51 protein-coding genes, 3 tRNA genes and 1 riboswitch are annotated in these 52,793 nt (G+C 74.8%); of the genes, 25 read left to right on the top strand and 29 right to left on the bottom strand.

The window, feature by feature from the left end; genetic code table 11:
- Window positions 1-130 precede the first annotated feature (130 nt).
- The 5 genes from AB0C78_RS40000 to AB0C78_RS40020 all read right to left on the bottom strand — a co-directional run bounded on the left by AB0C78_RS40000 (window position 131) and on the right by AB0C78_RS40020 (window position 2,375).
- A tRNA-Val gene (locus tag AB0C78_RS40000) sits at window positions 131-202 on the bottom strand.
- Between the two features lie 14 nt (window positions 203-216).
- A tRNA-Cys gene (locus tag AB0C78_RS40005) sits at window positions 217-287 on the bottom strand.
- 26 nt (window positions 288-313) lie between these two features.
- Window positions 314-386 (bottom strand) — tRNA-Gly (locus AB0C78_RS40010).
- Window positions 387-426: 40 nt separating this feature from the next.
- A complete protein-coding gene (locus AB0C78_RS40015) occupies window positions 427-1,401 on the bottom strand; it encodes a CHAP domain-containing protein (protein ID WP_360758634.1) in 975 nt (324 codons plus the stop codon).
- A 170-nt stretch (window positions 1,402-1,571) separates the two neighbouring features.
- A complete protein-coding gene (locus AB0C78_RS40020) occupies window positions 1,572-2,375 on the bottom strand; it encodes a universal stress protein (RefSeq protein WP_360758636.1) in 804 nt (267 codons plus the stop codon).
- A gap of 102 nt (window positions 2,376-2,477) precedes the next feature.
- Between AB0C78_RS40020 and AB0C78_RS40025 the strand changes: the two genes are divergently transcribed.
- Window positions 2,478-3,044 (top strand): YceI family protein, encoded by a 567-nt coding sequence (locus AB0C78_RS40025; RefSeq protein WP_360758638.1) that lies wholly within the window; start codon window positions 2,478-2,480, stop codon window positions 3,042-3,044.
- A gap of 4 nt (window positions 3,045-3,048) precedes the next feature.
- Here AB0C78_RS40025 and AB0C78_RS40030 read toward each other — a convergent pair whose 3' ends face one another.
- The 4 genes from AB0C78_RS40030 to AB0C78_RS40045 form a co-directional block, all read right to left on the bottom strand.
- The gene (locus tag AB0C78_RS40030; RefSeq protein ID WP_360758640.1) at window positions 3,049-3,966 is read right to left on the bottom strand and encodes a hypothetical protein; all 918 of its coding nucleotides are present in this window, start codon (window positions 3,964-3,966) and stop codon (window positions 3,049-3,051) included.
- Window positions 3,967-4,104: 138 nt separating this feature from the next.
- Window positions 4,105-5,325, bottom strand: a complete 1,221-nt coding sequence (locus AB0C78_RS40035) for a M20 family metallopeptidase (RefSeq protein ID WP_360758642.1) — start codon at window positions 5,323-5,325, stop codon at window positions 4,105-4,107.
- Between the two features lie 87 nt (window positions 5,326-5,412).
- Window positions 5,413-6,135 carry a hypothetical protein gene (locus tag AB0C78_RS40040; RefSeq protein ID WP_360758644.1) on the bottom strand — a complete coding sequence of 241 codons (723 nt, stop codon included), beginning with the start codon at window positions 6,133-6,135 and terminating at the stop codon, window positions 5,413-5,415.
- Between the two features lie 16 nt (window positions 6,136-6,151).
- Complete coding sequence (locus tag AB0C78_RS40045; protein WP_360758646.1) at window positions 6,152-6,922, bottom strand: maleylpyruvate isomerase family mycothiol-dependent enzyme; 771 nt, start codon at window positions 6,920-6,922, stop codon at window positions 6,152-6,154.
- Between the two features lie 65 nt (window positions 6,923-6,987).
- Between AB0C78_RS40045 and AB0C78_RS40050 the strand changes: the two genes are divergently transcribed.
- The 6 genes from AB0C78_RS40050 (at window position 6,988) to AB0C78_RS40075 (ending at window position 12,713) form a co-directional block, all read left to right on the top strand.
- On the top strand, window positions 6,988-7,911 hold the full coding sequence (locus tag AB0C78_RS40050; protein WP_360758648.1) for a MerR family transcriptional regulator: 924 nt from the start codon (window positions 6,988-6,990) through the stop codon (window positions 7,909-7,911).
- Window positions 7,912-7,992: 81 nt separating this feature from the next.
- On the top strand, window positions 7,993-9,087 hold the full coding sequence (locus AB0C78_RS40055) for an LLM class flavin-dependent oxidoreductase (RefSeq protein WP_360758650.1): 1,095 nt from the start codon (window positions 7,993-7,995) through the stop codon (window positions 9,085-9,087).
- Window positions 9,084-9,677 carry a CE1759 family FMN reductase gene (locus tag AB0C78_RS40060; RefSeq protein WP_360758652.1) on the top strand — a complete coding sequence of 198 codons (594 nt, stop codon included), beginning with the start codon at window positions 9,084-9,086 and terminating at the stop codon, window positions 9,675-9,677. Before AB0C78_RS40055 ends, AB0C78_RS40060 begins: the two co-directional genes overlap by 4 nt.
- Before the next feature lie 60 nt (window positions 9,678-9,737).
- Window positions 9,738-10,079, top strand: coding sequence for a metalloregulator ArsR/SmtB family transcription factor (locus tag AB0C78_RS40065; RefSeq protein ID WP_151544682.1), 342 nt, complete (start codon window positions 9,738-9,740; stop codon window positions 10,077-10,079).
- A complete protein-coding gene (locus AB0C78_RS40070; RefSeq protein WP_360758655.1) occupies window positions 10,076-10,708 on the top strand; it encodes an SRPBCC family protein in 633 nt (210 codons plus the stop codon). The genes AB0C78_RS40065 and AB0C78_RS40070 overlap by 4 nt, the downstream gene beginning before the upstream one ends.
- 10 nt (window positions 10,709-10,718) lie before the next feature.
- Window positions 10,719-12,713 carry a hypothetical protein gene (locus AB0C78_RS40075; RefSeq protein WP_360758657.1) on the top strand — a complete coding sequence of 665 codons (1,995 nt, stop codon included), beginning with the start codon at window positions 10,719-10,721 and terminating at the stop codon, window positions 12,711-12,713.
- Here AB0C78_RS40075 and cobN read toward each other — a convergent pair.
- Window positions 12,674-16,231, bottom strand: a complete 3,558-nt coding sequence (gene cobN, locus AB0C78_RS40080; RefSeq protein WP_360758727.1) for a cobaltochelatase subunit CobN — start codon at window positions 16,229-16,231, stop codon at window positions 12,674-12,676. The two genes, AB0C78_RS40075 and cobN, sit on opposite strands and share 40 nt — an antisense overlap.
- Before the next feature lie 56 nt (window positions 16,232-16,287).
- A riboswitch (cobalamin riboswitch) is annotated at window positions 16,288-16,407 on the bottom strand.
- A 77-nt stretch (window positions 16,408-16,484) separates the two neighbouring features.
- Between cobN and AB0C78_RS40085 the strand changes: the two genes are divergently transcribed.
- The 4 genes from AB0C78_RS40085 to cobJ are packed head-to-tail and all read left to right on the top strand — an operon-like array spanning window position 16,485 to window position 20,851.
- The gene (locus tag AB0C78_RS40085; protein WP_360758659.1) at window positions 16,485-17,543 is read left to right on the top strand and encodes a hypothetical protein; all 1,059 of its coding nucleotides are present in this window, start codon (window positions 16,485-16,487) and stop codon (window positions 17,541-17,543) included.
- 37 nt (window positions 17,544-17,580) lie between these two features.
- Entirely contained in the window at window positions 17,581-18,732 is a 1,152-nt protein-coding gene (locus AB0C78_RS40090) for a precorrin-3B synthase (RefSeq protein WP_360758661.1), read from the top strand.
- The gene (locus AB0C78_RS40095) at window positions 18,729-19,349 is read left to right on the top strand and encodes a precorrin-8X methylmutase (RefSeq protein WP_360758663.1); all 621 of its coding nucleotides are present in this window, start codon (window positions 18,729-18,731) and stop codon (window positions 19,347-19,349) included. The genes AB0C78_RS40090 and AB0C78_RS40095 overlap by 4 nt, the downstream gene beginning before the upstream one ends.
- Window positions 19,349-20,851 (top strand): precorrin-3B C(17)-methyltransferase, encoded by a 1,503-nt coding sequence (cobJ, locus tag AB0C78_RS40100; RefSeq protein WP_360758665.1) that lies wholly within the window; start codon window positions 19,349-19,351, stop codon window positions 20,849-20,851. The genes AB0C78_RS40095 and cobJ overlap by 1 nt, the downstream gene beginning before the upstream one ends.
- Here cobJ and AB0C78_RS40105 read toward each other — a convergent pair.
- Entirely contained in the window at window positions 20,839-21,612 is a 774-nt protein-coding gene (locus tag AB0C78_RS40105; protein ID WP_360758667.1) for a cobalt-precorrin-6A reductase, read from the bottom strand. The genes cobJ and AB0C78_RS40105 overlap by 13 nt on opposite strands.
- A gap of 17 nt (window positions 21,613-21,629) precedes the next feature.
- Here AB0C78_RS40105 and AB0C78_RS40110 point away from each other — a divergent pair, with 17 nt between their 5' ends.
- Window positions 21,630-22,667 carry a cobalt-precorrin-5B (C(1))-methyltransferase gene (locus tag AB0C78_RS40110; RefSeq protein WP_360758669.1) on the top strand — a complete coding sequence of 346 codons (1,038 nt, stop codon included), beginning with the start codon at window positions 21,630-21,632 and terminating at the stop codon, window positions 22,665-22,667.
- 6 nt (window positions 22,668-22,673) lie between these two features.
- Here the strand turns inward: AB0C78_RS40110 and cobM are convergent, their stop codons facing one another.
- The 4 genes from cobM to AB0C78_RS40130 all read right to left on the bottom strand — a co-directional run bounded on the left by cobM (window position 22,674) and on the right by AB0C78_RS40130 (window position 25,832).
- Window positions 22,674-23,414, bottom strand: a complete 741-nt coding sequence (cobM, locus tag AB0C78_RS40115) for a precorrin-4 C(11)-methyltransferase (protein ID WP_360758671.1) — start codon at window positions 23,412-23,414, stop codon at window positions 22,674-22,676.
- Entirely contained in the window at window positions 23,411-24,655 is a 1,245-nt protein-coding gene (cbiE, locus tag AB0C78_RS40120) for a precorrin-6y C5,15-methyltransferase (decarboxylating) subunit CbiE (RefSeq protein WP_360758673.1), read from the bottom strand. The genes cobM and cbiE overlap by 4 nt, the downstream gene beginning before the upstream one ends.
- On the bottom strand, window positions 24,648-25,058 hold the full coding sequence (locus AB0C78_RS40125; RefSeq protein WP_151544670.1) for a TIGR03618 family F420-dependent PPOX class oxidoreductase: 411 nt from the start codon (window positions 25,056-25,058) through the stop codon (window positions 24,648-24,650). Before AB0C78_RS40125 ends, cbiE begins: the two co-directional genes overlap by 8 nt.
- Window positions 25,059-25,124: 66 nt before the next feature.
- Entirely contained in the window at window positions 25,125-25,832 is a 708-nt protein-coding gene (locus tag AB0C78_RS40130; RefSeq protein ID WP_360758676.1) for a Sir2 family NAD-dependent protein deacetylase, read from the bottom strand.
- Window positions 25,833-25,946: 114 nt separating this feature from the next.
- On the opposite strand from AB0C78_RS40130, the gene AB0C78_RS40135 reads away from it, so the two are divergent.
- Window positions 25,947-27,659, top strand: a complete 1,713-nt coding sequence (locus AB0C78_RS40135; protein WP_360758678.1) for an MFS transporter — start codon at window positions 25,947-25,949, stop codon at window positions 27,657-27,659.
- Between the two features lie 108 nt (window positions 27,660-27,767).
- Here the strand turns inward: AB0C78_RS40135 and AB0C78_RS40140 are convergent, their stop codons facing one another.
- Complete coding sequence (locus AB0C78_RS40140; RefSeq protein WP_360758680.1) at window positions 27,768-28,739, bottom strand: hypothetical protein; 972 nt, start codon at window positions 28,737-28,739, stop codon at window positions 27,768-27,770.
- A 191-nt stretch (window positions 28,740-28,930) separates the two neighbouring features.
- Window positions 28,931-30,043: a DUF2637 domain-containing protein gene (locus AB0C78_RS40145; RefSeq protein ID WP_360758682.1), complete on the bottom strand. Its 1,113-nt coding sequence runs from the start codon at window positions 30,041-30,043 to the stop codon at window positions 28,931-28,933.
- 311 nt (window positions 30,044-30,354) lie between these two features.
- Between AB0C78_RS40145 and AB0C78_RS40150 the strand changes: the two genes are divergently transcribed.
- The 4 genes from AB0C78_RS40150 (at window position 30,355) to AB0C78_RS40165 (ending at window position 34,223) form a co-directional block, all read left to right on the top strand.
- Window positions 30,355-31,659, top strand: coding sequence for an erythromycin esterase family protein (locus AB0C78_RS40150; protein WP_360758684.1), 1,305 nt, complete (start codon window positions 30,355-30,357; stop codon window positions 31,657-31,659).
- 130 nt (window positions 31,660-31,789) lie between these two features.
- Window positions 31,790-32,488, top strand: coding sequence for a DUF427 domain-containing protein (locus tag AB0C78_RS40155; protein ID WP_360758686.1), 699 nt, complete (start codon window positions 31,790-31,792; stop codon window positions 32,486-32,488).
- Window positions 32,485-33,396, top strand: a complete 912-nt coding sequence (locus tag AB0C78_RS40160) for a PfkB family carbohydrate kinase (RefSeq protein WP_360758688.1) — start codon at window positions 32,485-32,487, stop codon at window positions 33,394-33,396. Before AB0C78_RS40155 ends, AB0C78_RS40160 begins: the two co-directional genes overlap by 4 nt.
- A 116-nt stretch (window positions 33,397-33,512) precedes the next feature.
- Entirely contained in the window at window positions 33,513-34,223 is a 711-nt protein-coding gene (locus AB0C78_RS40165) for a Crp/Fnr family transcriptional regulator (RefSeq protein ID WP_360758690.1), read from the top strand.
- An 18-nt stretch (window positions 34,224-34,241) separates the two neighbouring features.
- On the opposite strand, the gene AB0C78_RS40170 is transcribed toward AB0C78_RS40165, so the two are convergent.
- Window positions 34,242-34,628, bottom strand: coding sequence for a hypothetical protein (locus AB0C78_RS40170; RefSeq protein WP_360758692.1), 387 nt, complete (start codon window positions 34,626-34,628; stop codon window positions 34,242-34,244).
- 90 nt (window positions 34,629-34,718) lie between these two features.
- Between AB0C78_RS40170 and AB0C78_RS40175 the strand changes: the two genes are divergently transcribed.
- Entirely contained in the window at window positions 34,719-35,282 is a 564-nt protein-coding gene (locus AB0C78_RS40175) for a TetR/AcrR family transcriptional regulator (protein ID WP_360758693.1), read from the top strand.
- A 4-nt stretch (window positions 35,283-35,286) separates the two neighbouring features.
- Here AB0C78_RS40175 and AB0C78_RS40180 read toward each other — a convergent pair whose 3' ends face one another.
- From AB0C78_RS40180 to AB0C78_RS40195, 4 genes are all read right to left on the bottom strand, one after another.
- Window positions 35,287-36,759 (bottom strand): MFS transporter, encoded by a 1,473-nt coding sequence (locus AB0C78_RS40180; protein ID WP_360758695.1) that lies wholly within the window; start codon window positions 36,757-36,759, stop codon window positions 35,287-35,289.
- Window positions 36,760-36,796: 37 nt separating this feature from the next.
- Entirely contained in the window at window positions 36,797-37,837 is a 1,041-nt protein-coding gene (locus AB0C78_RS40185) for a sigma-70 family RNA polymerase sigma factor (RefSeq protein WP_360758697.1), read from the bottom strand.
- A 79-nt stretch (window positions 37,838-37,916) separates the two neighbouring features.
- The gene (locus tag AB0C78_RS40190; RefSeq protein ID WP_360758699.1) at window positions 37,917-39,575 is read right to left on the bottom strand and encodes a cytochrome b N-terminal domain-containing protein; all 1,659 of its coding nucleotides are present in this window, start codon (window positions 39,573-39,575) and stop codon (window positions 37,917-37,919) included.
- A 151-nt stretch (window positions 39,576-39,726) separates the two neighbouring features.
- Window positions 39,727-40,362: a hypothetical protein gene (locus AB0C78_RS40195; RefSeq protein ID WP_360758701.1), complete on the bottom strand. Its 636-nt coding sequence runs from the start codon at window positions 40,360-40,362 to the stop codon at window positions 39,727-39,729.
- A 191-nt stretch (window positions 40,363-40,553) separates the two neighbouring features.
- On the opposite strand from AB0C78_RS40195, the gene AB0C78_RS40200 reads away from it, so the two are divergent.
- Entirely contained in the window at window positions 40,554-41,450 is an 897-nt protein-coding gene (locus AB0C78_RS40200; protein ID WP_360758703.1) for an MOSC N-terminal beta barrel domain-containing protein, read from the top strand.
- A 28-nt stretch (window positions 41,451-41,478) separates the two neighbouring features.
- Window positions 41,479-42,222 carry a DUF4261 domain-containing protein gene (locus AB0C78_RS40205; protein WP_151546171.1) on the top strand — a complete coding sequence of 248 codons (744 nt, stop codon included), beginning with the start codon at window positions 41,479-41,481 and terminating at the stop codon, window positions 42,220-42,222.
- A 14-nt stretch (window positions 42,223-42,236) separates the two neighbouring features.
- Here AB0C78_RS40205 and AB0C78_RS40210 read toward each other — a convergent pair whose 3' ends face one another.
- From AB0C78_RS40210 to AB0C78_RS40220, 3 genes are all read right to left on the bottom strand, one after another.
- Entirely contained in the window at window positions 42,237-43,094 is an 858-nt protein-coding gene (locus AB0C78_RS40210; protein WP_360758705.1) for a DNA-binding domain-containing protein, read from the bottom strand.
- Complete coding sequence (locus AB0C78_RS40215; protein ID WP_360758707.1) at window positions 43,087-44,061, bottom strand: DUF692 domain-containing protein; 975 nt, start codon at window positions 44,059-44,061, stop codon at window positions 43,087-43,089. The genes AB0C78_RS40210 and AB0C78_RS40215 overlap by 8 nt, the downstream gene beginning before the upstream one ends.
- Before the next feature lie 214 nt (window positions 44,062-44,275).
- Entirely contained in the window at window positions 44,276-45,529 is a 1,254-nt protein-coding gene (locus tag AB0C78_RS40220) for a hypothetical protein (protein WP_360758709.1), read from the bottom strand.
- 170 nt (window positions 45,530-45,699) lie between these two features.
- Here AB0C78_RS40220 and AB0C78_RS40225 point away from each other — a divergent pair, with 170 nt between their 5' ends.
- Both AB0C78_RS40225 and AB0C78_RS40230 read left to right on the top strand, forming a co-directional pair.
- Complete coding sequence (locus AB0C78_RS40225; protein WP_360758711.1) at window positions 45,700-46,458, top strand: TetR/AcrR family transcriptional regulator; 759 nt, start codon at window positions 45,700-45,702, stop codon at window positions 46,456-46,458.
- Between the two features lie 29 nt (window positions 46,459-46,487).
- Window positions 46,488-47,351, top strand: a complete 864-nt coding sequence (locus AB0C78_RS40230; protein ID WP_151546174.1) for an NAD(+)/NADH kinase — start codon at window positions 46,488-46,490, stop codon at window positions 47,349-47,351.
- A gap of 13 nt (window positions 47,352-47,364) precedes the next feature.
- On the opposite strand, the gene AB0C78_RS40235 is transcribed toward AB0C78_RS40230, so the two are convergent.
- From AB0C78_RS40235 to AB0C78_RS40250, 4 genes are all read right to left on the bottom strand, one after another.
- Window positions 47,365-47,973: a response regulator transcription factor gene (locus AB0C78_RS40235; protein ID WP_360758713.1), complete on the bottom strand. Its 609-nt coding sequence runs from the start codon at window positions 47,971-47,973 to the stop codon at window positions 47,365-47,367.
- A complete protein-coding gene (locus tag AB0C78_RS40240) occupies window positions 47,970-49,118 on the bottom strand; it encodes a sensor histidine kinase (RefSeq protein WP_360758715.1) in 1,149 nt (382 codons plus the stop codon). Before AB0C78_RS40240 ends, AB0C78_RS40235 begins: the two co-directional genes overlap by 4 nt.
- Window positions 49,119-49,187: 69 nt before the next feature.
- Window positions 49,188-49,619 (bottom strand): hypothetical protein, encoded by a 432-nt coding sequence (locus AB0C78_RS40245; RefSeq protein ID WP_360758717.1) that lies wholly within the window; start codon window positions 49,617-49,619, stop codon window positions 49,188-49,190.
- Between the two features lie 50 nt (window positions 49,620-49,669).
- Window positions 49,670-50,302, bottom strand: coding sequence for a TetR/AcrR family transcriptional regulator (locus AB0C78_RS40250; RefSeq protein ID WP_360758719.1), 633 nt, complete (start codon window positions 50,300-50,302; stop codon window positions 49,670-49,672).
- Window positions 50,303-50,574: 272 nt separating this feature from the next.
- Between AB0C78_RS40250 and AB0C78_RS40255 the strand changes: the two genes are divergently transcribed.
- The 3 genes from AB0C78_RS40255 to AB0C78_RS40265 all read left to right on the top strand — a co-directional run.
- Window positions 50,575-51,594 carry an enoyl-CoA hydratase/isomerase family protein gene (locus tag AB0C78_RS40255; protein WP_360758721.1) on the top strand — a complete coding sequence of 340 codons (1,020 nt, stop codon included), beginning with the start codon at window positions 50,575-50,577 and terminating at the stop codon, window positions 51,592-51,594.
- Between the two features lie 45 nt (window positions 51,595-51,639).
- Window positions 51,640-52,470 carry an acyl-CoA thioesterase domain-containing protein gene (locus AB0C78_RS40260; RefSeq protein WP_360758723.1) on the top strand — a complete coding sequence of 277 codons (831 nt, stop codon included), beginning with the start codon at window positions 51,640-51,642 and terminating at the stop codon, window positions 52,468-52,470.
- A gap of 62 nt (window positions 52,471-52,532) precedes the next feature.
- Window positions 52,533-52,793: enoyl-CoA hydratase-related protein (locus tag AB0C78_RS40265; RefSeq protein ID WP_360758725.1), on the top strand; the 261-nt coding region annotated here is incomplete at its 3' end.

Here is a 52,793-nt window from a genome sequence, read left to right on the forward strand (position 1 = left end):
CGGGGGTGGAGGGGCGGTGGTGCTTGCCGCGCTTGCGGACGCGGTTGGCCGGGGGTCGCCCCCCGGGTCAACACAAAGAGGGAGTGGCAGGCCCGCGCTTTCCGCGGGCACACCACTCCCCACTCCATCGTGGGCGATACTGGGATTGAACCAGTGACCTCTACCGTGTCAAGGTAGCGCTCTCCCACTGAGCTAATCGCCCTTGCGTGTACTGCGAGGTGGAGACGGGATTTGAACCCGTGTACACGGCTTTGCAGGCCGTTGCCTCGCCTCTCGGCCACTCCACCAGAGCGAGGCCGCACGGGCCTCTCAGAGCGGACGACGGGATTCGAACCCGCGACCCTCACCTTGGCAAGGTGATGCTCTACCAACTGAGCCACGTCCGCTTGTCGGCTCCGGGGTTTCCCCCGGCGCGCATGGACAACTCTAGCGGAATCCGGGAGTGGTTGCGTACTCGTCGGCGGCGTTGTCGGTGGCCTCGGCGTGCAGCGAGTTCCAGAACGCGAGCTCCTTGTCCTCTTCGAGGTGGGCGATGCGGCCCCAGAACTCGCGGTCCTCGGCTTCGTGGGCGGCGGCGAGGGAGAGGGCGGGCATGACGGTGGTGCCGGCGTCGGCGGCGTCGAGGTCGGCGGGGGTGACGTCGGCGGGGAGGGCGACGGGGGTGGAGGGGCGGTGGTGCTTGCCGCGCTTGCGGACGCGGATGGGCGGGGTGGTGGGGGCCTTGGCGGCGGCGGCGCGTCCGGCGGCGAGGGCGACGGTGCCGCAGAGGACGAAGGCGAGGATGCCGCCGAGGACGACGTCCTGGGCGGGGAGCTGCTGCGCGCCGGGGCCGCTGTGCTGTTCCTCGTGGGTGTGCGTGGTGGTGGCGGGGTCGCCGACCTTGTCGACGGTGGTGGCGGGGGCGGCGTGCTTGGGGGTGTACTTGGCGTCGGTGACCTGGATCTTGCCGGGGTAGCCGAAGCCGACGACGTCGTCCATGCTGCGGGTCTTGCGCATGAGCTTGTAGCCGTCGGCGTTGCCCTCGATGGTGTGGAGGGTGTGTCCGTCGACCTTCTCGACGATGCCGACGTGGTCGATCTGGTCGATGTCGCCGGAGCCGGACCAGTCGTAGAAGACGAGGGCGCCGGGTTCGGGGGTGTGGCCCCAGGCGCCGTGGTCCTTGAACCATTTGGCGTGGTCGACGGTGGAGGCGAACTGCCCGGCCTGTTCGGCGACGCCGGCCTTGTCGGCGGCCCAGGCGAGGAACATGTCGCACCAGGGGGCCGTCTTGAAGTAGGAGTCGTGGTCGCCGTCGATGTTCTTGGCGTACCAGTCGCCGAACTTGGTGTAGCCGCTGCCGTGCTCGGTGTAGCCGAGCTGCTTCTGGGCAACGTCGAGCAGCTTCTTGCCGATCGGGTCCATCTCGCTCCCTGCCGACTCGCCGACTCGGGCAGGGGGCGCCCGACCGGGGACCCGGTCCGTGCCTCGTTCCAAGGTCACGTTCCGGTCTCGCTGGAATGTAGTCGAGGTAAACCGGGGGCGGCAAGCCGTTCCGGGAAAGCGGTCAAAACGGGCTAGTCGGGGGTGGCCCGTCAGAAGTAGCCCCTCGGCAGGACGGTGACGGGGCAGGGCGCGGCGCGCAGCACCTTGACGGCGACCTCGCCGAGGAAGACGCGGTGGGCGGCGGCGTCCTCGCTGGACGCGCAGACGAGCAGCTCGCCGTCGGGCCAGTCGAGGTCGTCGAGGGCGTCGGCGACGTCGTCGCCCTCGGCGAGGTCGGCGGTGACGTCCTCGGGGGGCAGTTCGGCGGACTCGACGGCGAGGCGGATGGCGAGCGCGAGGTCGTCGCGGAGCCGTTCGGCGTCGACGTCGCCGATGGCGAGGGTGACGAGGCGGAGCGGGACGTCGAGCCGGTCGGCGGCCTGGGCGGCGCGGACGACGGCCTCGTCGCACTGGGGGCGGCGGACGTACATGACGGTGATGCGGCCGAGCTCGTCGGGCGGGGTGTAGCCGGCGGGGGCGAGCATGACGGCCTCGGTGGCGGAGTGCAGCAGGTGGTCGGCGGCGGCGCCGACGCCGATCCGGCCGCGGGCGCCGCCTTCGGGGGAGCCGACGACGATGAGGTCGGCGCCGATCCGGCCGGCGAGCGCGGTGAGGCCGCGGCCGACGCTGCGGCTCTCCTGGACGAGCAGTTCGGCGGGCTGCTCGCCGAGCAGGTCGGCGGCCTGTTCGAGGAGGGTGTGGGCCTCGCCGGCGGCGCCCGCGCGGCCCGGCGGGTGGACGGTGGCGACGCTCAGCTCGCCGCCGGTGAGGGCGACGATGGCGCGCGCCAGGTCCAGGGCCTCCCGGCCGCCCGCGTCGTGGACGTACCCGGCCAGCACGTGTTCGCCGATCATCTGGTCAGCATTCCCCCGGACCGCGCCGTCACAACGATCATGGACTGGTTTACGGTAACTTTTCGTGTTTCAAGCTCGCTGTACTTTTTGGGGGGATTTGTCATGGGGGACGAGGCGGGAGGCCTCGCGCCGGGCCGCTGGACCATCGACCCGGTCCATTCCGAGATCACCTTCACGATCCGGCACCTGATGACCACGGTGCGCGGCTCGTTCCCCGACTTCGGCGGCGAGGTCGTGATCGGCGACGACCCGATGGACTCGACCGCCCGGGCCGAGATCCGGATGGCCTCCATCGACACCCGCAGCGCCGAGCGCGACGAGCACGTCCGCTCGGCCGACTTCCTGGACGTGCGGCGGCACCCGGTCATGACCTTCACCGGGCTCGGTGTGGAACGTGCCACCATCGGCCGCCGGGCCAAGCGGCCCCGCTACCACCTCGACGGCGAGCTCACGGTCAAGGACGTTACGCGGCCGGTCCGGCTGCTGACCGAGTTCCACGGCGTCGCGTCCGACCCGTGGGGCGGCACCCGCGCCGGCTTCACCGCCACCGCGTCGATCAGCCGCCGCGACTTCGGCATCGAGTTCAACGTGCCGCTGCAGGGCGACAAGGTCATGCTCGGCGACACCATCGCGATCGCCCTGGAGATCCAGGCCGTCCGCGAGGACTGACCGCTCACCCCCCGGCGGTCCCCGCGGTCCCGGCCGGCTCGGGTTCGCGGACGCCCGGCACGTGCGGGTTGCCGTACCAGGCGACCGCCACCGCGCCGGCGACGGCCAGCACGAACCCGATGCCCGCGGGCAGCGCCATGCCCTCGCGGGAGGCGTCCCCGAGCCACAGCACGCCGATGATCCCCGGGACGACCGTCTCGCCCGCCACCAGCGCCGCCGTGGCGCCGTTGATCGACCCGATCTGCAGCGCGAGCGTGTGGAAGTACATGCCGCCGAGGCCCGCGATCGCGATCGCGTACAGGGCGGGGTCGCCGAGCAGGTCCCGCCAGGCGAGCGGGTCGGTGCCGTTGAGGATCCGGACGCCGACGCCGACCGCGCCGAAGCAGAGGCCCGACAGCAGGCCGGCGGGGATCGCCGCGCGCGGCCCCATCAGCCGGACGATCGGCAGCGCGGCGGCGACGAGCAGCACCGACACCGCGAGCAGCCCCCAGTGCCAGCCGATCGCGACGCGGCCGGCGCCCTCGTGCCCGGCGGTGCCGGCCAGCAGCACCAGCGCGGCGCACACCACCCCGATCGAGATCCACTCCGGCCGGACGAGCCGGATGCCGAGCACCCAGATGCCGAGCACCGCGGTGATCACCAGGTTGGCGCTGATCACCGTCTGGGACAGGAACAGCGGCACCAGCTTCGCCGACAGCGCGCCGAGCGCGAACCCGGCCGTGTCCAGCACCGTCCCGACGATGAACTCCCACGTCACGACGGCCTTCGCGGTGGAGGACAGGCTCGGCCCGCCGTACCCGGTGGACCCGGCGCCCGCGGCGCTCTCGCGCGCCGCGGACCGCCTGGCGCCGAGCGCCTGCAGGACCGATCCGGTCCCGTAGCAGGCCGACGCGCCCACCGCCGTCAGCAGCCCGATGAACACCCGCGCCCTCCGTTCCGCCGCGGGGGACCGCCGGTCCCGCCCCGTCCCGTGCCCAGTGCGGCGGGCGGGTCCGTCCCGCCCCCCAGTCTGACGACCGGGCGGGCCGGAATGTTTCGCCTGCTCCGCACCCGTCGCGTGTCAGTTCCCGCGCGCCAGCCGCCGGGCGGCGAGCTCGGCGTAGAGCGCGGCGCCGTCGGCGAGCACCGCGTCGTCGTAGCGGGCGTCGGCGGAGTGGTTCACCGCCGCCTTGCCCGGGTCGACGCCGGACGGGCACGCGCCCATCACGACGAACGCCGACGGTACCTCGTCGCACACGAAGGAGAAGTCCTCCGAGGCCGGGAACGGCTGCGGCGAGTCGAAGTAGCGCTCCTCGCCGTAGACCTCGCGGATGGTGTCCGCCATGAACGCGGCCTCGGCGCCGTCGTTGATCGTCACCGGGTAGTCCTGGACGTAACTGACGTCGACGTCCAGGCCGTGCGCCTTGGCGAGGCCCTGCACCAGCTCGACCGTCCGCTCCTTCAGCCTCTCGTGCGACGCCGGGGAGAACGACCGGACGGTGCCGGAGAAGCTCGCCTCGTCCGGGATCACGTTGTCCATGGTGCCGGAGTGGAACGATCCGATCGTCAGCACCACCGGGTCGAACGGGTCGAACGCGCGGGTCACCATCGTCTGCAGCGCGGTGACCATCTCGCAGGCGGCCGGCAGCGGGTCCTTCGCCAGGTGCGGCATGGACCCGTGCCCGCCGACGCCCCGGACGGTGACCCGCAGCCGGTCCGCCGCCGCCATGATCGGCCCGCCCCGGGTCACGAACATCCCCTGCGGCAGCGCGGCGGAGAACACGTGCAGCGCGTACGCGGCGACGGGCCGCTCGCCGGACGCGTCGAGCACGCCCTCCTCGATCATGATCTTCGCGCCGCCGAGGCCCTCCTCGCCGGGCTGGAACATGAACACGACGTCGCCCGCCAGGTCGTCGCGCCGGGCCGCGAGCAGCCGCGCGGCGCCCGCCAGCATCGTGGTGTGCAGGTCGTGGCCGCACGCGTGCATCACCCCGTCGACCTGCGAGACCACGGCGGCGTCGCCGCGCTCGGTGACGGGGAGCGCGTCCATGTCGCCGCGCAGCAGCACGGTCGGGCCGGGGCGGGCGCCGCGCAGCACCGCGGTCACCGAGGTGAGCCGCTCGCCCGTGCTGATCTCCAGCGGCAGGCCGTCGAGGGCCGCGAGCACCTTCTCCTGCGTCCGGGGCAGGTCCAGGCCGAGTTCCGGTTCGCGGTGCAGCGCGCCGCGGAGCCGGGCGAGATCGTCCTGCAGGGCGGCGGCGTCGTCGCGCAGGGACCCGGGGACGGTCGAAGGCTGGCTCAACGGTTCCTCCTCAGGGGGTCTCCGGTGGCCGCGGGCGGCTTTCCGGGCGGCCCGTTCCGGCGCCGCATCTGCACCGTATCGCCGGTGTCACCCGAAATGCCGCACCTGGCGGGCACGAAGATCCTTGAGGAGGAGATGCGCGTCGCCGAGCCGCGCCGCGTCCTTCAGCGACCGGTAGACGCCCCATTTCGGGGACACGCCCGCCGTGCCGGGCCGCAGGTCGAGCCCGTCCCGCTCGACGTCGACGACCGCGTCCCCGGCACCGGCCGTGACCGTCCAGCGGACGCGCCCGGCCGGCGCCGCGGCGAACCGCGCCTCCAGCTCGACGCCGATCCACCGGCTGCACAGCGGGCCGAGGTCGGCGGCGGCCACGACGACGCCCGACCGGATCGCGTTCAGCTCCAGCAGGTCGCGCCCGCCGCGCCGGCGCAGCGACGTCACCAGCACCGGTCCGCCGCCCGGCCCGCCGCCGGGGACCGAGGCGAAGAACTGGTGGACGTGCGTGAAGGACGTCGTCGCCCGCAGCGCCCGCGTCAGGTACCAGGACCAGGAGAAACGCCACGTCTCGCCCTCGGCGACGCGGCGCTCCCGCCCGTCCGGCCCCCGCATGCCGCGGACCTCCTGGCGCTGCCGGTCCGGGTAGGTGTCGACGTCGCCCGGATGGTGGACGTCGAACCGGTACATCGTCCCCAGAGCCCGGATGTGGCGGACGCCGGGATGCGATCCGGCCCGGTCGTCCTCGATCGCCGCGAACGCGGCCAGCCCGTCGCGCCGCGGATCGGCGCTCCATTCGGCCCGCTCGTCCGCCATCGCCCCATTGTGAAGGTCAGAACGCCGTGCGGGCGAGCCAGTGCTCCAGCAGCGTCCGGTCGCCGGTCACCTTCACGTCCGCGTCGTCCGGGGCCAGGCGTCGCGCGAACACCAGCATCAGGTCGCGGACGGGCCCGGCGATGGTCATGTCGCCGTCCCGGTCCGCGCGCTCCCAGCCGAGCCCGTCCGGCGCGCGGGTGATCACCCAGCCGGGCACGGACGGCTCGGACGGGCGCAGGCTCAACGTCTCGCCCCGCCCGCGCAGCTCGGCGAGCCTCGGCTGGAGCGTCGCGGCGGCGGGCTCGGTCACCAGGCCCAGCCATTCGGTGATCCCGTCGGCGGCGACATCGGGCGCGATCTCGTACCGGACGCCGGTGGTGAACGCGGCGTCGGCGTGGTGGACGGCCGTGTCGTGCAGCATCCGGCGCAGCCACATCGCGGCCGGGCGCGGGCCCATGATCGGGTGCGCGACGGTGCGGTCCGGGTCCGCCTCGAAGGCCCGGACCAGGTCGTCCGCGCCGTCGCGGAGCCACCCGGGCCAGTCCGCCACCGCGCCGGGCGCCGTCCGGGGCACCTGCGTGACGAGGTCGGTCGCGCCGTCGCGGATGAACCCCGCGGCCCACCGGTGCGCCTGGCCGATGTGCCCGACGAGGTCGCGCAGGGTCCACTCCGGGCAGGTCGGCACCCTCGTGTCCGGGTCCGCGCCGGTGACGGCGGCGGCCATCCCGCCGGTGTGCTCGCGCAGCGCCTCGGCGATCCGGTCGGCGCCGAGCACCTTGTCGTCCATGGTCGTATCCCTCCTCGTGGACGTGGTGCCCGTACCGTAGGAACTCCAGCCCGGTGGAGGTTCAAGTGAGTGTGACCGGCGCCACAGGACCGGGGTCCCTCGGCATCGGCGATCTGGCGGCGCTGACCGGTGTGCCCGTCCGGACGATCCGGTTCTACTGCGACGAGGGGATCCTCGAACCGGCGCGCAGCGCGGGCGGGCACCGCCGGTTCGACGCGCCCGCCGTCGACCGGCTGCGGCTCGTCCGGCGGCTGCGCGGCCTGGGGCTCGGCCTGCCCGCCATCGCGGCCGTCCTCGCGGGGGAGCGCTCGCTCGGCGAGGCCGTGGCCGCCGAGCGGGCGGCCCTGGAGGCGGAGATGGCGGCGCTGGCGTGGCGCCGCGCCGCGCTGGGCGCGGTCGAGTCGGCGCCGCCGGACGAGCGGGCCGCGCGCCTGGACCTGCTCGCGGCGGCGGAGGACGGCCGGGCCGCGCGCGCCGCGCTGGCGGAGTTCTGGCTGCGCCGGATCATGGCGCCGCTGCCGGACGAGCGGGTCGAGGCGTTCCTGGAGATGGTGGTCCCGCCGCCGCCCGCCGATCCGACGCCGGCGCAGGTGGTCGCCTACGCCGAGATGGTCGTCCTGGCCGGCGACCGGTCGCTGAACCGGCGGCTGCTGGCGCAGGGGCGGTCGAACGTGCGGGTGGTGGGCGACGAGGAGTCGCTGCTGGCCGGGATGAGCGAGGCGATGGAGCTGGCGGCGCCCCTCGTCCTGGCGGGGGAGGCGCCGGGGCCCGGCGCGGCCCTGGACCGGTTCGTCGCCGCCCACGTCGCGGGGAGGAAGGGCAGGGACACCCCGGAGTTCCGGCGCTGGATCCTGCGCGACTCCGAGGTGGAGCGCGACGCGCGGGTGGCCCGGTACTGGGACCTGTTCCGCCTGGTGACGGGCGATCCGGTGACCCTCGGCACGCTGCATTTCTGGCTGCTGGACGCGCTCGAACGGTCCGTGTCCTAGCGGGGACGCGGCGGGCGGAATAGCGGGACGGGCGGCCGGGTTCGGTAGGGTAATTGAAACTTCTACTACTTGGAGGCCGGCATGCAGTTCGGGATCTTCACGGTCGGCGACGTCACCACCGACCCGACCACCGGCCGGACCCCGTCCGAGGCCGAGCGGATCCAGGCGATGGTCGCGATCGCGCTCAAGGCCGAGGAGGCCGGCCTCGACGTCTTCGCCACCGGCGAGCACCACAACCCGCCGTTCGTGCCGTCGTCCCCGACGACCATGCTCGGCTACATCGCGGCGCGCACCGAGCGGCTGATCCTGTCCACCGCGACCACCTTGATCACCACGAACGACCCGGTGAAGATCGCCGAGGACTTCGCGATGCTGCAGCATCTCGCGGGCGGCCGCGTCGACCTGATGATGGGGCGCGGCAACACCGGGCCCGTCTACCCCTGGTTCGGCAAGGACATCCGCGACGGCATCCCGCTCGCGATCGAGAACTACCACCTGCTGCACCGGCTCTGGCGCGAGGACGTCGTCGACTGGGAGGGCAAGCACCGCACGCCGCTCCAGTCGTTCACCTCGACGCCGCGCCCGCTGGACGGCGTGCCGCCGTTCGTGTGGCACGGCTCCATCCGCAGCCCGGAGATCGCCGAGCAGGCCGCCTACTACGGCGACGGGTTCTTCGCGAACCACATCTTCTGGCCCACCGACCACTTCCAGCGGCTGATCGGCCTCTACCGGCGCCGCTACGAGCACTACGGCCACGGGTCCGCCGACCAGGCGATCGTCGGCCTCGGCGGCCAGGTGTTCATGCGGAAGAACTCCCAGGACGCCGTCCGCGAGTTCCGGCCCTACTTCGACAACGCGCCCGTCTACGGGCACGGCCCGTCGCTGGAGGAGTTCACCCGGGAGACGCCGCTGACCGTCGGCAGCCCGCAGCAGGTGATCGACAGGACCATGACGTTCCGCGACCACTTCGGCGACTACCAGCGGCAGCTGTTCCTCATGGACCACGCCGGACTGCCGCTGAAGACCGTCCTGGAGCAGATCGACATGCTGGGCGAGGAGGTCGTCCCGGTGCTGCGCAAGGAGTTCGAGGCGCTGCGCCCCGCGCACGTCCCGGCGACCGCGCCGACGCACGCGTCGCTGGTCGCGGCCAAGGAGAACGCGGAGGTGACCCGATGACGACGCTCGCCGTCGTTTCCGCCGGGCTCGGGCGGCCCTCGTCCACGCGGCTGCTCGCCGACCGGCTCGCCGAGTCGGCCGCGCGGGCGCTCGGCGGGGACGTGTCCACCGAGACCGTCGAGCTGCGCGACCACGCCCACGCGATGGTGGACGCGAACCTCACCGGCTTCCCGTCGGGCGATTTCCGCGCCGCCGTCCAGGCCATGACCGGCGCGGACGGCCTGATCGCGGTGACACCGGTGTTCAACGCGTCCTACAGCGGCCTGTTCAAGACGTTCTTCGACGTCATCGAGCGCGGCGGCCTGGAGGGCAAGCCGGTGCTGCTCGGCGCGACCGGCGGCACCGCCCGGCACTCGCTGGCCATCGACTTCGCGATGCGGCCGCTGTTCGCCTACCTGCGCGCGAACGCGATGCCGACCGCCGTGTTCGCCGCGTCCGAGGACTGGGGGAGCGGCGACACCGGCCTGCCCGACCGGATCGCCCGCGCCGGCGCCGAGCTCGCCGCCGCGATCGCGGGGCGGCCCGCCGCCGCGAAGGCCGACCCGTACGACGAGCCCGTGCCGTTCGAGGACCTCCTCGCCGGCCGCTGACCCGTCGGTCTCGCTGTTTAAGGCTTGGCTTATATAAGCCACGCCTGTATGTTGGGGCCCGTGCACGCCTTTGATGTGCTGGGCGACCCGGTCCGGCGCCGCATCCTCGAGCTGCTCGCCGACGGCGAGCGGTCCTCGGGCGAGGTGTCGTCGGTCATCCGGGAGGAGTTCGGCATCTCGCAGCCCGCCGTCTCGCAGCACCTCAAGGTGCTCCGGGAGGCGGGCTTCGCCGTCGTCCGGCCGGACGGGACCCGGCGCCTCTACCGCGTCGGCTCCGCGCCGCTCCAGGAGATCGACGCCTGGCTCGACCGCTTCCGCCGCTACTGGACGCCGCATCTGGACGCCCTGGCCACCGAGATCGCCAGGGGCCGGCGCGCACGCCGCACCGAGGAGGAACCGTGATCGAAGTGACCGGGCAGATCAACGACGTGCGCCGCCGGGTCGGCGAGCGCGAGATGGAGGCCGGCACCGCCCGCGCCGTCGTCATCAGCCAGACCTACGCCGCCCCCGTCGAGGACGTGTGGGACGCCGTCACCAGCCCCGAGCGGATCCCGCGCTGGTTCCTGCCCGTCTCAGGCGACCTGCGCGCCGGCGGCCGCTACCAGCTCGAAGGCAACGCCGGCGGCACCGTCGAGCGCTGCGACCCGCCCAAGAGCTTCTTCGCCACCTGGGAGTTCGCCGGCCAGACCAGCTGGATCGAGGTCCGGCTCACGCCCGAGGAGGGCGGCCGAACGCGGTTCGAGCTGGAGCACATCACGCACGTCGACGACCACTGGGAGCAGTTCGGGCCCGGCGCGGTCGGCGTCGGCTGGGACATGGGCCTGCTCGGCCTGTCGCTGCACCTGTCGACCGGGAAGGACGTCCCGGCGGACCTCGGCCCCGAATGGCAGGCGTCCGACGAGGCCCGCGCCTTCATGACCGGCTGCGCGGAAGGCTGGTACGCGGCGGACGCCGCGTCCGGCACCCCGGAGGCCGAGGCCCGCGCCCGCGCGGACCGCACCATCGCCGCCTACACCGGATCCGTGGAATGATCTCCGTCTTGTGACGCTTCTCCGGGGCCTGGACCGCATCGACTGGTCCGCCCTGCGGCACGCCTACGGCTCCGCCGAAGACGTCCCCGGCCTGCTGCGCGCCGCCGCCGGGAGCGTCGAAGCGGTGGACGACCTCGACAGCCGGCTCTACCACCAGGGCGGCTTCGTCTGCGACGCCGCCACGGCGGCCCTGCCGTACCTGGTCGAGCTGGCGGCGGCACCGGGCACCGCCGACCGGATCGGCCTGCTGGACCTGCTCGGACGGCTCGTCCACGAGGCGAACACGGTCCCGGGCGCCGACCCGGGCTGGCCGGACGCCTGGGCCGCCGCGCTGCCCCGCCTGCTCGCCCTGCTCGACGATCCCGACGTCGCCGTCCGGCGGGAACTGACGAGCACGCTGTCGTCGGCCTTGAGCGACGCGGACGCGATCGTCCCGGATCTGCGCGCCAGGTGGGACGGCCAGGACGACCCGGCGGTCAGGCTGGGGATCGTCCTCGCGGCGGGCGACCTGGCGTCGGGTTGCACGGCGCGCGTCCTGCCCGAGGCGCTCCTCTGGCTTCGCGATCTGCGCGCCTCCGACGACCCGCAGCTCCGGCTCGCCGCCGGCCTCGCGCTGTCGGCGGCGGTCGGCGCGCAACGTCCGGACCTCGCGGCGGCCGTCGAGGCCCTGACCGGGGACATCGCGGTCTGGCGCGACGTCCCGTGGGTCGGCGGCGTGAGCCCGGACCTCGTCCCGCACTTCGGCGGGGGCGCGTCCCGCCTGCTCGGCTGGATCGCGGCGCGGATCGAGGACGACCCGCCCGCACGCCTCGCCCTGTGCACGGCCTTCATCGGTGACGATGACGCCGACAAGCGGATCGGTGCGGTGCGCATCGCCGCGCACCTGCTGGCCGAGCGGCGGTCGCCGGTGGAACGCCTGCTTCCGCGTCTGGCCGCCCTGTCCGGCGACGCGTCTCAGGCGGCGCGCTCCTACGCCGTCCTCCTGCTCGCGGCATTGGACGAGGGCGACCCCGACCTGCTCGCGGCCCGGCTCGGCGACGGCGCGCCGCTGTCCCGGCACGGCGACGAGCGGGTCTCCGACTTCGCCGCCTGGGGCCTGGCCTGGCGCGAGGACCCGCGGTGCGTCCCCTACCTGGTGGAACGGCTCGCCGGGACGCCGCCGACCGCCGACGTGTACTCGGGTTCGGTGTTCACCACGTCGCCTCCGTCCATCCTCTATTCGCTCGCCCCGCTGAGCGAGCACGCGGACGTCCTCCTTCCGGCGATCCGCGCGCGGATGGACGACCCCGACACCGGCCGCACTCTCGCGCGTGCGCTGGAGGAGTGGGGACCGGCCGCCGCACCGGCGGTCCCCGAACTCGTCCGGCTGCTCGGCACCGGCGCGGCCGTCCAGGCGGCGACGACGCTCGCCGCGATCGGCCCGGCCGCGTCCGGCGCCGCCGAGGCGCTGCGCCGCATTGGACGGCAGGAAGGCGGGCCGCTCGCCCGGGAGCGCGAGACCCTCGTCCCCTGGGCGCTGTTCAAGGTGACCGGCGACCCGGCGCCGCCGCTGAACGCCGCGGACGGGCCCCCGCCCGGCCGCGGCGGGATCCGGCTGCTGGCCGACCTCGGCGAGCACGCCGCCGCCCACGCCGGACGCCTCCGGCTGCTCATGGACTCTCGGGACGACTGGACGCGTGTGGAGGCTGCGCGCGCGCACCACGCGGTCACCGGGGAGGTGGAGGCCGCGTCGGAGACGTTGTGCCGCGAGGTCTACGAGCTGGCGCGGGGCGGCTACCAGCCGGTGCGGTGGGCGGCCATGCGGTGCCTCGCCGCCATGGGCCCCGCACCTTCGCAGGTGCGCTGGGCGTTGCGCGAGATCCTGGACTCGGACCGCCGGCATCACGTCAACAGCGGATGGCGGGCCTTCGCCGAGGACCGCGAACTGCGCGCCCTGGCCGCACGACTCCTCGGGGAGCCAGCGGCTCAGTCGGAGTCCTCCAGGTCGCCTTCGACTTCGAGGTAGAGGCGCTTCAACGCGTCGAGGGTCTCCTGCTCCGGGTGCTCCCACATGCCGCGGTCGGCGGCTTCGAGGAGGCGTTCGGTGATGCCGTGCAGCGCCCACGGGTTCGACTCGTTGAAGAACGCCTGGTTCTCGGCGTCCAGCGCGTACGTCTGCGCGAGCTTCTCGTACATCCAGTCGGCGACGACCCCGGCGGTCGCGTCGTAGCCGAACAGGTAGTCGACGGTCGCGGCCAGCTCGAACGCGCCCTTGTAGCCGTGCCGCCGCATCGCCGCGAGCCAGCGCGGGTTGACGACGCGGGCGCGGAAGACGCGGGACGTCTCCTCGTCGAGCGTGCGGGTGCGGACGGCGTCCGGACGGGTGCTGTCGCCGATGTAGGCCTTCGGCGCCCTGCCGGTCAGCGCCCGCACGGTCGCGATCATGCCGCCGTGGTACTGGAAGTAGTCGTCGGAGTCGGCGATGTCGTGCTCGCGCGTGTCGGTGTTCTTCGCGGCGACGCTGATCCGCCGGTAGGCGTTCTCCATGTCGCCGCGCGCCGGGACGCCGTCCAGCCCGCGCCCGTAGGCGTAGCCGCCCCACACCGCGTACACCTCGGCGAGGTCGGAGTCGTCGCGCCAGTTCCGGCTGTCGATCAGCGGCAGGATCCCGGCCCCGTACGCGCCGGGCCGCGACCCGAACACCCGCAGCGTCGCCCGCCGCTCGTCGCCGTGCGCCGCCGTGTCCGCCCGGACGTGCGCGCGGACGAAGTTCATCTCGTCGGGCTCGTCCTGGTCCGCCGCGATCCGCACGGCGTCGTCGAGCATCGCGACGGCGTGCGGGAACGCGTCGCGGAAGAACCCGCTGATCCGGATCGTGACGTCGATGCGCGGGCGGCCGAGCTCGCCGAGCGGCACCGGCTCCAGGCCGGTGACGCGGCGGGACGCCTCGTCCCACACCGGGCGGACGCCGAGCAGCGCCAGCACCTCGGCGATGTCGTCGCCGGACGTGCGCATCGCGCTGGTGCCCCACACCGACAGGCCGACCGAGCGCGGCCACTCGCCGGTGTCCTCGCGGTACCGGTCCAGCAGCGAGTCGGCCATCGCGCGGCCGGTGTCGTAGGCGAGCCGGGACGGGACGGCCTTCGGGTCGACGGAGTAGAAGTTCCGGCCGGTCGGCAGCACGTTGATCAGGCCGCGCAGCGGCGACCCGCTCGGCCCGGCCGGCACGTACCCGCCGTCGAGGGCGTGCAGCACCATGCCGATCTCGTCGCTGGTCCTCTCCAGTCGCGGGACGATCTCCGTCGCGGCGAACCGGAGGATGTCGGCGACCTGCCCGTCCGCGACGTCGGACGCGGCGGACGGGTCCCAGCCGCGCTCCTCCATCGCGGTGACCAGCGCGCGCGCCCGCTCCTCGACGGCGTCGACCTCGTTCCGGGAGCCGCCGTCCTCCTTCAGGCCGAGCGCCTCGCGCAGGCCGGGCAGCGTCACCGAACCGCCCCACATCTGCCGCGCCCGCAGCATCGCCAGCACCAGGTCGACGCGCGTCTCCCCGGCCGGGGCGGCGCCGAGGACGTGCAGGCCGTCGCGGATCTGGACGTCCTTCACCTCGCACAGCCAGCCGTCCACGTGCAGCAGGAAGTCGTCGAACTCGGCGTCGTGCGGACGGTCGTCCAAGCCGAGGTCGTGGTCCAGGCGGGCGGCCTGGATGAGGGTCCAGATCTGCGCGCGGATCGCGGGCAGCTTCGCCGGGTCGAGCGCCGCGATGTTCGCGTGCTCGTCGAGGAGCTGCTCCAGCCGCGCGATGTCGCCGTAGCTCTCCGCCCGCGCCATCGGCGGGATCAGGTGGTCGACGAGCGTGGCGTGCGCGCGCCGCTTGGCCTGCGTACCCTCGCCCGGGTCGTTCACCAGGAACGGGTAGACGAGCGGCAGGTCCCCGACCGCCGCGTCCGGCCCGCAGGACGCCGACATCCCGGCGGACTTGCCGGGCAGCCACTCCAGGTTCCCGTGCTTGCCGACGTGGACGATCGCGTCCGCGCCGAACTCGTCCGCGACCCACCGGTACGCCGCCAGGTAGTGGTGGCTCGGCGGAAGGTCCGGGTCGTGGTAGATCGCGACGGGGTTCTCGCCGAACCCGCGCGGCGGCTGCACCATCACGACGACGTTCCCGGACCGCAGCGCGGCGAGCACGATCTCGCCGTCCGGGTCTTGGGAGTCGTCCACGAACAGCTCGCCGGGCGGCGGGCCCCAGTGCCGCTCGATGCCGTCGCGCAGGTCCTGCGGGAGCGTCGCGTACCAGGCCTTGTACCGCGCCGCCGGGATGCGGACGGGGTTGCCGGTGAGCTGCGCCTCGGTCAGCCAGTCGGGGTCCTGCCCGCCCGCCGCGATGAGCGCGTGCATCAGCGCGTCGCCCTCGGCGGGCAGTTCGCCGCCGACGTCGTAGCCGCGCTCGCGCATCTCGGCGAGCAGCTTCACGACGCTGGCCGGGGTGTCGAGCCCGACCGCGTTGCCGATCCGCGCGTGCTTGGTCGGATACGCCGACAGCATCAGCGCGACCCGCTTGTCCTGCGCCGGGACGTGCCGCAGCCGCGCGTGCCGGACGGCGATCCCGGCGACCCGCGCGGCGCGCTCCGAATCGGCGACGTAGACGCTGAGGCCGTCCTCGTCGGTCTCCTTGAACGAGAACGGCACCGTGATGATCCGGCCGTCGAACTCCGGCACCGCCACCTGCGTCGCGGTGTCCAGCGGCGACAGGCCGTCGTCGTTGGCCTCCCACGCCGCGCGCTCGCTGGTCAGGCACAGCCCTTGCAGGATCGGGACGTCCAGCCCGGCGAGCGCGCCCACGTCCCACGCCTCGTCGTCGCCGCCCGCGCCCGCGAACGCCGGCTTCGTACCGCCCGCCGCGAGCACGGTGACGACCAGCGCGTCGGCCCGTCCGAGCGTGTCCAGGAGTTCCTTCTCGGCGGTGCGCAGCGACGCGCAGAACACCGGGAGCGCCTGCCCGCCCTTCGCCTCGATCTGCCGGCACAGCGCCTCGACGAACGCGGTGTTCCCGGCGAGGTGATGGGCGCGGTAGTACAGGACGCCGACGACCGGCCCCTCGCCCGACCGGCGCTCGCGCTCCAGCACGCCCCAGGTCGGGGTGGGCGCCGGGGGAGCGAACCCGAACCCGGTGAGCAGCACCGTGTCGGACAGGAAGGCGAACAGCTCGGCGAGGTTGCCGGGACCGCCGTGCGCCAGGTAGGCGTGCGCCTCGGCGCTCACCCCGGCGGGGACGGTCGACAGCTCCATCAGCTCGGCGTCCGGTGCCTGCTCGCCGCTGAGCACCACCACGGGACGCGGCCCCGCGAGCAGCGCGTCGAGGCCCTCCTCCCACGCGCGCCGGCCGCCGAGCAGCCGCACGACCACCAGGTCGGTGCCGTCCACGAGGGCGGGCAGGTCGTCCACGGACGTGCGGGCCGGGTTGGCGAGCCGGAAGCCGGCGCCGCTCGCGCGCGCACTGAGCAGGTCGGTGTCCGAGGTGGACAGCAGCAGGATCACGCGGATCGCGTCCTCACCCGGGGTCCTCGCCCCGAATCGCAGGTCAAGACAGCGGCGGCACGGAGTCTCCTGGCTCCCGGATCGGCGCTCGCCCCGGCCTTCCCGCTCGCGCGGTGGCCTTCGGTGGGGTCCGCTCCCCGGTGACAGTGGCGGGACCGCGCCGGATTCGCACCGGCTTCCTCCCTTGCCGCCGCCCACACCCTAACCCGATTCCTTCCGGCCCGGCGCGCCCGGGGGAGCACCGTGGGACGATCTTCCGATGCGACGGGAGAGCGAGCCGGTCTCGTGGCGGTTCCAGCGCTGGGCGGCGCCCGCCGGGCTGGCGGTCCTGGTCGCCGCCTCCATCGCCACGGTCGGTGCGACGGTGGGCGGAGAGACCCCGCAGACGGCAGGGCGTTTCGGCTACCAGGCACCGCGCTTCATGCTCAGCGCGGGACGGCAGGGGCCGTGGATCGAGGTGCGCACGCCGCCCACCGTGAACGGGCCCGGGCGCGTCGTCGACACGGTGCGGCCGCCGGACTCCGCGGGTGAGGTACAGGAGATCCTCGCCGGGCCGGGCGGGAGTTTCGTCGTCGCGGCGTCCCGGAGCGACCCGTGCGAGACGCGCCTCTTCCGGTTCCGGCTGACCGGTGACGGCCACGTGACCGGGCTCGCGCCGCTGCGCGGCGGCACCACGCCCGCGCTGGTCGCCGGCCTCGCGATGAACCGCCGAGGCGACCGGCTCGCCTACACGACCGCCCCCTGCGCGCCGCACAGTTTGGCCGCCGCGAGCCCGCCACGTGCCGCGCTGACCGTGCTGGACACCGCGACGGGGAGCCGCCGCACCTGGAGCGCGGCCGGGCCCTCGGTCATCGGCGAGATCGTCTGGGCCCGCGACGGGCGGACGCTCGGCTACGCCACCGGCGACGTCGTCCCCGGGGCCGGGCAGGACGCCGCCGTCCGGAACGTGACCGTCCGCGCGACCGACACCCGCGAAGGCGGGTCCGGCCTGCGCGAGGGGCGGGTCCTGTTCCGCGCGCCGGGCGGTCCGGGGGCGGTCTCGTCCGCCACCATGAGCCCGGACGGCCGGACCGGATACGGGCTCATGCGCCGGCCGGACGCCGTCGTCCTGTTCGCCTTCACCGAAGGGAGGCCGATGCGGGTCACCCAGACGATCTCGCGGAAGCCGGGCGAGGGCGTCGCGATCGGCCTCGTTTCGAGCGGGGAACCGCGTTATGCCTGCTTGAACGGCCTGGACGCGTTCGGCAGGGCCGTCGACGGCGCGTTCCAGACGACCTTCGCGGGGTTCGGGCACTGCGGCTCGGCGATGGCCTACTGAGCGGTCGCGTTCCCCGGTCCGGGTTAGAGTTCCGGCCGTGTCGTCGTCTTCGCGTTCGGAGCCGGACCGGTGTCCGGGGGCCCTGCGGGTGCATGCCGCCGCCGATGGGGGGCTGGCGCGCGTCCGGCTGCCCGGCGGCGCGCTCGCGCGGGCGCAGCTCGACGCGCTCGCCGCCGCCTCGCGCGAGCTGGGCGACGGCTTCCTCGAACTGACATCGCGTGCGAACCTGCAGATCAGGGGGCTCGCCGACGGGGCCGAGACCGAGCTGGGCGAGCGGCTTCGCGAGGCCGGGCTGCTGCCGTCCGCGACGCACGAACGCGTCCGCAACATCCTCGGCAGCGTGCTGACCGGACGCGACGGAGACGGGCTGCTGGACGCCCGGCCGGTCGTGGCGGCGCTGGACGCGGGCCTCTGCGCCGACCCGGAGCTCGCCGGCCTCCCCGGCCGGTTCCTGTTCGCGGTCGACGACGGGCGCGGCGACGTCATCGCGCTGCGCGCCGACGTCGGCCTGTACGCGGTGGCGCCGGACGCGTTCGCGCTGGTCCTCGCCGGAAAGGACAGCGGCCTGCGGGCCCGTCCCGAGGACGCCGCCGCGCTCGCGCTGGACGCCGCCCGCGCGTTCCTGCGCGTCCGGACGAGCGAATGGCGGCTCGCCGAACTCGGCCGCGACCTTCCGCTGGCGGGGGACCGGGCGGAGCCCGTGCCGGTTCCCGCGACCCCGCGCAGGACGCCGCTCGGCGCGATCCCGCAGCGGGACGGGCGGACGGCGTTCTCCGGGCTGGTCCCGCTCGGCCGCCTCGACCCGGCCGGGCTGGGCGCCGCCGGGGAGATCATTGTCACTCCGTGGCGGGGCGTCGTCATTCCCGGCGTCGCGGACATGTCACACTTCCCTGGCCTGGTCACCGGACCCGACTGGGCGGGGCTGACGTCCTGCGCGGGCCGTCCCGGCTGCGCGAAGTCGCTCACCGACGTGCGCGCGGACGCGGCCCGCGCCCGCCGCGCCGGCGGCGGCCTGCCGGTGCACTGGTCGGGCTGCGAGCGGCAGTGCGGGCGGCCCGCCGACCGGCACGTCGCGGTCGTGGCCGTCCCCGGCGGCTACGAGGTGCGGCTCGGCGGCGAGGTCCGCGCCCGGCCGCACGACCTGACGGCGACGGCGGCGGCCGCCGCCACGACACGGAGGAGCGAGTGATCGACTACGTCCGCGACGGCGCGGAGATCTACCGGCGGTCGTTCGCGACCATCAGGGCGGAGGCGGACCTCGCGGGGCTGCCGGACGACGTCGCCCGGGTCGCCGTCCGCATGATCCACTCGTGCGGGATGACCGACCTGGTCCGCGACCTGGACCACGCGCCCGGCGTCGTCGCGGCGGCCCGCGAGGCGCTGCTGGCCGGGCGCCCGATCCTGTGCGACGCGCAGATGGTCGCGGCGGGCGTCACCCGCCGGCGCCTCCCGGCGGGCAACGACGTGGTCTGCACGCTCGCCGACCCCCGCGTGCCCGCGCTCGCGGAGAAACTCGGCACCACCCGCAGCGCCGCCGCGCTGGAGCTGTGGCGGGACCGGCTCGGCGGCTCCGTCGTCGCGATCGGCAACGCGCCGACCGCGCTGTTCCGGCTGCTGGAGATGGTCGCGGACGGCGCGCCCCGGCCCGCCGCCGTGCTCGGGATCCCGGTCGGGTTCATCGGCGCGGCCGAGTCCAAGGACGCGCTCGCCGCGTCCGGCCTGCCGTACCTGGTGGTGCGCGGGCGGCGCGGCGGCAGCGCGATGACCGCCGCCGCGATCAACGCCATCGCCAGCGAGGAAGAGTGATGACCGGACACCTGTACGGGGTGGGGCTCGGCCCCGGCGACCCGGAACTGATCACGGTGAAGGCGGCCCGGCTCGTGGAGTCCGCGGACGTGGTCGTGCACCACGCGGCGCGGCACGGGCGCAGCATCGCCCGCCGCATCGCGGCCCCCCACCTGCGCGAAGGGCAGATCGAGGAAGCGCTGATCTACCCGGTCACCACCGAGAGGACCGACGACTACCGCGCCGTGCTGGAGGAGTTCTACGAGCGGTGCGCGGCACGGCTCGCCGAGCACCTCGACGCCGGACGCGACGTCGTCGTGCTGTGCGAGGGCGACCCGTTCTTCTACGGCTCGTACATGCACCTGCACAAGCGGCTCTCCGGCCGGTACCCGACGACGGTCGTGCCCGGCGTGACGTCGGTGAGCGCCGCGTCCGCCGAGCTGGGCCGCCCCCTCGTGGAGCGCGACGAGGTGCTGACCGTCCTGCCCGGCACGCTGCCGCCCGACGACCTGGCCCGCCGCCTCGCCGTGACCGACTCGGCCGCCGTGCTGAAGCTCGGCCGGACGTTCGGCGGCGTCCGCGCGGCCCTGGACGAGGCGGGCCGCCTGGACGACGCCTGGTACGTCGAGCGCGCCACCACCGACGGGCAGCGGGCGCTGCCGCTCGCCGACGTCGACCCGGAGACCGTCCCGTACTTCTCCGTCGCGATCCTGCCGAGCCGCGTGCACGAGCGGACCCGCCGCGAGCTGCCGGAACCCGCCGCGCCGGGGGAGGGACGCGGCGAGGTCGCGATCGTCGGGCTCGGCCCGGCGGGCCGCGAATGGCTCACCCCCGAGGCGCAGGACGCCCTCGCCACCGCCGACGACCTCGTCGGATACGCCCCCTACCTGGCGCGGGTGCCCGCGAACCCCCGGCAGGAGCGGCACGCGTCCGACAACCGGGTCGAGTCGGAGCGGGCCGAGTTCGCGCTCGCGCTGGCCGAGCGGGGACGCCGCGTGGCGGTGGTGTCGTCGGGCGACCCGGGCGTGTTCGCCATGGCCGCCGCCGTGCTGGAGGTCGCCGCCGAGGAGCGCTGGAAGGACGTCCCGGTGCGGGTCCTGCCGGGGCTGACCGCCGCGAACGCCGTCGCGTCCCGGATCGGCGCGCCGCTCGGGCACGACTACTGCGTGCTGTCGCTGTCGGACCGGCTGAAGCCGTGGGACGTCATCGCGTCCCGCCTCGCCGCCGCCGCTGCCGCCGACCTGGTCATCGCGATCTACAACCCGGCGTCGAAGACCCGGACGGAGCAGGTCGCCAAGGCCCGCGACGTGCTGCTGGAGCACCGCTCGCCGGACACGCCGGTCGTCATCGGGCGCGACGTCGGCGGGCCGGAGGAGAGCGTCCGGGTGGTCCGGCTCGGCGACCTCGACGCGGACGGCGTCGACATGCGGACGCTGCTGCTGGTCGGCTCGTCGCAGACGACGGTCGCCGAGCGCGGCGACGGCCGCACCACCGTGTTCACGCCGCGCCGCTACCCGGCATGAGCGAGCCAGGCCACCGCTTCCTCGACCGTCGCGGCGATCGGGACGCCGACCGGCGCGGGCGGCCGGTCGACCATGACGACCGGGACGCCGAGGGTGCGGGCGGCGGTGAGCTTGGCGGAGGTCATCGCGCTGCCGCTGTCCTTGGTGACCAGCGCGTCGATCGCGTGCTCGCGCATCAGCGCCAGCTCCTCGTCGACGGTGAACGGCCCGCGCGCGAGGACCGTCTCCATCCGCGGCGGCAGCGGCGGCTCCGGCGGGTCGACGGACCGGACGAGGAACCAGCGGTCCGCGTCGCCCGCGAACGCGGCGAGGTTCTTGCGGCCGGTGGTCAGGAAGACGCGCTCGCCGGGCAGGTCCGCGGCGGCGGCCTCCAGCGACGGGACGCGCCGCCAGTCGTCGCCGGGCCCCTCCGTCCAGCCGGGGCGGCGCAGCACCAGCAGCGGGACCCCGGTCCGCTCCGCCGCGACGACGGCGGACTCGGTCATCAGCGCGGCGAACGGATGCGTCGCGTCGACGACCGCGCCGATCCGCTCGCCGCGCAGCCACGCCGCGAGCCCGTCCGGCCCGCCGAACCCGCCGATGCGGGTGCGGCCCGGCGGCAGGTCGGGATCGGCCGTCCGGCCCGCCAGCGAGCTGATCACGTCGTAGCGGGGGTCGGCGGCGAGGGCCCCGGCCAGCCGCCGCGCCTCGCCGGTCCCGCCGAGCAGCAGCACCCGCAGGCGCTCTTCCCCGTGCGGGGTCTCTTCCACGGGCAGGGTCACTTCACCAGGGTATTGCCGTGAGCGATCTCCGTTACGGCTGGACGACCGGCGCGTGCGCGACGGCCGCGACCAAGGCCGCGCACGCCGCGCTGCTCACGGGCGAGTTCCCCGACCCCGTCGAGATCACGCTGCCGAAGGGGCAGACGCCCGCGTTCGCGCTGGCCGTCGAGGAGCTCGGCGACGGGTTCGCGACGGCCGGGATCGTCAAGGACGCCGGCGACGACCCCGACGTCACGCACGGCGCGCTCGTCCGCTCGACCGTCCGGCCGGGCCCGCCGGGCGGCGGCGTCGTGTTCCGCGCGGGTCCGGGGGTCGGCACGGTCACCCGTCCCGGCCTGCCCCTCGACGTGGGCGAACCGGCGATCAACCCGGTGCCGCGCCGGATGATGCGGGAGGTCCTCGGCGACGCCGACGTCATCGTGGAGATCTCCGTCGACGGCGGCGAGGAGCTGGCGCGCCGGACGTGGAACCCGCGCCTCGGCATCCTCGGCGGGCTGTCGATCCTCGGCACGACCGGCGTCGTCGTCCCGTACTCCTGCTCGGCGTGGATCGACAGCATCCGGCGCGGCGTGGACGTCGCGCGGGCGATGGGGCGCGAGCACGTCGCGGGCGCGACCGGCAGCACGTCCGAGAAGGTCGCCGCCGACCTGTACGGGCTGCCGGAGGACGCGCTGCTCGACATGGGCGACTTCGCCGGGGCCGTGCTGAAGTACCTGCGCCGCCATCCGGTGCCGAGGCTGACGATCGCCGGCGGCATCGGCAAGCTCGCGAAACTCGCCGCCGGGCACCTCGACCTGCATTCCAAGCGCTCGCAGGTCGACTTCGGCGTCCTCGCGGCCATGGTCGGCGACGCGGACACCGCGGAGCGCGTCCGGGGCGCCAACACCGCCCTCGACGCCCTCCAGATCTGCCGGCGCGCCGGCGTCCCGCTCGGTGACCTGGTCGCGGCCCGCGCCCGCGAAACCGCCCTCGCCACCTTACGCGGCGCCCCCGTCGCCGTCGACGTCATCGTGATCGACCGTGCCGGCACGATCGTCGGGCGCGCCGGCCCGTGAACGCGGTCAGCGGCAGCGGGCGGCGGAGTAGAGGTGGCTGTCGGTGAACTTCGCGGCGGTCAGGACGCGGCCGACGATGATCACCGCGGTGCGCCGGATGCCCGCCTCCCGCACCTTGGCGGTGATGTCGGCGAGCGTGCCGCGGACGATCACCTCGTCCTCGCGGGACGCGTAGGCGACCACGGCGACCGGGCAGTCCCCGCCGTAGTTCGGGACCAGCTCGTCCACCACCGGCTCGATCCGCTGGACGGCCAGGTGCAGCACCATCGTCGCGCCGCTCCGGCCGAGCGTCGCGAGGTCCTCGCCCGGCGGCATCGGTGTCGCCCGCGCCGACGTGCGGGTCAGCACCACGGTCTGCGCCACCTCCGGGACGGTCAGCTCCCGGCCCAGCGAGGCCGCCGCCGCCGCGAACGCGGGCACGCCCGGCGTCACGTCGTACGGCACGCCCGCCGCGTCCAGCCGCCGCATCTGCTCCGCCATCGCGCTGAACACCGACGGGTCGCCCGAATGCAGCCGCGCCACGTCCTGCCCGCGCTCGTGGGCGGCGACGAGCTCGGCGACGATGTCGTCCAGCACCATGCTCGCCGTGTTCACCAGGCGCGCCCCCTCCGGGCACCACCCCAGCACCTCCGGCGGGACGAGGCTCCCCGCGTACAGGCACACCGGCGACGCCGCGACCAGGTCCCGGCCGCGGACGGTCATCAGGTCGGCGGCGCCCGGCCCGGCGCCGATGAAGTGCACGGTCACCGGCCGTCCCCCCGCGTCGCCGCCCACTGCGTCACCGGCATCATCGGCCGCCAGCCGGTGAACCCGCCGACCGCCCCGGCGCGCCCGATCTCGATCCTGGTCAGGTCGCCGCCGAGCCGCTCGCGCGCCTGCGTCACCACCCGCTCCGACTCGATCGTGACGGCGTTGACGACCAGCCTTCCGCCCGGCCGCAGCGCCTCCCAGCACGCCTCCACCATCCCCGGCGCGGTGACGCCGCCGCCGATGAACACCGCGTCCGGCGCGCCGAGGCCCGCCAGCGCGGCGGGCGCCTCCCCGACGACGACCCGGATCCCCGGCACGCCGAGGGCCCGCGCGTTCGCCTCGATCCGCTCGGCGCGCCGCGGCCGCTCCTCGATCGCGATCGCCCGGCACGACCGGTGCGCGCGCATCCACTCGATCCCGATGCTGCCGGCGCCGGCCCCGACGTCCCACAGCAGCTCGCCCGGCACCGGCCCCAGCCGCGCCAGGGTGATCGCCCGGACCTCCCGCTTGGTGATCTGCCCGTCGTGGTCGTAGGAGTCGTCCGGCAGGCCCGGCACGACCGGCGTCCCGGGGCCCTCGCAGCGGATCGCGACGACGTTGAGCGCGGCCGGATCGTCCGGGACGGGGCCGACGCGCTCGTCCTCCGCGCCCAGCCGCTCCAGGACGGTCACCTCGCTGCCGCCGTAGCCGCGCTCGTCCAGCAGCGCCCTGACCTCGGCGGGCGTGTCCGCGCCCGCGCTCAGCACCAGCACCCGCCGCCCCGGCGCCAGCACCGCGGTCAGCACCGACAAGGGACGCCCCACCGCGCTGACGACCTCGGTGTCCTCCACCGGCCAGCGGAGCCGCGCGCACGCCAGCGACAGCGACGACGCGTGCGGCACCACCCGCACCCGCTCCGCGCCCAGCAGCCGGACCAGCGTCGTCCCCACCCCGTAGAACATCGGGTCGCCGCTCGCCGCGACCGCGATCCGGCGGCCCCGGTGCGCCTCGAACAGCGACGGCAGCCCCGGCAGCATCGGCGACGGCCACAGCGCCCGCTCGGCGTCCAGCGACGGCAGCAGCCCGAGCTGCCGCGGCCCGCCCATGATCACGTCCGCCTTGCGGAACGCGTCCCGGGCGGGCTCGGTGAGGCCGTCCCAGCCGTCCGCGCCCATCCCGACGACCCAGACGTCCGGCGCCGCCGGCGCGTCCACCGGCGCGTCCACCTGGAGGTCCGGGCGGGTGATCCCGTCAGACATTGCCGAGCACCCGCCCGACCGCGATCTCGATCACGACCCGCTGCGGGTTGGCGCGCGGCGGCTTGTACCGCTCGGCGTACCGGCGCTCGGCGTCCGCGACGGCGGCGGCGTCCGTCCGCAGGACGGCCCGGCCCTCGACCGTGACCCAGTGCCGGCCGTCCACCTGGCTCACCGCGACCGGCAGCCCCGCCTCGCCCGCCGCCCGCACGTGCCGCGCCTTCGCCGACCCCGCCGAGGTGATCACGCGCACCAGCCCGGCGCCCGCGTCCAGCGTGGCGCCCACCGGCACCGCGTGCGGCGTGCCGTCCGGCCGGACCGTGACCAGCGTGCACACCCGGCGCTCCCGCCAGAACTCCCGGACCCGCTCGTCGTCCAGGCTCAGCCGGTGTCGTGTCCCCTGCATCTCGTCCTCTCGTCCGGGTGAGCAGCAGGATCCCAGAAACCGGCGGCGGTTCGCGCGCCGGGCGGGTCAGGCGGCCGCCAGCCGCGCGCACAGCGCCGGGACGGCCTCCCCGATCGGCTCCCGGACGACCTCGTCGGCGAGGTCGTCGTAGGGCGTCGGGTCGCGGTTCACGATGATCAGCCGGGCGCCGCACTCGGCCGCGATCGCGCACAGCCGCGCCGCCGGGTCCACGGTCAGCGAACTGCCGATCGCCACGAACACCTCCGACGCGCGGGCGATGTTCCCGGCCAGCGACAGCACGTCCGCGTCGAGGTACTGGCCGAACAGCACGATCCCCGGCTGCAGCACGCCGCCGCAGCCCGGGCAGGACGGATCGTCCTCGCCGCGCGCCAGGACCTCGGCGGTCGGTGCGGACGCGCGGCAGCGCAGGCACGACGTGGTGGCCATGCCGCCGTGCAGCTCCAGCACCTTGCGGGGCGTCGAGCTGGCCTTCTGGTGCAGGCCGTCGACGTTCTGGGTGAGGATCCGGACGGCGGCGGCCTTCTCCAGTTCGGCGAGCGCGCGGTGCGCCGCGTTGGGGCGGGCGTCCGCGTGGAGGTCGAGCGTGCGCCAGAACCGGCGCCTGGCCTCGGCGTCGTTGACGAAGTGCTTCCGCGTGAACAGGCGGGCCAGTTCGGGGTCCCGGGTCCACACGCCGGACGGGCCCCGGTAGTCCGGGATGCCGGAGTCCGTGGAGATTCCCGCGCCGGTCAGCACGGCGATTCGTGCGGTCATGGGGGAGAACGTACGGGCCGGGAGGTGACAGGGTCACCCCGTTTTCCGCGCTGGCGGACATATGCCGTCATATGATTAGTTAGCGCAAGAAACTATCTCTGGGGAGGGGAGAGCGTGCCGACCAAGCACTATCCGTGGATCGCGCTGAGCAACACGACGCTGGGCATGCTGCTCGCGACGGTCAACTCCTCGATCGTGATCATCTCGCTGCCGGCGATCTTCCGCGGGATCCATCTGAACCCGCTGGAACCGGGCAACGTCAGCTACCTGCTGTGGATCCTGATGGGCTACATGCTCGTCTCCGCGGTGCTGGTGGTGACGCTCGGCCGGCTCGGCGACATGTTCGGGCGCGTCCGGATGTACAACGCCGGCTTCGCGGTCTTCACGGTCGGGACGATCGTGCTCGGGCTGGACCCGCTGCACGGCAGCGCCGGCGCCGTCTGGCTCATCGCCTGGCGGGTGTTCCAGGGCATCGGCGGCGCCATGCTCATGGCCAACTCCGCCGCGATCCTCACCGACGCGTTCCCGGCCGGCCGGCGCGGCATGGCGATGGGCGTCAACCAGGTCGCCGGCATCGCCGGGAGCTTCCTCGGCCTGGTCGCGGGCGGCCTGCTCAGCGAGGTCAACTGGCGGCTCGTGTTCTTCGCCTCCGCCCCGATCGGGCTGATCGGGACCGTCTGGGCGTACCGCAGCCTGATCGAGACCGCCACCCGGGCCGTCCGCGCCAGGATCGACTGGATCGGCAACGCGACCTTCGCGGTCGGGCTGACCGCGCTGCTGGCCGCGATCACCTACGGGATCCAGCCGTACGGCGGCCACGACATGGGCTGGACGAACCCGTGGGTGCTGGCGGGCGTCATCGGCGGTGTCGTGGTCCTCGCGGTCTTCTGCTACATCGAGACCAAGGTCGACGAGCCGATGTTCCACCTCGACCTGTTCAGGATCCGCGCGTTCGCGGCCGGGAACGCGGCCGGGCTGCTCGCCGCGATCTCCCGCGGCGGCATGCAGTTCATGCTGATCATCTGGCTGCAGGGCATCTGGCTGCCGCTGCACGGCTACGACTTCGAGGACACCCCGCTGTGGGCCGGCATCTACCTGCTGCCGCTGACCCTCGGGTTCCTCGTCGCCGGGCCGATCTCGGGCCACCTGTCCGACCGCTACGGGGCCCGCGCGTTCGCCTCCGGCGGGCTGCTGCTGTCCGCGCTGGCGTTCCTCGGCCTGCTGCTGATCCCGACGGACTTCAATTACGGGGTCTTCGCGCTGCTGATCTTCCTCAACGGGGTCGGCTCCGGGCTGTTCGCCGCGCCCAACACCACCGCGATCATGAACTCGGTGCCGGCCGGGCAGCGCGGCGCCGCGTCCGGCATGCGCGCCACCTTCATGAACGCGGGCATGGTGCTGTCGATCGGGGTGTTCTTCTCGCTGATGATCGCCGGGCTGTCGAACTCGCTGCCGAAGACGCTGACCGGCGGGCTGACCTCGCACGGCGTCGCGCCCGACGTCGCCGCGCGGGTCGGCGGGACGCCGCCGGTCGGCACGCTGTTCGCGGCGTTCCTCGGCTACAACCCGATCCAGAACCTGCTGGAGCCCTTCCACGCGCTGGCGGGCATGAACCCGCACGACGTCGCCACGCTGACCGGCCGGTCGTACTTCCCGCACCTGATCGCCGACCCGTTCCACCACGGCCTGGTGATCGTGTTCAGCATGGCGATCGCGATGTCGCTGATCGCGGCGCTGGCCTCGCTGCTGCGCGGCCGCCGCTACGTCCACGACGACAGCGCGGCGGACGCGCCGGAGCCGGTGAAGGCCGGGAAGGACGCCTCCTGAACCGGCGAGACCGCCCCCTCCCGGCGGACCGCTGACGCGGCCCGCCGCACTCGGCCCCGCCCCGGAACCCCCGGCCGCGCCCTGCGGCCGGGGGTTCCGTTCTGCGGCCTACTGCTTCGCCGGCTCCGGGCAGGACCCGGTGGTGGCGGTGGGGCTCGGCGCGGGCGCCGGATCGCGCTCGGGGACGCCCGGGCCGGTCCGGCGCAGGTTGTGCTTCTTCATGACCGCCTGCAGGTCGGGGTTGCCGTCGCGGCCGTCGGCGTCGGCGAGCGCGGGGCACGCCCAGGCGTCCTGCCGGCCCCACGAGTAGCTGATGTCGAACGCGGGCCGCGGGACGAGCCGGTCCCACCGGGCGAGGATCGCCTTCATCTCGCCCGCGGCCGGCAGCCGCCAGTTCTTCTCCCCGTCGCTGCAGGACTGCCCGAACGTCTGGAACACCGGCACGATCATCTTCGTGGAGAACCCGGCCCGGGTCGCCTGGCCGACCATCGTGTCGATCGCCTTCAGGTCGCATCCGTCGTGGCCGGAGCGGCACGGGTAGGGGTCCAGCCCGATCAGGTCGAGGTGGGTCTCGGACGGCTTGAGCGGCCCCATCGGCCAGTCGGTCAGCGACGCGAACGCCTTCTGGCCCGGCGCGTACCGGTGCACGATGTCGGCGCGCTGCCGCAGCTTCCCGGCGATGCCGGGGCACTGGTCGGGGTTCGGCTCGTCGGACAGGTACCAGCCGTACACGCGGTCGTCGCCCGCGAACCGCTTCACCGTGCCGGCGAACGCCGACGCGCTGTTCTGCTGGAAGTCCCCGCAGGTGGTGTTGCCGACCCACAGCAGCGCGCGGCCGCCCTTCGGCAGCGCGGCGAGGTCGCCGGCGTCGGGGTCCACGTCGAACAGGTCGTAGCCGAGCGCCGCGGCCTTCGCGCGGTCGCCCGCCGGCATGTTCAGCGCGGCGTGCAGGGTTCCGGTGACGAGGGGGGCGGCGGCGGGACGGGCGGCGGCGTCGCCCGGCGAGGGGGCGACGAGGTACCCGGTGACGGCGCCGCCGGCGGCGGCCGCGGCGGCCACCGCGAGCAGTTGCGTCTTCATGATGTCTCCCGGCATCGCTGACGCGGCATGGGCATGAGATGCGCGTCCAGCGTCGCACGGGAACGGGGCGGATCACGGGGGAAACCGGCCGAGGGCCGCGATGACCCCGGAAACGGACGGGACCGGCCGCCTTTTCGGACGGCCGGTCCCGGGACGAGCGGTGCGCTCGCGGTGCCGGTGGTGCGGAAGGGTCAGACGCGCCAGGAGCGGACGAGCTCGTCCAGCGCCGCCTGGTCGTAGACGATGCCCTGCTCGCCGAGCTCCCGGGCGACGAGCTCGCCGTCGCCGTGGTGCTTGGCCAGCAGCCGGTACACCGCGTAGGGGAACCAGTGGTTGTCGCTGATCCGCCGGATCTCGGCCTCGTCGCAGGTGTAGCCCTCGGCGCGCACCTCGTCGAGCGTCGCGGCGATGTCGCCGTGCCGCCGTTCGAGGATGTCGATGACGATGGTGCGCAGGTTCTCCGGGTCGGGGCCCGGGGCGGGCTCCTCGTGCGGGACGCCGACCGCGCTGCGGCCGTTGAGGCTCCCGCGCGCGGCGGCGCTGACCACGGCCAGCTCCGGCTCCGGCTCGGGCGCCGGGACCGGCTCGGGTTCGCGGGCCGCGGCGGGCGGGGCCGCGGCGGAGGGGGCGGACGGCGCCGGGGCGGCGGCGGCCGGCTCGGCCTCGCGGGCCCCGGCGGCCGCCGAGCCGTTCGCGGTGCCCGACTCGATCGCCTTGCCGGAGTGGCCGGGCACCTGGATCTGCGGGAACGGCCCGGTGTTGCGCAGCGGCATCAGCGTGATCTGCTGCAGCGTGACCGGTCCGGCGATGGCGCGCGGCGCGGGCTCGGCGGGCTTCGGCTCCTCCTCTTCCGCGGACTGGCGCGAGACGTACCGGTGCAGTGTTCGCAGCAGGACGAACAGGCCGAGCATCGACACGATCGGCGGGACCGCGGCCGTCGCCTGGTAGGAGAACGACCGGTGCCCGACGTGCCCCACGTTGAAGATGAGGCTGGCCGTCCAGCCCGCGAGGGCGATGGCGAGCGGCAGGAAGAAGTCGAGCCAGCTCATCATGTCCCGGCGGCGCAGCACGAAGGCGTCGACGGCGAGCAGGAAGAGGCCGAGCTCGCCCACGATGATGAACAGGTCGACCAGCAGCGGGAACGAGTCGGCCTTCCATCCGCGCAGGCCGTGTTCCAGCGCCCAGTGGTAGAGCCCGGCGTAGGACTGGGCGAAGCCGCCCGCGGTCGCGGTCATGACCGCGATCGCCATGAAGGCGATGGCCCCCCACCGTGTGATGACCTGTACCCGGTTGGCAGCGCTCATGCGGCAGGTGCTCCAGATTGTCTTACCTAACCAAATGTGATCGGTGGGAGACTATCCATTCGCTGCGCGTTTCGTGGGGGATTCCAGTTACGTCTGTGTACCGTTCGCCCTCTACCGGACCCGCGGGGACGAAACCGAACCCGGTGGACGGCCTGGCCGGCGGGCCGCCGAGCGGTGCCGGGGCGAGGCGGCTGCCCGAATCGGGCCGGCGGCGTGCATCGATCCGGGGATCCGGGGAACGGCGACAGAAGCGAGCGATTTGAGTGAAATGTCGATTTCGTCGCGGGAGAACCCCGGGGGAGGGGGACACGATGAGCGACGCGGACGACGTGCTCGGGGCCGCGCTGCCGCTGGAGTACGAAGAGGACCTGGACCCGCTGCTGGACCGGATCGGCGACGCGTCCTGCGTGCTGATCGGCGAGGCCAGCCACGGCACCCACGAGTACTACGCCTGGCGGGCCGCGATCACCCGCCGGCTGATCGCCGAGCGCGGCTTCTCCTTCGTGGCCGTCGAGGGCGACTGGCCGGACTGCCGCCGCGTCGGGCGGTCGGTCACGCTGGCGCCCGGCGGCGCGGAGGACCCGCGCACCGCCCTGAACGCCTTCGAACGCTGGCCCACCTGGATGTGGGCCAACGACGAGACCGTCCGGTTCTGCCGGTGGCTGCGCGAGCACAACGCCGGCCTGCCGCCCGACGAGCGCGCCAGCTTCTACGGGCTGGACGTCTACAGCCTGTGGGAGTCGCTGCGGGCCGTGGTCGACCACCTGGCCGAGCACCGTCCCGAGTACCTGCAGACGGCACTGGAGGCCTACCGCTGCTTCGAGCCGCACGGCGAGGACCCCCGGTCCTACGGGTGGAACACCGCGCTGGTCCCGGACGGGTGCACCGAGGAGATCATGGCGCTGCTCACCCGGCTGCGCCGCCCGGTCTCGCACGGCGACTCCCGCGACCCCGACGAGGAGCTGGACGTCCGGCAGAACGCCGAGATCGCGGCGGGCGCCGAGCGCTACTACCGCACCATGATCGGCGGCGGGCCGGAGTCGTGGAACGTCCGCGACGTGCACATGGCGGACACCCTCGACCGGCTGACGGACTTCCACACCCACGGCGGCCAGACCGGCAAGGGCGTCGTGTGGGCGCACAACACCCACGTCGGCGACGCCCGCGCCACCGACATGGCGGACGCGGGCATGGTGAACCTCGGGCAGCTCGCGCGCGAGCGGCGCGGCCGGGACCGCGTCGTCCTCGTCGGGTTCGCGGGCGGCCCCGGCGAGGTGGTCGCCGCGCCGAGCTGGGGCGACCCGATGGAGGTCATGACCGTCCCGCCGCCGGCGCACGGGTCGCTGGAGGAGGTGCTCGCGCGGTCGGAGCTGCACCGCGGCCTGTTCGTGGTGCCGCCCGAACGCGACATGCCCCGCTTCCTCACCGGGACGCTCGGGCACCGCGCGATCGGCGTCGTCTACGATCCGGACCGCGACCCGCGCCAGTACGTCCCGACGCGGCTCGCCGACCGGTACGACGCCCTGTGCTGGTTCCGGATCACCTCCGCGCTCGCCCCGCTGCACCTGGAGGCGGCGCGGCGCGGCGAGCTGGAGACCATGCCGACGGGCGTGTGAGGAGCGCCGCAGGCGCATGAGCAGGGCCGACGCAGGGAGACGGGCATGACGCTGACCATGGGCCCCGGGCCGCTCGCCGGATCGCCCGGCGACGACGTCAACTTCCGCATCGAGGGGCCGAAGCACCGCCATGCACGACTTCCCGCGCCGGGTGCACGCCCGCTTCGGCGGGGAGGTGGTCTTCGACACCGAGCGGGGGAAGCTGCTGCACGAGACGGGGCTGCTGCCCGTCCTGTACGTCCCCGAGGAGGACGTCCGGACGGACCTGCTGGAGCGGACCGGCCACAGCACGCACTGCCCGTTCAAGGGAGACGCCGCGTACTGGACGATCCGCGCCGGCGGCCGCGCCGCGGAGAACGCGGTGTGGGGCTACCCGGAGCCGCTGCCCGAATCGTCCTGGCTGCGCGGCTACATGGCCTTCTACTGGAAGCCGATGGACGCCTGGTACGACGAGGACGAGGAGGTGCACGGGCACCTGCGCGACCCGTTCCACCGGGTCGACGCGCGCGCCACGTCCCGGCACGTCCGGGTGCTGCTGGGCGGGGAGGTCGTCGCGGAGAGCGAGCATCCGATGCTGCTGTCGGAGACGGGCCTGCCCAACCGGTTCTACATCCCGGCCGCGGACGTGCGCCGCGAGCTGCTGACCCGCAGCGACAAGCGCACGGTCTGCCCCTACAAGGGCCAGGCGACGTACTGGTCGCTGGACGGGGCCGAGAACGCGGCCTGGTCCTACGAGGAGCCGCTCACCGACGCGGCGAAGATCGGCGGCTACCTCAGCTTCGACCACGAGGCGGTGACCGTCGAGTCCGAGCCGCCGCCCGGCACGTGAGCGCGCCGCCGGACGTCGCGGTCGCCGGGCAGATCGTCCGCGACCTGGTGCTCGTCGTCGACGAGGCGCCGGGCCCCGGCGGCTCGGCGGACGTGCGGCGCCGCCGGGAGATGCTCGGCGGCAAGGGCGCGAACCAGGCGGTCGCGCTGGCGCAGCTCGGCATGCGGCCGGCGCTGGTGGGCGTCGTCGGCGACGACGACGCGGGCCGCGACGTGCTCGGCCAGGCGCGCCGTGACGGCGTCGACGTGTCCCGCGTGGTGCGCCGCGCCGGCGCCGGGACGGGCCTGATCGTCGACATCGTCGACGGCGCGGGCCGATGGCGCTACCTGGAGGACACGCCGCCTCCCGTCCTGCTCACCGAGGCCGACGTCGCGGCGGCCGGTCCGCTGCTGCGGGCCGCGCCGTGGACGGCCGTCCAGCTGCAGCAGCCGCCGGGGGCGGTGCGGGCGGCCGTCGAGCTCGCGCGGGGCAACCGGATCGTGCTGGACGGGGCGCCGTCCGAGGACGACCGCGACGACCTGCTCGCCGCCGCGTTCCTCGTCCGTGCCGACGCGCGCGAGGCCGCGATGCTGGCCGGCGCCCCGATCGGCTCGGCGGAGGAGGCCGCGCGGCTCGGCGCGGACCTCGTCCGGCGCGGCCCGTCGCTGGTCGCGCTGGCCGTGGAGGACGCGAACGTCTTCGTCTGGGAGGGCGGCGGGGCCGTCGTGCCGCTGGACGACACGCCCGTCACCGACACGACGGGCGCGGGGGACGCGCTCACCGCCGCGCTGATCGCCGCGCTCGCCCGCGGGGAGCCGCCGGAGCGCGCCGCCCGGTTCTCGGCGGCGGCGGCCGGTGCGACCGTCGGACGTCCCGGCGGCCGTCCGGCCCTGAGCTTCGAGGGCGTGGGGGCGCGCGCGGGCCTGTGACGGGCGCGCGCGGGCCTGTGACGGGGGCGCGCGGGGCCGGTTTGCCGGACACCGGTTTACCGGGCAGGTGACAGCGGGCATGTCAAGGTTCCCGGCGACCGGTAAGGAGGACGGCCTTGCCCCCCTCGTCCCCGTCCGTTCCCCGGCCCGGGTTCTGGGCCGCGCTCGACTCCGCGCAGCGGACCGCGCTGCGCGCCGCCGCACGGCCGCGCCAGTTCCCGGTCAAGGCGCCGCTGGTCTACCAGGGCGACGAGTCCGACCACGTGATCATCATCGAGCGGGGCTGGGCGAAGGTCACCTCGACCACCGAGGACGGCCACGACGTGGTGCTGGCCGTGCGCGGGCCCGGCGACCTGCTCGCGGAGAGCGCGGTGCTCGGCGGCCGCACCCGCTCGGCGACGGTGACGGCGCTGTCCCCGGTGCGCGCGCTGGTCGTCCCGGCGGGCCGGTTCACCGGGTTCCTGGACGCGCACCCGGACGTGTGGATGCTCGTCACCGGCACGTTCGTGCAGCGCATCGACGACTCCGACCGGCGGCTGCGCGCGCACGTCGCCAGCCGGGGCACCCAGCGGCTCGCGCGGCTGCTGGCGGACCTCGCCGAGCGGTCGGCGCAGCACGTCGCGCCCGCGCCGGACGGGTCGATCGCGATCGGGCCGCCGCTGTCCCAGGAGGAGCTCGGCAGCTGGATGGACGCCTCCCGCGAGACGGTCGCGCGGGCGATGACGGGCCTGCGGGCCGCGGGGCTGATCCGCACCGGCTGGCGCAGGATCACCGTCGTCGACCTGCCGGGCCTGCGCGCGTTCGCGGACGAGGAGCCGCCCGGCTAGCGGCCTGGGCGGCGCGGGTCAGTGCTCCGCGATGCGCCGCCGCGCCTCCTCCCAGCCGATGGGCAGGTCGGCGGCCTTCGCCTGCCAGAAGACGAACGTGGAGCCGCGCATCACCGCGCGCTTGGCCCGCATTGAGGACCGGTGCGGCTCGGCGGCGGCGTAGGCCCGGATCGCCTGCTCGTCGCGCCAGGCGGACAGCGTCCAGAACGTCCGCTTCAGCAGCTGGGCCTTCAGGGCGACCCCGTGCGCGCCGTCGGACCGGCGGGCCTGGCGCAGCAGGGACATCGAGGTGAGGAGGAAGCCCGGCACGTGGCGCAGCGAGCGCACCTCGAGCCGGGACGCCATGACGGTGACCTCGGCGTCGGCGCCGGGGGCATGGACGGGGATCCAGGGCAGGGTCGGCATGGCACGGGTCCTTCGCTCGGACATCATCTTGTCGTTGACTAGATTGCCCCCGCGCCGCGAACTTGTCAATGACAAGATAGGATCGGCGGCATGAGCGACGACGCCTACCACCACGGCGATCTGCGGCGGGCCGTCATGGCGGCCGCCGTGGACGCGATCGCCGAATCCGGACCGGCCACCTGGAGCCTGCGCGAGCTGGCCCGCCGCGCGGGCGTCTCGCACGCCGCCCCCGCCCACCACTTCGGCGACAAGGCCGGGCTGCTCACCGCCGTCGCCGCCGAGGGGTACGCCCTGTTCGCCGACGCGCTCGAGGCCGCCGGCGACGACTTCCACGACGTCGGGCTCGCCTACATCCGCTTCGCCGTCGGCCACCGCGCGCACTTCGAGGTCATGTTCCGGCCCGAGCTGTACCGCGCCGACGACCCCGAGGTCGCCGCCGCCCGCGCGCGCGCCGACGGCGTCCTCGTGCGCGGCGCCCGGAGCGTCGCCCCGGGCCGCCCGCGCGGCGACCTCACCGCCCCGATCGCCGCCTGGTCGATCGTGCACGGCTTCGCCGAGCTCTGGCTCCGCGGCGCCCTGCCCGCCGAGCTCGGCGACGACCCCGTGGCCGCCGCCGAGCCCGTCATCCGCCTGCTGTTCGAGAAGCCCGCCTGAACGGTCAGGCGCCGCGCCGCGCGTCCTCCGCCGGCGGGACTGCCCGCGGGACCGCCGCCGGGACGGCATCGCCCTTCGCGGGGACGAACAGCGCCGCGACGACCCCGGCGGCGGCCACCGCCGACGCGACCCACAGGGCCGGCTTGAACCCGTCGACGAACGACGCCGGCGTCGCGTAGCCGCCGTTGTGCGCGAACACCGCGGCGAGGATCGCGATGCCGAACACGGCGCCGAGCTCGCGCAGCGCCGTGTTGGTGCCCGCCGCCACGCCCGCGTCGCCCGCCGGCACCGCCGCCGTCGCCGCGCCGGCCGTCGTCGCGAAGACCATGCCGGTGCCGGCGCCCGCGACCACCAGCGGCGCGACGAGCGTCCCGTACGCCACGTCCGGCGCCGTCACGGCCGCCAGCCAGCCGAGCCCGGCCGCCTGCAGCAGCATCCCGCCCGCCATCAGCGGGCGCGGCCCGATCCGGTCGGCGAGCGCGCCCGCGAGCGGCGCGGCGACCATCGGCATGCCCGTCCACACCAGCAGCCGCAGCCCCGTCTGCAGCGGGGAGTGGCCGAGCCCGGTCTGGAACAGCTGGGTCATCATGAACAGCGCGCCGAGCAGCGACACCGCCAGCAGGAAGATCACCGCGTTCGCGGACGCGAAGCCGCGCAGCCGGAAGTACGCCAGCGGCAGCATCGGATGCGCGGCCCGGCGCTCCCACAGCAGGAACGCCGCCACGAGCACGGCCCCCGCCGCCAGCGCGCCCGCCACCTCCGGCGAGTCCCAGCCGGCCGACGGCGCCCGCACCGGCGCCCACGTCAGCGCGAACATGCCGAGCCCCGCGAGGAGCTGGCCCGGTACGTCCAGGTGCGGGCGCGGCCCGCGGCTCTCCCGCAGCAGCGTCGCCGAGAGCGGGATCATCACCAGCCCGACCGGCACGTTGATCCAGAAGATCCACTGCCAGGCGAGCCCCTCGGTGATCGCGCCCCCCAGCACCGGCCCGCCGGCCACCCCGAGGCCGGTGATCCCGCCCCACAGCCCGATGGCGGCGCCGCGCTTCTCCACCGGGAACACGTCGCTGATCAGCGTGAGCGTCAGCGGCAGCAGCAGCGCCGCCCCGGCGCCCTCGACCACCCGGGCGGCGACGAGCGCGCCCGCGCCGCCCGCCAGCGCGCACGCGGCGGACGCCGCGGTGAACACCGCCAGGCCCGTCACGTAGATCCGGCGGCGGCCGAACCGGTCGCCGAGCGCCGAACCCGTCAGCATCAGGCAGGCGAACGCCAGGTTGTAGGCGTTGATCGTCCATTCCAGGTCGGACAGGCTCGCGCCCAGGTGCGTGCGCAGCACCGGCAGCGCCGTCGCGACCACCACCACGTCCAGGGAGCACAGGAACGCCCCCAGCCCCGCCAGCACCAGCGTCCAGCCCCGTCGCGCCGCCGGGACGGCGTCCCCCTCGGACGCCTCCCGGCCGGTCGCGGTCTTGCTCGTCATCTCCGGCATCCCGGTCCCTTCCCTCGGAGCGGATCGCTCACCGGGTACTGACCGCCGCCGGCCCGAAAGGAACCGCTCCGCCGGACGCGAGCGCGGACAGCCGCTCGGACGACAGCTCGGGCGGCAGCCCGAACCGGGGGAACAGGGCCGGATCGAGGAACGCCACCACCCCCGAGATGCCGCCGCCGGTGACCGTGAGCACCTGGAGGCAGTGCGCGCGGTACGCGCCGTCCGAGCCGCGCAGGTACGCGGCCGAGGCCGGCCGGCCGTTCGCCGAGGCGGGGACCAGGCGCAGATCGCCGGGCGCGTCGAAGATGTGCGCGGCGGCGAACCGCGCGACGTGGCCGCGCCCGGCGAACCACGCCTCGAACGGCGGCATCTCCAGCGTCGCGTCCCGCGTCAGCAGGTCCGCGAGCGCCGCCGCGTCGGCGTTCTCGAACGCCGCCGCGTACTGGTCGAGCAGCGCGCGGACGCCCGGGTCGTCCGGCTCGGCGACGCCGTCCTCCTCCGGCGCGAGCCGTTCGATCTGCTCGCGCGCCCGCTGCAGCATGCTCTTCACCGCCACCGTGGACGTGCCGAGCGTCTCGGCGACCTCGGCCGCCCGCCAGCCCAGCACGTCCCGCAGGATCAGCACCGCCCGCTGCCGCGCCGGCAGGTGCTGCAGGGCCGCGATCAGTGCCAGCCGGACCCCCGCGCGGGACGCGACGACCGCCGCCGGGTCGCCGCGGCCCGCCGCGTCCGCCCACGCTCCCGGCAGCGGCTGCAGCCACTCGATCTCCGGCCGCGCCGGCCCGACCGGGCCCTCCGGATCGGAGGCCGGGGCGCCGAGCCCCGACGGCAGCGGCCGTCGGCGCCGGGCGCCGAGCCCGGTCAGGCACACGTTCGTCGCGATCCGGTGCAGCCAGGTGCGCAGCGACGCCCGGCCCTCGAACCGGTCGAACGACCGCCACGCCCGCAGGTACACCTCCTGGACGAGGTCCTCCGCCTCGTCCAGGGACCCGAGCATCCGGTAGCAGTGCACCAGCAGCTCGGACCGGTACGGACCGGTCAGCCGCACGAACTCCCCGTCATCGGCCATCGGCACTTCCCTCCACCGCTCTCACACCTGTACGGACCCGTGCGGGGCGGAAAAGGGACCGGCCTGCGGCCGGCGACTTTCAGCGGGACGCCGGCGCGGTCTCCGTAGCGGCGCCCTCCTCCAGCGCGGGCGCGTCCGGCGGGGTCTCCGGGACGACGGCCAGATCGGCGCGGAACCGCCGGTTGAGGGCCGCGCGGATCCGCGCCGTCCGGCTCCGGGCCCGCGGGCTCTCGACCCCGCCGGCCTCGGGCGGGACGTCCAGCGGGACCGCCGGGGCCGGCCGCGGATCGGTGATCGCGGCCGTCCGCTCGGCCGGCAGGCGCCGCTCGACCTCGCTGTACCGGCCCTCCGGCGACCGCCGGATGACGCCGGTCTCCAGTCCGTGCTCGACGAGCGCGAGGTCGCGGTGCTGCAGGCCGACGCAGATCCGGTAGGTGACGATGTAGGCCAGCACCGGGCCGAGGACGACCGCGAAGCGGAAGAACCACGTCGTCCAGAACAGCGGGACGTCGAACCGGTCGGCGATGACGTCGTTGCCGCCGGCCGCCCACAGCGCCCCGTAGAACACGACGCCGCCCATGCCGATCCCGGTGCGCGCCGGGACGTCGCGGGGCCGGTCGAGCAGGTGGTGGATCTGCCGGTCGCCGGTGACCCACCGTTCCAGGAACGGGTAGGCGGCGAGGCCGGTGAACAGCAGCCCCGGCACCACCAGCGCCGGCACGAGCACGCTCAGCGTCACCGTGTGGCCCCACGCGCTCACCTCCCACGCGGGCATGATCCGCAGCGCGCCCTCCAGCCAGCCCATGTACCAGTCCGGCTGCGAGCTCGCGCTGATCGCGCCGGGGTCGTACGGCCCGAACAGCCAGATCGGGTTGATCTGCACGAACGCCGCGAGCAGCACCGTCACCCCGATCACCCACAGGAACAGCGACGTGGTCTTCGCGACGAACACCGGGAAGAACGGGTAGCCGCGCACGGTCGTGTTGGTGCTGCCCTTGCCGGGGAACTGGGTGTGGGTCTGCCGCCACGTCAGCACCACCGCGTGCAGCGGGATCAGCGCCGCGAGGATCCCCGGGATCAGCAGCACGTGCACGACGTACAGCCGCGGGATGATGTCGGTGCCGGGGAACTCGCCCCCGAACAGGAACATCACCAGGTACGACCCGACCAGCGGGACCGACTCGGTGACGCCCTCCAGGATGCGGATGCCGGTGCCGGACAGCAGGTCGTCCGGCAGCGAGTAGCCGAACAGCCCGTTCAGCATGACCAGGATGAACATGGTGATGCCGATCAGCCAGTTCAGCTCCCGCGGCTTGCGGAACGCGCCGCTGAAGAAGTTGCGCAGCAGGTGGACGAGGATCGCGCCCATGAAGATCAGCGTCGCCCAGTGGTGGATCTGCCGGACCAGCAGCCCGCCGCGCACCTCGAAGCTGATCTTCAGGGTGGAGGCGTACGCCTCGCTCATCCGGACGCCCTTGAGCTGGGTGTAGGAGCCGTTGTAGACGACCTCGTTCATGCTGGGCTTGAAGAACAGGGTGAGGTACACCCCGGTGAGCAGCAGGATCACGAACGAGTACATCGCGATCTCCCCGACGAGGAAGCTCCACTGGTCGGGGAACGCCTTGCGCAGTGCCTTGCGCGCGAAGCCGGTGGTGCCGAGCCGCTCGTCGAGGGCGTGCGCGGCGGCGTCCACGCCCCGCGCCGCGCCCGTTCCGGTGCTCGGCATCGTGTCCGCCATCGACGCCGTCCTTTCGTCGGTCTGGACCGGTTCTGCGCATAAGACCGATCCAGCCCGGCGAAACGTGACATCGCGCGATGTGCCGCCCGTCACACAGCGGCGTTCTCAGGCGGCGGGAACTCAGACGGCGGGCGCTCAGACGGCGGCGCGCTCAGACGGCGGGCGCCGCCCACCTCTCGCGGCGCCGGTAGCGCGGCAGCCAGCGCGCCCGGTACAGCACCCGGAACGGCGGCGGCAGCAGCCGCATCACCGCCCGGGCCGTCGCGTCGGGCGCCCCGTCCAGCAGCCACGGCACGAACGAGGCCAGCCCCCGCATGCCCAGCTCGCGGCGCATCTCGACGTCGAAGGTGCCCCACTCGAACGGGGTCAGCGCGCGGTGGATCAGCGGCAGCATCTCCGCCTCCTTGAAGTCCAGGAGGTCGTTCACCGCCGCCGGCAGCGCCCGCGCGTACTGGCGGAGGGCGCGCCGGTCGCCGTGCTCCAGCGCCGCGTCGACCCCGTCCAGCAGCGGGACGACCCGGAACGCGCGCAGCTCCAGCGCCTCGAACACGGCGGGACGCTCCCGGCCGCGCATCACCGCCCACAGGGCGCGCTGCTCGGCGGCCTGCTGGGCCAGCCAGTGCCGGCGGAACATCGCCCATCCGCGGGCGACCCGCCCCGGTTCCGGCGCGGCGTCCGCGGCGGCGGCCGACATCCGGGCCATGTCCCGCCGGAACGCGTCATACGCGGCGTTCAGCATGGTCAGGTTGAACCGCCGCGGCGTGCTGCTCTCCGGTATGGCGCCCATGCCCCCTCCAAACCCTCCGTGCGACCCGTCACAGAGAAGATGGATCAGTGCCGCCGAACGTGACGCGATCCGGCGCCGGTCCGGTGTGACCTGCCCCACATCGCGCTCGTCCGGACGGGTGTTATAAGTCCATGTAATCACCCTTCCCCGCCGCGCCCCGCTGATGCGGCCACACCCCCGGGAGCCGCTCCATGACCGCCGGCCCAGGCGTCACCGCACGCACCGCGACGATCGCCGGGGTGTGGCGCCACCCCGTCAAGAGCATGGCGCCCGAGCCGCTCGCCGAGGCCGCGCTGACCGCGGACGGCGGCGTCCTCGGCGACCGCGCGTGGGCGCTGCGCGACGAGCGCCGCGGCGTGATCGCCGACGCCCGGACGCTGCCCGCCCTGCTGGACGCGGAGGCCCGGTACACGCGCCCGCCCACCCCCGCGGAACCGGGACCGCCCGTGGAGATCACCGTCCCCGGCCACGCCCCGGTGACCTCGGCGGACCCGGACGTCCACGAGCGGCTGAGCACCGCGTTCGGCCGCGCGGTCACGCTCTGGCCGCGGCTGCCCGCCGGCGAGGACGCGCACTACCGCCGCCTCCCGCCCGAGGACGGCGACTGGGACCGCTACCTGCGCGAGTTCTTCGACGTCGCCGACGCGGCGGACGTCCCGGACCTGTCGCGGCTGCCCGAGGCCGTCACCACCCACCAGACGATCCCCGGCACCTACTTCGACGCGTTCCCCCTCCACCTGATCACGGACGTGACGCTGCGGACGCTCGGCGGCCTGAACGGCGGCGGCCCCGCCGCCGCGCGCCGGTTCCGTCCGAACCTGCTGATCGCCGTCCCCGGCGACGATTCCGGGCCGTATCCCGAGCTGGCGTGGGCGGGGCGAAGGCTGCGCGCGGGCACGGCGGTGCTGCGCGTCACCGTCCCGACGCCGCGCTGCGTGATGATCAGCCACCCGGCGGGCGGGCTGCCGCGCGACCGGGAGCTGCTGCGCGCCGTGCACCGGGAGGCGGCGCACGACGCCGGCGTCTACGCGGCGGTCGAGGAGCCGGGCGTGCTGCGGCCCGGCGATCGGGTCGAACTTCTGCCGTGACCACGATCTTCGCGTAGCCTGCCGCCTGATGATTGATGAGCAGACGTCGGTGGGCTCCCGGCACGTCCTCTGCGTTCTCGGCACCGGGCTGGACCTCGGCGAGATCGAGGCGATCGCCGAGAAGGAGGGCTTCGAGCTCGACTGGGAGTACTCCGGGCCCGGGCCGGACCCGCGGATGCCGGCCGCGTTCGAGGCGTGCGGCGCCGGCGCGTCCTTCACCGCCCGGGACTGGGAGGCGGTGCGCGACCACGACACCGTCGCCTACCTGCTGTCGCCCGCGGCGCGTCCCGGCGTCGCGTTCACCGTCGCGCGCCGCACGCTCGCGCTGACCGCCGAGCTGCTGCGCTCCGGCGCCACCGCGGTGAAGAACGAGAGCAACGGGCTCGCGCACGGCCGCGACCGGTGGCTCGACCTCGCCTACAAGGCGTACGCCGGTCAGGAGGCGGCCGTCCCGCTGTACCAGGCGTGCGTCAAGCGGCCGATCACGACCGGCGCGCTGTACTTCAGCTGCGGCATGCACCTGCTCGGCGCCCCGGACGTCGAGCTGGACCACCCCGGCGACCCGCACCCCGACGACGTCCTCGACCTGATCGACGGGCTGGCGCTCTACCTGCTGATGGAGCAGCGGACGCGGGAGCTGCACGACGGCGAGACGTTCGCCCTGGAGGACGGCGCGGACCACTGGGTGCTGCGGCACGGGCCGTGCGACCGGTTCGCGGAGGACGACTTCTTCCACAACCCGCACGGCTACTGGCGGCTCACGCCAGGCTGATCACCCCAGGCTGATCACCCCAGGCTGACCGCCCCGGGCCGGCCGACCCGGGCCGTGAGCCACCGCTGGGCGATCCAGCGGCGCAGATGCCGCCGGGCCGCGCCCTCGCCGAGACCGGCCCGCGCCGCCGCCGCGTCCAGCGGCTCACCGGACAGCAGCGCGGCGAGCAGCGTGAACGCCTCGCCGGGCGGGCGGACGGTCACCACCCGGAAGTCGCGGCGGAACACGACCAGGTCGACCGGCCCGGGCTCGGGCGGTCCGGGCCGCGCGCCCCGGCGGACGGCGGAGTGGTACTCGTGCACGGCCGCGCAGGCGCGGAACACCCGCAGGCCTGGCGCGGCCGCCGCGGTCGTCGAGCCGGGCAGCTCCGCCGGCCACGGGGCGGGCGGCTCGTCCTCGGTGCCGGGACCGTCGTAGACCTCGGCGAACAGGCACTCGTACCGCACCAGGTCGATCATCAGGTCGATCCGGAACTCGCGCCGCGCGGCGGGCAGGTACCGGTCCGGGCGGTGCGCGGCCAGGTGCGCGGCGAGCCGGTCGTCCAGCCGCGCCAGCGTGTACGAGCGGGGCGGGCGGGCGTCGAGGTACTCGCCGGCGAACGCGTCGAACAGCTCCGCGCCGAGCAGCGCGCGCAGCGCCGGGTGCCGGTGCCGCATCACCTCCAGCAGCCGCCGCCGGCATCCGCGCCGGTACAGCTCCACGCGCCGCTCCGCGCCCAGATCCGCGGGGCGCTCCGCGCCCGGATCGGCGGGGGCGGCGAGCAGCGCGGCGGCGCGTTCCGGCCGGGCGGACGGCGCGGTGATCGCGTCCTGGAACCACTGCTGGACGGCCCGCAGCGACGGCGGCGCGTCCACGGCGCGCGCCTCACGCATCGGCCACCGCGGCACTCCCGGAGGCGGTGCTACCAGAGACCGTGCTTCCAGGGACGGTGCTTCCAGGGACGGTGCCGGCGTGCAGCCGCGCCTTGCGCAGCTCCTCCAGCAGGACGGGGAACGGCGGGATGTCCTCGTCCCACTCCAGCAGGGTCGGGACGGCGCCGGTCAGCGACGTCGCGAGCCGGTACAGCGCCCACACCGGCTCGGCCACCGGGCGGTCGTGGGTGTCGAGGAGGTGGTCGCCCATGTCGGCGTGCCCGGCCAGATGGATCTGCTGCACCCGGTCGTGCGGGAGCGCCCGGATGTACTCCTCGGGGTCGAAGCCGTGGTTGACGGACGAGACGTGCACGTTGTTGACGTCCAGCAGCAGCCGGCAGCCGGACTCCTCGCACAGCCGGGCGAGGAACTCCCACTCCGGCATCGTGGCGTGCGCGAACCGCGCGTAGGTGCTCGGGTTCTCCAGCACCAGCGGCTGTTCGAGCACGTCCTGGACGACGCGGACGCGCCGGGCGATGTGCCGCAGCGCCTCCTCGGTGAACGGCACGGGCAGCAGCTCGTGGGTGTTCACGCCCGCGACGCCCGTCCAGGCCACGTGGTCGGAGATCCAGCGGGCGCCGATGTCCTCGGCGAGCATCCGCAGCCGGCCGAGGTAGTGCAGGTCCAGGGGGTCGGTGCCGCCGATCGACAGGGACACGCCGTGCATGACGACGGGGTAGCGCTCGGCGATCCGGTCGAGCGCGTGCCGGGGGTAGCCGGCGGTGTCCAGGAAGTTCTCGGAGATGATCTCGAACCAGCCGGCGTCGGGCCATTCGGCGAGGACGTGCGGGAGGTGCGCGGAGCGCAGGCCGAGGCCGAGCCCGAGCCGGGTCCCGCCGTCGCGCGCGGTCCGGGCGGCCGGTGCGGGGCCGGCCGGGTGCGTCCGGTCCGCGCCGATCGGGTCGGCGCGCGGGACCTGATGAGTCATGGGGCCTCCCACCGAGGGTGACGTCTCGCGGAACAAATAATCACAGGGAGTGAGCACAGGGGAACGGTAGGTTTCTGTCACCCGGAAGCGCCGCCGGCCTGCCGCGTCCGTGATCGGGAGGCGCGGCAGGCCGGGAGGGGGCGGCGAGGGCCGGCCGGGCGGCGGGGCGCCATCGCCGCCCGGCCGGCCGGTCCCATCGGTCCCGTCGGGTCCGTCAGGTCACCGGGTTGTCGACCAGGTAGACCGTGGGGGAGGGGGCGCCGCAGGTCGCCGCGGCGGTGGATCCGCCGTCGAACGACAGGTCGGCGGCGGCCGAGCCGAGCGAGACGGCGGTGCTCTTCGCCGACGACGTCGGCGTGAACGGCCCGGCCGTCAGCGTGCCGTCGCTCGGCAGCGGCACGGTGATCTGCTTGTCGCGCACCAGCGGCGTCTTCGGGATCGCGATGCCGCTCGCCGGGATGACGTTCTGCGTCGCGGGCGTGCCGCCCTCGACCGTCAGGTTCAGCGCCGTGACCTTGCCGGACGCGGACGTGTAGCCCTTGTCGATCAGCTTGTTCACGGTGCCCGCCGGGATCACCAGCGCGCCGCTCGCCTCGGTGAAGGAGAACGCGCTGCCGCGCTTGGCCACCAGCGGGATGTGCGCGCCGACCGCGATGCCGACGTCGAGGGTGTCGGCGCCGACCTTGCACGCGTACGGCGCGTTGATGATGCCGACCAGCTCGTTCGATGCGGGTTCGGGGAAGTTCAGCGGCGCACCGGTGATCTTCGCCGGGGGCTGCCCGGCCGCGCCGCCGACCGCGATCGTCAGCAGCGCGTTGCCCGCCGACGGCTTGCAGTCGGCGGTGATCGGCAGGCTGAACCCGGCCGAGGACTTCAGGTTCACCTCGGCGTAGGCGTGCTCGAACGCCAGCGTGACCTTGCCGCTGTTCGGCGCCGTGTACGGCCCGACGTCGAACGTTCCGGTGAGCGGCAGCCCCACCTTGAGCGGCTGGCCCGCCTGGATCGCGATGCCGTCGATCTCGAACGGCTTGCCCGCCGCGATGTTGATGCTGGACGGGGTCGAGTCGCTCGCCCCGATGCTCAGATCCGTGATCTTCGCGTCCGCCTGGTTGATCCCGAGGATCGGCGCCAGCGACGTCAGCCACGACGGGAACGTGATGCTGCCCGATCCCTGGGACAGGTAGAACTGCTGGCCCGGGCCGAGCTGGACGGGCGCGACGCCCTGCACGTCCACGTCCGTCGGCAGGTAGAACACCGGCAGTCCGCCGAGGCTGATCGTGCAGCCGATCGGCAGCTTGAACCGGCCGGTGTCCACCCCGACGGGCGGCACGTCCTGGGCGGGGAGCGCGTGCGCGGGCGGCGCCTGGACGAACGCGAGCACCGCGAGGGCGGCGCCCGCGCAGGCGGCGAGGGAACGCCGCAGCCGGCCGCGCCCGGCCGTCGCGGCGCCCGCCTGTCCGACTCTCATGGGGACTCCTCTCAGAAGTACGCATACGTACCTGTGGGTCCCGGACATGGTGAACCCGGGCCGCCGGCGCGGGATACGGAGGGTGATGCGGAAACGCTTCGGACCGCTTAGCAACCGCCCATAGAAATGCCACGCCCGGCGGCAAGGCCGGTGGACGGCCGCCCACTACAATGCGCTGCATCGAACGACAGCGGCCCCCCGATGACGGCGCCTCCTCCGGCGGCCCGCGGTCCGGTGATCGGCGCCCCGGCGGCCTCCGGCTGGCCGAGGTCTACGACCCGGCGCGTCCCGGCCTGCCCCGCGGGCGCAGCAGCCTGCCCGCCCCGGTCGTCCGCAAGGCGCAGCGGGAGCGGCTGCTCGGCGCGGTGATCTCCGCGGTCGCCGAGCACGGCTACCCCGGCACCACCGTCGCGATGGTCGTCGCGCGCGCCCGGGTGTCCCGCAAGGCGTTCTACGACCACTTCACCGGCCTGGAGGACTGCTTCCTCACCGCGCTCGCCGACGCCCAGAAGGTGATCCTGCGGGAGCTGATGAACGCGCCGAAGGGACTCGGCGAGAAGCCGTCGCCGCTGGCCGTCCTGCAGGCGGGCCTGCGCTCGTACCTGACGCTGTGCGCGCGCGAGCCGGAGTACGCGCGCTGCATCCTCGTCGAGCTCCCCGCCGTCGGCCCACGCGCGCTCAAGGGACGCAACAAGGCCTACGGAGCGGTCGCGGACGTGCTGCGGCTCTGGCGCGAGCACGCCGCGAAACGCCACCCCGAATGGCCGCCCGTCGAGGAGCCCGCCTACCGCGCCGCCGTCGGCGCGATCGCGGAGCTGATCACCGCGCACGTCTGCGCCGGTGACGCGGCGCGCCTGCCCGGCCTGCAGGGCCCGCTCACCGCGATCCTGCTGCGGATCCTCGCCGCGCCGCTCCCGTACGACGGCTGAACCGCCCTCCGGGGCCGTACGGTGCTGCCATGGGCATGGTGCACACGGTGGGGCTCGTCCTGCATCCCGAACGCGACTCGGAGGCCGCCGTCGACACGATCGTCGGCTGGGCGGGCCGGCGCGGCGGCGCGGTGCTGGGGCTGCCCGACGAGATCGGCCGGATCGACTGCAGCGCCGTGGCGGTCGAGGCCGCCGCGCTCGCCGAGCGCGCGGACCTGCTCGTCAGCCTCGGCGGCGACGGGACGATGCTGCGCAGCATGCGGCTCGCGGCCGGGGCGGCGACGCCGGTGCTCGGCGTCAACCTCGGCCGCCTCGGGTTCCTCGCCGAGATCGACGTGGACGGCCTCGCGGACGCGCTGACCAGCATCGACGAGCACCGCTACCAGGTCGAGCCGCGGATGGCGGTGTGCATGCGGCTGCCCGGCGGGCGCGTCGTGTCCGCCTTCAACGACATCGCGCTGGTGCGGATGCCGGGCGACGGCCTCGCGGCGGTGGAGGTGGCGGTGCAGGGCCACCCGTTCGTCCGGTACGCGGGCGACGCGGTGATCGTGGCGACGTCGACCGGCTCGACCGCCTACAGCTACTCCGCCGGCGGGCCGATCGTCTCGCCCGCCGTCGAGGGCTTCCTGGTGGTGCCGGCGGCGGCGCACTCGACGTTCAACCGCGCCGTCATGCTGTCGGCGGACGAGGACGTCGACCTGACGCTGCTGCCGACGTCGGGGACGCTGGCCGTGGAGGTCGACGGCGGGGTCGCCGCCGAGCTCAAGGCGGGGGACCGGCTGCGGGTCACCGCCGCCCGCGGCGCCGCCCGGGTCGTCCGGCTCGGCGGGACGACCTTCTACGAGCGCGCCCGCCGCAAGCTGCGCGTCAGCGGCAGCGCCGAAGCCGACTAGCGCCCCCGGAGGGTCAGAGCCAGCCGCGCTCGTCGGCGACGCGCAGCGCCTCCATCCGGTTGTGGGTCCCGGTCTTGGCGATCGCCGCCGACAGGTAGTTGCGGACGGTCCCCTCCGACAGGTACAGCCGCCCGGCGATCTCCGCGACGGTCGCGCCCGAGCGCGCCGCGTTGAGCACGTCGACCTCGCGGGGGGTGAGCGGCGAGTCCCCGGCCGCCAGCGTCGCCGCCGCGAGCGCCGGGTCGACGACGCGCTCCCCGCGCATCACCCGGCGGACGGCGTCCGCGAGCGCCTCCGCCCGCGCGTCCTTCACCACGAACCCGACGGCGCCCGCGCCCATCGCCCGGCGCAGGTAGCCGGCGCGGCCGAACGTCGTGAGGATCACCACCCGGCAGTCCGGCGCCTTCTCGGCGAGCACCGCCGCCGCGGCGAGCCCGTCCACGCCGGGCATCTCGATGTCGAGCAGCGCCACGTCCGGGCGGTGCTCCAGGACCGCGCCGACCACCTCGTCGCCGCGGCCGACGGAGGCGACGACCTCGAAGTCGTCCTCCAGGTCCAGCAGCGTCGACAGCGCCGTGCGGATGAGCTCCTGGTCGTCGGCGAGCAGCAGCCGGATCGTCATGCGCGCGCACCTTCCGCCGTTCCGACCGTCACCTTCAGCCGCCAGCCGTGCGGGCGGACCGGCCCGGCCTCCACGCCGCCGCCGGCCGCCGCGACCCGCTCCCGCAGCCCGGTGAGCCCGTTCCCGCTGGACGCGGGGGCGCCCACCCCGTCGTCCAGTATCTCCACACCGGTCGGCGACAGCGTCACCGTGCAGCGGGAGGCGTGCGCGTGCCGCACCACGTTCGTCAGCCCCTCGCGCACCACCCAGCCGAACAGCTCCTGGTGGGCGGGGTCGACCATCTCCGTCGCCGTCGGCAGGTCGGCGGCGACGCCCGCCGCCCGCAGCACCTCCCGGCCGCGGGCCAACTCGCCCGCGAGGGACACCTGCCGGTACCCCGACACCGCGGCGCGCACGTCCGTCAGCGCCTGCCGGGACAGCTCCTCCACCGCGGTGATCTCCTCCGCCGAGCGGGGCGAGCCGCTCTCCGCGAGCCGCCGGGCCAGCCCGCTCTTGACCGTGATGACGGTCAGCGAGTGGCCGAGCAGGTCGTGCAGGTCGCGGGCGATCCGGGCGCGCTCGGCCTCCGACGCCAGCCGGGCCACCTCGGCGCGCGCCTCCACCAGCGCCTCGTTCGCGCTCGCCATCTCCGCGTACGCGTAGACGGTCAGCGTCGTGAACACCACCATCAGTGCGGTGAGCAGGTCGGGGCCGGTGTGCCACGGCCGCACCGCCCACGGGACGAGGAGGCTGGGCAGCGCCCCGGCCAGCACGATCAGCGCAATGCGCCGGCGCACCATCAGGGCCGTGAAGGCGGCGATGACCGCCCACAGGTAGAAGGCCAGGTTCCGCGCGAACGGCAGCTCCGCGGCGAACAGCACGACCATGACGCCGTAGAACGTCCAGAGCCGCGTCCGGTCCCGGCGCGCCACGGCCACGCCCGCGAGGACGTAGGCGACGGCGAACGCGCCGGCGATCGCGAACCCGGCCGCGGCGGCGGCCCCCGAGGAGTACTGCGCCACCCCGAGGGCCGTCACCGACGGGTACACCAGCATCCCCGCCGCCAGCGCCGCCCGGCGCCAGCCGCGCGCCCACCGCTGCGGGTCGGCGCCGCCCTGCCCCGGCGGCGGGCCGCCGCCCGGCGGCCCCTGCACGGCGTCCTGCATGCCCGGCACGTTACCGGCCTCCCGTCGCCTCGTCCGCGCTCACTTCGCCCGTGCTCACTCTGCCGGTGGTCACTTGGCGGCGAACAGCGCCCGCATCCGGCCGCCGGCGGTGATGACGACGACGCGGAGCAGCAGCAGCCCGCAGACGGCCTGCTCGATCCGCATCCACGGCGGGAGGAACCCGGGCAGCGAGACGATCACGACGACGGCGACGACCATCACCGCCGAGAGGATCCGCAGCCGCCGGTACGCGCCCCGGGAGCCGCGGGCCGCGCGGCGGGCGAGCGCGAACGACACCAGGGAGGCGAGGGCGACGATGCCGCCGCGCACCCAGACGTTGCCGTTCACCATCGAGTGGTGGTCGCGGAGCAGGTAGACGGCTCCCATCGTGAGCCAGCTGAGCGCGAGGTAGCCGCCGGTGAGCAGCTTCATCTCGCGGAAGGCCCGCATGGTCTGCGGGTGGCGGAGGTCCTGCGCGGTGCCGTTCTCGTTCTCGTCCATACCGGAAATGGTCCGCGCGAGGGCCAGGTCACCGGCAGTGAGATCGCCCATCAGCCGCCCATGACATTCGTCATGGGCCGGCCGTTCGCGGTCCGGACGCCGAGCGCCCGGAACAGGAACGCGGTGAGCTGCGCGGCGGCCGCGGACGCGCTCTCCCGCGCCGTCCCGGCGAGCTGGTGCTCGAACGCCCGGCCGAGCGCGGCCCGGATCGACCGCGCGTCGGGCTCGGGGTCGGCCCATGGCAGCGACCCGTCCGCGAGGCCCGCCGCGAGGATCTCGGCGATCAGCGCCTCCTGCTCGGCCACCGCGCGGGCGCGCTCCTCGGTGCAGCCGCGGGCGCGCGCCGCCTCGCCCGAGGCGAGCGCCAGCGCGCGGCGGCGCCGCCGGTCGTCGGCGGTGATCCGGAGCATGCCGTCGACGACCGCGCGCAGCGCCTCGGGCGGGCCCGCGGCGGACGCCGCCCACGAGCGCATCTCCGCCGTCAGCAGCGCGCCGTCGCGGCGGAACATCGCCAGCAGCAGCGCGTCCTTGGACGCGAAGTGCCGGTCGAACGCCTCGCCCGGCAGCCCCGCCGCCGCGACCACGTCGCCGACGGTCACCGGGACGCCGTTCGCCGCCGCCAGGCAGCGGTACGCGGCATCGATGATGCGGACCCTCTCGGCGGCCTCACCCGGTGCCGTCACGGCCCCTCCCCGCACGCCATCGTCCGGACGTCCCGGGCGCCCCGCCGAGCCCCGGGAGCCTCCACCCTAACCCGGCGCCCGCCCGCACGTCCGTCCCCACCGAGGCCATGCCGGGGTAGCCGGACGGCCCTGTTCAACTCGCTCACCTGCACGGACTCGGTGGGTGCCGGGGCCGCGCGGGGGACCGGCGCGGCGCTACACTCGCGTCCCGGTAGAGATCATCGCGCGGATCCGCCGTCCCGCCGGAGGGTCCCCGGGCGAGAGGGACCGGCGTGCACATCTCGATAGCGGACCTCGCGGACGGCGCGGCGGACGCGCCGCCGCTCGACGGGGACGGCGCGGTCCGCGGCCCCCTCGCCGTCGTGGACCTCGCGCCCGCCGACGCCGCGGTGGCCGCGCGCGCCGCGCGCCGCGCCCGGGACTGCGACCGCGTCCTCGTCGGTGTCGGCTCCGGCGACCCGGCGCTGGTCCGGGCCCTCGACATCACGCTCACCGGGTCGGCGGACGCCGGGCGGGAGAGCGTCGCCGTCGCCGACCCGGTGGAGCGGGCCGCGGCGCTGCGGGACGCGGCGGAGCGCAACCCGCAGGCGGCACTGGTGCTGCGGGACGTGCTGCGCACCACCGGCGGCATGGACGTCCCGGCGGCGCTGGACGTGGAGTCCTACGCGTACTCGACGCTGCTCGGCGGGGCGGAGTTCGCGCGGTGGCTGGCCTCGCGCGGGCCGCGGCTGCTGCCGTCCGACGTCAAGGACCCGGTGCTGCTGGCCCGGGACGGCGACGTGCTGTCGATCACGCTGAACCGGCCGCAGCGCCGCAACGCCTACGGCCGCCAGCTGCGGGACGCGCTCGTCGACGGCCTCCGCCTCGCGCTGCTCGACGAGGGGATCGCCCGCGTCGTCCTGGACGGCGCGGGCCCGGTGTTCTGCTCCGGCGGCGACCTGGACGAGTTCGGCACCGCGCCCGACCTGGCGACCGCGCACTTCGTGCGGACCCGCGCGGGCGCGGGCCGGCTGATCCACCGGCTCGGGCCGCGCATCGAGGTCCGCGTGCAGGGCTCCTGCGTCGGCGCCGGTGTGGAGCTGCCCGCCTTCGCGGGCCGCGTCGTCGCGGCGGTGGACGCGACGTTCCGGCTCCCCGAGGTGGCGATGGGCCTGGTCCCCGGCGCGGGCGGGACGGTGTCGCTGCCGCGCCGGATCGGCCGGTGGCGCACCCTGTACCTGGCGCTGAGCGGGGAGCCGCTCGACGCGCGCACCGCGCTCGGCTGGGGGCTGGTCGACGCGGTCCTGCCATGAGGGCGGCCGGATGGGCGCCGGGCGGCGTCGGATAACGTCTCGACCGTGCGACCCACCATCTCCGAGCAACCCGAATCGCGCCTGGAAGAGCGGCACTCCGTCCTGGAGCTCCTGGATCTGGAGGAGCTCGACCGGGACCTGTACCGCGGCACCCTCGTGTTCGACGACCCGTACCCGCTCTACGGCGGGCAGGTCGCGGCGCAGGCGCTGCGCGCGGCGGGCGGCACCGTCCCGGAGGGGCGGCTGCCGCACTCGCTGCACGGCTACTTCCTGCGCGGCGGCGACGCCGCCCGGCCCACGATCTTCCGTGTCGACCGGGACCGGGACGGGCGCTCGTTCTCCGCGCGGCGCGTGGTCGCCCTGCAGGGCGGCGAGGTCATCTTCAACATGTCGGTGTCGTTCCAGCAGCCCGCCGAGGACGAGGACCGCCAGGTGCACCCCGCCCCGGACGCGCCCGGCCCCGAGACATTGCCCGGCTCGGAGATGCCGCGGCTGTTCTCGATGGACAGCCGCGTCCCGCCGCAGCCGTACCCGGCGTCGGACTTCCCGACGCGGCTCTGGTCGCGCTGCCTCGAACCGCTGCCGGACGACGACCTGCTGCACGCCTGCGTGCTGACGTACCTGTCCGACATCTCCTCCGGGCTGACGGCGCTGCACGACGGGACGGCCCGGTCCGGGTCGAGCCTCGACCACTCGGTCTGGTTCCACCGGCCCGTCCGGATGGACGACTGGGTGCTGATGGACCTCGTCCCGCTGACCGTCGCCTCGGGACGCGGCCTGTACTCGGGAACGATCCACAGCCGCGACGGCGTGCTCGTCGCGAGCCTCACCCAGGAGTGCCTGTTCCGCACCCCGCGCGATCGTCCCTCCTCCTGACGCGGCTACGCTGAGCGCCCCCCGGCCGTCGGACCGGGGGCGCAGCCGCCGCAGGAGGAACGTTGAGCGAGATCGTCGTGACCCGGCCGCGGCCGGGCGTCACCCGCGTCGCGATGAACCGGCCCGAGCGGCTGAACGCGATGACCGCCGGGATGATCGAGGGCCTGCACGCCGCGCTGGCCGAGGCGGCCGCGGACCCGGAGTGCCGGGTGGTCGTGCTGACCGGCGCGGGCCGCGGCTTCTGCGCGGGCCTGGACCTGGGCGGGTACGGCGAGCCGGCGGGCGTGGACGGCGCGGGCGCCGTACAGCGGGGGCTGGCCACG

Source organism: Actinomadura sp. NPDC048394 (genome assembly GCF_040651755.1).
GTDB classification, from domain to species: Bacteria; Actinomycetota; Actinomycetes; order Streptosporangiales; family Streptosporangiaceae; genus Spirillospora; species Spirillospora montaniterrae.

Bases quoted from the DNA above. Each gene is read 5' to 3' on its own strand.
- AB0C78_RS40055 (WP_360758650.1), top strand. From the start codon at position 7,993: ATGCAGTTCGGGATCTTCACGGTCGGCGACGTCACCACCGACCCGACC.
- AB0C78_RS40185 (WP_360758697.1), bottom strand. From the start codon at position 37,837: ATGGCCGATGACGGGGAGTTCGTGCGGCTGACCGGTCCGTACCGGTCC.
- AB0C78_RS40210 (WP_360758705.1), bottom strand. From the start codon at position 43,094: ATGCGTGAGGCGCGCGCCGTGGACGCGCCGCCGTCGCTGCGGGCCGTC.
- AB0C78_RS40040 (WP_360758644.1), bottom strand. From the start codon at position 6,135: ATGGCGGACGAGCGGGCCGAATGGAGCGCCGATCCGCGGCGCGACGGG.
- AB0C78_RS40060 (WP_360758652.1), top strand. From the start codon at position 9,084: ATGACGACGCTCGCCGTCGTTTCCGCCGGGCTCGGGCGGCCCTCGTCC.
- AB0C78_RS40085 (WP_360758659.1), top strand. From the start codon at position 16,485: ATGCGACGGGAGAGCGAGCCGGTCTCGTGGCGGTTCCAGCGCTGGGCG.
- AB0C78_RS40140 (WP_360758680.1), bottom strand. From the start codon at position 28,739: ATGAAGACGCAACTGCTCGCGGTGGCCGCCGCGGCCGCCGCCGGCGGC.
- AB0C78_RS40245 (WP_360758717.1), bottom strand. From the start codon at position 49,619: ATGGACGAGAACGAGAACGGCACCGCGCAGGACCTCCGCCACCCGCAG.
- AB0C78_RS40025 (WP_360758638.1), top strand. From the start codon at position 2,478: ATGGGGGACGAGGCGGGAGGCCTCGCGCCGGGCCGCTGGACCATCGAC.
- AB0C78_RS40230 (WP_151546174.1), top strand. From the start codon at position 46,488: ATGGGCATGGTGCACACGGTGGGGCTCGTCCTGCATCCCGAACGCGAC.
- AB0C78_RS40170 (WP_360758692.1), bottom strand. From the start codon at position 34,628: ATGCCGACCCTGCCCTGGATCCCCGTCCATGCCCCCGGCGCCGACGCC.
- AB0C78_RS40225 (WP_360758711.1), top strand. From the start codon at position 45,700: ATGCGCTGCATCGAACGACAGCGGCCCCCCGATGACGGCGCCTCCTCC.
- AB0C78_RS40235 (WP_360758713.1), bottom strand. From the start codon at position 47,973: ATGACGATCCGGCTGCTGCTCGCCGACGACCAGGAGCTCATCCGCACG.
- AB0C78_RS40020 (WP_360758636.1), bottom strand. From the start codon at position 2,375: ATGATCGGCGAACACGTGCTGGCCGGGTACGTCCACGACGCGGGCGGC.
- AB0C78_RS40015 (WP_360758634.1), bottom strand. From the start codon at position 1,401: ATGGACCCGATCGGCAAGAAGCTGCTCGACGTTGCCCAGAAGCAGCTC.
- AB0C78_RS40220 (WP_360758709.1), bottom strand. From the start codon at position 45,529: ATGAGAGTCGGACAGGCGGGCGCCGCGACGGCCGGGCGCGGCCGGCTG.
- AB0C78_RS40215 (WP_360758707.1), bottom strand. From the start codon at position 44,061: ATGACTCATCAGGTCCCGCGCGCCGACCCGATCGGCGCGGACCGGACG.
- AB0C78_RS40150 (WP_360758684.1), top strand. From the start codon at position 30,355: ATGAGCGACGCGGACGACGTGCTCGGGGCCGCGCTGCCGCTGGAGTAC.
- AB0C78_RS40190 (WP_360758699.1), bottom strand. From the start codon at position 39,575: ATGGCGGACACGATGCCGAGCACCGGAACGGGCGCGGCGCGGGGCGTG.
- AB0C78_RS40145 (WP_360758682.1), bottom strand. From the start codon at position 30,043: ATGAGCGCTGCCAACCGGGTACAGGTCATCACACGGTGGGGGGCCATC.
- AB0C78_RS40195 (WP_360758701.1), bottom strand. From the start codon at position 40,362: ATGGGCGCCATACCGGAGAGCAGCACGCCGCGGCGGTTCAACCTGACC.
- AB0C78_RS40240 (WP_360758715.1), bottom strand. From the start codon at position 49,118: ATGCAGGACGCCGTGCAGGGGCCGCCGGGCGGCGGCCCGCCGCCGGGG.
- AB0C78_RS40130 (WP_360758676.1), bottom strand. From the start codon at position 25,832: ATGACCGCACGAATCGCCGTGCTGACCGGCGCGGGAATCTCCACGGAC.
- AB0C78_RS40045 (WP_360758646.1), bottom strand. From the start codon at position 6,922: ATGGACGACAAGGTGCTCGGCGCCGACCGGATCGCCGAGGCGCTGCGC.
- AB0C78_RS40205 (WP_151546171.1), top strand. From the start codon at position 41,479: ATGATTGATGAGCAGACGTCGGTGGGCTCCCGGCACGTCCTCTGCGTT.
- cobJ (WP_360758665.1), top strand. From the start codon at position 19,349: ATGACCGGACACCTGTACGGGGTGGGGCTCGGCCCCGGCGACCCGGAA.
- AB0C78_RS40180 (WP_360758695.1), bottom strand. From the start codon at position 36,759: ATGACGAGCAAGACCGCGACCGGCCGGGAGGCGTCCGAGGGGGACGCC.
- AB0C78_RS40175 (WP_360758693.1), top strand. From the start codon at position 34,719: ATGAGCGACGACGCCTACCACCACGGCGATCTGCGGCGGGCCGTCATG.
- cbiE (WP_360758673.1), bottom strand. From the start codon at position 24,655: ATGTCTGACGGGATCACCCGCCCGGACCTCCAGGTGGACGCGCCGGTG.
- AB0C78_RS40155 (WP_360758686.1), top strand. From the start codon at position 31,790: ATGCACGACTTCCCGCGCCGGGTGCACGCCCGCTTCGGCGGGGAGGTG.
- AB0C78_RS40200 (WP_360758703.1), top strand. From the start codon at position 40,554: ATGACCGCCGGCCCAGGCGTCACCGCACGCACCGCGACGATCGCCGGG.
- AB0C78_RS40125 (WP_151544670.1), bottom strand. From the start codon at position 25,058: ATGCAGGGGACACGACACCGGCTGAGCCTGGACGACGAGCGGGTCCGG.